Source organism: Amycolatopsis sp. NPDC051371 (assembly GCF_040682155.1).
In the GTDB taxonomy this organism is placed as follows: Bacteria; Actinomycetota; Actinomycetes; order Mycobacteriales; family Pseudonocardiaceae; genus Amycolatopsis.
In genome coordinates this window covers 54,463-101,211 of record NZ_JBFBAG010000043.1, presented here as the reverse complement: position 1 = coordinate 101,211, position 46,749 = coordinate 54,463, and the positions used below count along the sequence as shown (strand labels likewise).

The window sequence follows — 46,749 nt, the reverse complement described above, 5'->3', positions numbered from 1 at the left end:
AAGATCTGCAGGCCGCCGATCGTCGAGGTGATGGTGACGAAGATCAGCGTCGGTTTCAGCAGCGGCACTGTTTCTCACTCACGACCCTCAGCCGACCCGGAAGTCCTCGCGCCGCACCTTGCGCGTGTCCAGCCAGTACCGCCAGGTGAAGCCCGGCCAGATCGTCCGGTTGACGCCCTTTGCGTCCAGGTACCAGCTCTTGCAGCCCCCGCGCGTCCAAATCCCCTTCGCCAGCTTGCGCTGGATCGCGGTGTTGAACCGCTCCTGCACCTCGGGCTTCGGCTCGATCGCCTTCCCGCGGGCCAGCCGCAGCGCCTCGGCGACGTAGGAGATCTGCGCCTCGATCATGAACACGACGGAGTTGTGCCCGAGCCCGGTGTTGGGGCCGAGCAGGAAGAACAGGTTCGGGAAGCCGGCGACGGTGATCCCGAGGTGCGTCCGCATCCCCTCGGTCGCCCACTCCTTGCCCAGGTTGCGCCCGTCGCGCCCGACGATCTCCAGGTCGTCGAACGCGTCGGTGACGTGGAAACCGGTGCCGTAGACGATGACGTCGGCCTCGTGCTCGACGCCCGCGGCGTCCACGACGCTGTGCTCCCGGACCTCTTTCACGCCGTCGGTGACGACGTCGACGTTGTCCCGGGCCAGCGCCGGGTAGTAGTCGTTGGAGATGAGCACGCGCTTGCAGCCCATGGTGTAGTCCGGGGTGACCTTGCGCCGCAGCGCCGGGTCGGTGATCGCGCGGTCGATGTTGCGCTTGGCCAGGCGCTGCCCGAGCTTCATCACCCAAGACTGGCCGTTGAAGCCGATCGCGCGCGCTTCGAGCAGCCAGTACAGGACGTTCCGGTAGGCGCGCTGGGCCGGCGGGAACGCCTTGAACAGCGCGCGTGTGCGCCCGGACATTTCGTGGTCGGCCTTCGGCATGATCCACGGCGGCGTGCGCTGGAACAGCGTCAGCTCCCCCACCTCGGGCGCGATCTTCGGCACGAACTGGACCGCGCTGGCGCCGGTGCCGATGACGGCGACCTTCTTGCCCGTCAGGTCGACGTCGTGACGCCACCGCGCGGAGTGGAAGGCCGGGCCGGCGAAGTTCTCGATCCCGGGCAGCTCCGGGATCTGCGGCAGGTGCAGCGCCCCGACCCCCGCGACCAGCGCGCCCGCGACGAACTCGTCGCCGCCCCTCGTGGCGACGTGCCAGCGGTTCTCGTCGGCGTCCCAGCGGGCGCCGGTCATCTCCTGGCCGAAGCGGACGAACTTCCGCAGGTCGTGCTTGTCGGCGACCTCGCGCATGTACCGCCAGATCTCCGGCTGCGGCGAGTACGCCCGCGACCAGCCCGGGTTCTGCTCGAAGGAGAACGAGTACATGTGCGACGGGATGTCGCAGGCGCACCCGGGGTAGCTGTTGTCCCGCCACGTGCCGCCGACGTCGTGCGCCTTCTCGAGGATGACGAAGTCGTCGCGTCCCTCCTTGCGCAGCTGGATCGCCATGCCGAGACCGGAGAACCCGGTCCCGATGATGACGACCCCGATCTCCGTGCGGTTGCCCATCGCGCCTCCCGGTGCCTGTGCTCTGTTTGCCTGTTACTGGTCGTCCATCTTACTCAGAGTAGGTTACTACCGGTAGAGTGTCGCTCGTGACCACCGCGAAACGCAAGCGCATGCCCCGGGCCGAGCGGATGCGGCAGATGGTCGAGGTCGCCGAGCAGGTGTTTTCGGAGCGCGGCTACGCGGCGGCGTCCATGGACGAGATCGCCGAACTGGTGGGCGTCTCCAAGCCGATGCTCTACGAGTACTTCAACTCGAAGGAAGGCCTGCTGCTGGCCTGCATCCGCGAGTCGCGATCGGTCCTGCGCGAGGTCACCGAGCAGGCGACGGTCGGCGCGGCGACCGCCGAGGACGCCCTGCGCCGCGGCCTGCTCGCCTTCTTCGTCTTCATCCGGGACCGGCGCGAGGCGTGGTCGCTGCTGCGCCACGAGATGGCGCTGATCGGCACGCCGGCCGCCGACGAGGTCGAGGAGACCCGGCGCCAGCAGACCGACCTGATCGCCGCGCTGATGAGCGGCTACTTCGACAGCGGCGACGACCTACGCGCCGAAGCGGCCGCGGAATTCGTGGTCGGAGCGTGCGAACGGCTCGCGATCTGGTGCGAGCGACACGATGAGGTGAGCCCCGGAATGGCCACCGAATACGCCATGGACGTGCTGTGGAGCGGCCTCCAGCGCCGTGCACGGTAACCTGCGCGTGCATTAGGCCATTCGGTCGTTACTCAGCGCTGTCGTGTCGTGTGACACAGAGTTGCTCTACGGTACTGAAGACACGGTAGAAAGTGTGCTGGACCTTTACGACCGGGAGGGGGCGCGGCAGCGCGGTTCCAAGCAGTGTCGTTGGAAAAGCAGCGTCATGGAATCGCGGCGACCGCGTCACGGTTGTGTAGGCATGGAGAGGGGCGTGAGGCAGATGGTGGAAGCGATCACGGCGACGTACGTCCAGGAGGACGCCGACTGGGCGATCACGGTCAGCGGCCGCGGCAAGGAGCTGACCGACCGCGCACCCGGCATCATCGCCGCGCGGGACCGGGCCGACCAGCTGGTCGAGGAACTCGGCGGCGACGGCAAGAACACCGTCGTGCACCTGCTCAACGGCAGCGCGCTGGACTTCACCCAGACATACATGACCGCCCGGCTGACGCTCCCGAAGCTGCCGCCGCTCGAGGTCCCGCCGCCCGGCAGCGTGCCGAAGCAGCAGACCAGCGAGCAGGAACCGGCCGCGGCCCCGCCGCCGGCGGAGAAGAAACCGCAGCTGCCGCCGAGCAAGCAGCTCCCGAAAGCGGTCGAGGAGAGCAAGCCGGCAGCCGAGCCTGCCGCCGCCGAGAAGAAGGCGGAGCAGGCCAGCGCCTGAGCTGTCCTACTTGAGGAGCTTGCGCACCAGCAGGACGAGCACGAGGATGCCCCCGCCGATCAGCGGGAACTTGACCTTGGGGTTGTCGAGCTTGGCGCGCAAGCCGTCCTTGGCCGACTCCGCGAGCTTCTTCGGGTCGGCCTTGACGGTCAGCTGGTCGAGCGTCGCCGCCAGAGCTGTCCTGGCCTGCTCGATCTCACGCTCGATCGTCTCGGGATCGCGGGCCACTTGTCCTCCTCGCCGCAGGGACTTCCGGGCCCCAACCTAGTCGACCGCCCCACCGCCGCCGCACGGGCCACGCCGCACGCTACGCTTCCGAGTGCAGCGGGCCCGTAGCCCAATTGGCAGAGGCACATGGTTTAGGTCCATGCCAGTGAGAGTTCGAGTCTCTCCGGGCCCACGATCCGCTCATGAGCCCGGCTCGGCGCTTTGCGCCTTCGCCGGACTCCCTCGCTTCGTCGTATCTCCTGGGGGTGCAACCCCCAGACCCCGCCCGGCGGGCTCCGCCCCCGGACCCCGCCGTGGTCACCTTTGGTTCGTCGGCCGCCAGGTTTCCTCGGCATAAGCCGCCAGGGTGCGGGATGGTTTTCCCGTCAGTTGTTCGAAGTCGTTGGTGATGGGGGCGGATACTCCTGCTCGCACCATCTTGAACAGGTCCAGCATGTGGTCGACCCATGCGGTGGGGCGGCCCGACTTCTCGAAGTGCTTGCGGTGCTCGGCCGGTGTTGCGTCCACGTGGCGGATCGGGCGGCTTGATGTCTTTGCCAGTACCTTCGCCACCTCGCCGAACGTGAGCGATTCCGGTCCTGTGATCGTGTAGGCGTGGCCGTCGTGTCCTGCCTCCGTCAGGACTGTTACGGCTGCGTCGGCCAGGTCTTGGGTGTCGGTGAAACTGATCCGGCTCTTGCCGCTGCCCGCGTACAGCTCGTTCGTCTCGCGCAGTGCCCTCGCGAAGACCCACTCGTCCTCGTTGAAGTTCTGCAGGAACCAGTTCGGCCGCAGGATGGTCCAGCGCTTGCCGGAGTTCTGCACCGCCAGCTCGACGGCCCGCCTCGCCGCGTGGTCCGGTGCCTGCTCGACGCCCGCCGCGGACATCAGTACCACCCGTTGGACGGCCGGGGCCGCCTCGAGGAACCTCGTGATGATCGTGGCCGCGTTGTCGTCGCTGTCGAGTCCTTTGAGGAACACTGCCTCGGCGCCGCCGACTGACGCTGCCCAGGTTGTTTCGTCGTACCAGTCGAAACGGACCGGCGTCACCGAGTCAGGTGCTTCGCCGGGGTGGCGGCTCGCCGCCCGCACCGGTACCCCCGCCGCCGTCAACGCGTCCACCACGCGCCGTCCGGCCTTGCCTGTCGCACCTTCGATCCACACTGTCATTCCCCCAAGCTAGACACGGGCGGCGAGACGGTGAATGGCTGAAAAGCGCGTTGTGTTGTCCCAGCGTCTCGCTATGGTGGTCCGATGGACGTGCTCGCGGATGTGCTCGCGGCCCTGCGTGCCGGCACGCCGGTCGCCGCCCACACCGAGGCGCACGCGCCGTGGGGCCTGCGCTTCGACCACACCACCGGCGCCGCCTTCCACGTCGTGCTGGCGGGCACGTCCTGGCTGACCCCGCTGCCCGGCGGCCCGGAGTTCGAGCCGGTCGAGCTCGGCCCGGGCGACGTCGCCCTGCTCGGCCGCGGCGTCCCGCACGCCATGACGTCCACGCCCGGCACGACCCTGGTCGACTTCCGGCCCACGCGCCCATCGCCGGCCACGCCCTTCGGACGCGTTTCGCTGCCCGGCCCCGGCGCCCGCGCGACGATCGTCTGCGGGGCCTACCGGTTGCGGCGGCACCGGCCGCACCCGCTCCTGCGGGACCTGCCCGAGGTGGTGCACCTGCCCGCCGTGCCCGGCCGCCACCCCGGGCTGCGCGCGATGGTGCAGCTCCTCGGCGACGAGCTCGCGGCGCACCCGCCCGGCGCCGCCGTGGTGGCGCCCTCGCTGGTCGACGCGCTGCTGGTCTACATGCTCCGCGCGTGGCTGGGCGAGACGGCCGGGTCACCCGGGTGGTCGGGCGCGCTCGCCGACCCCGTGACGGCACGGGCGCTGGCCGCGATCCACGGCGACCCGGCCCGCGCGTGGACCGTCGAGCAACTCGGCGCCGCGGCCGGGCTGTCCCGGGCCGCGTTCGCCCGGCGGTTCACCGCACTGGTCGGCGAACCGCCGCTGACCTACCTCACCCGCTGGCGGATGACGATCGCCGGGCAGCTGCTGCGCGACACCGACAAACCCCTCGCCCAGGTCGCCTCGGCCGTCGGGTACGGGTCGGCGTTCGCTTTCGCCAAAGCCTTCCGGCGCGAGTACGCGACGACCCCCGGCGGCTACCGCCGCGCCGCGCTCAGCTGAATTCGACCGAGATGTGCGGCGCCAGCGCGCGCAGGAAGTCCGGCGCGTCGAAGATCTCCCCCGCCGACGCAACGCCTTTCGCCTTCGTCCGTCCACTCAGGATTCGCTCCACCGCTTCGACGGCGAGCGGCGCGCTGACCGCGTAGATGTCCTGCCCGCGGGCGACGGCCCGGCGCTCTTCGCCGCCGGAGCGGACCACGACGTCGACCACGAAGCTCTCGGCCGAGTCGCGCTCGCCGCCCGCGAACAGGTCCTTCGCGGCGTTGACCGTCATGTAGCTGGTCACGCTGGGAACTTCGAGGTGGCGCGGGATGGTGACGACGTCGGCCATCGAGAACTCCCCGAAGACGGGCTGTGTGCCCAGCGGTTCGGGAAACGGCCAATCGAGCGTCGGGAGGGCGTCGTCGCGGTGCTCCAGCCGGCCGCCCGCGAACCGGATGCGCTTGCTGCCACGGCGTTCCCGGGACACCCGGCCGGCGTTGAGGGTCCCCGCCGTCGGGCGCCAGCCGCTGAGGGCGTAGGCGACGTGGACCTCGTCGGCCGCCGTCCGGTCGCCCATGGCCGCGGTGGCCAGCAGGTCGCCCAGGCCGCCGAAGAAGGCCATCGCGGGCACCACCACGGTGTCCACGTCCAGCGCGAAGGTGTCGAGGTTGGCCTCGATCTCGGCCGCGACGTCCACGTACGGGACCCCGGCGCGGGCCGCGGCCTCGATCAGAGGGACGGCCGTCGCGGCGAACGGGCCCGCGCAGTTGATCACGGCCGCGACGCCGTCCAGCGCGCGGTCGAGCGAGGCCGGGTCGTCGACCGACGCCGGCCGCCCGCCCGGCAGCCGGGCCGCGTCACGGCCCGACAGGATGGGCTCGAAGCCGCGTCTGCGCAGCTCAGCAACGACGAAGCGCCCTGTGTGCCCGTAGGCGCCGTACACCAGTACCGAAGTCATGACGTCATCTTCGCGACGGTTCCGCGTCGGCAACAGTGTCCGGAACGACGTGATGCGTACACTTTCGGACATGCACGCAGTCGCGCTGGCCGCCACCGACGGGATGCTGTCCTTCGAGCTGACGATCGCGTCCGAGGTGTTCGGCGAAGACCCGCGGTACGACTTCGCCGTCTGCGGCTCGGGCCCGGTGCGGATCGGCCGCTTCCTCCTGGAGCCCGACGACGGCCTCGACCGGCTGGCGGGCGCGGGCACGGTGATCGTGCCCGGCTGGGCCGACGTCGACGCGGACCCGCCGGCCGATCTGGTCGAAGCGGTGCGGGCGGCGCACGCGGCCGGCGCGCGGGTGGCGTCCCTGTGCACGGGCGCGTTCGTGCTGGCCGCGGCCGGCCTGCTGGACGGCCTCCGCGCGACGACGCACTGGGCGCACACCGGCGTCCTCGCCGCCCGGTTCCCGCGGGTGACGGTGGACCCGGACGTGCTGTACGTGGACAACGGCAGCGTGCTGACGTCGGCGGGCAAGGCCGCGGCGATGGACCTGTGCCTGCACCTGGTCCGCGCCGACCACGGCCCGGCGGCGGCCAACGCGGTCGCCCGCCGGCTGGTGGTGCCCCCGCACCGCGCGGGCGGCCAGGCCCAGTACGTGTCGGCCCCGGTCCCCGCGCGCGACGACCACCCGCTGGCGGCGCTCCTCCCGTGGATCACGGCCCGGCTCGACCAGCCGCTGACGGTGGAGGACCTGGCTCGCCAGGCGAAGGTCAGCACCCGCCACCTGACCCGCCACTTCCACGCGGCGACGGGCACGACGCCGCTGCAGTGGTTGCTGACCCAGCGCATCCGCCGGGCGCAGGAGCTGCTGGAGAAGACGGACTCCGGGGTGGACTCGATCGCGGCGGCGGTCGGCATGGGGACGGCGACGACGTTGCGACGGCACTTCAACCGCACGGTGGGCGTGCCCCCGGACACCTATCGGCGGACGTTCCGCGGTTAGGGTCCGCCGGTTGGCCCGAGGGCTTGTCCGCGGCCCGATTTCTCTTGCAGCGGCGGGGTTGGGGTCGAGCCCGCGTCAAAGGTCAATAGCGCACGTCAGTCTGCAGCAGCGGCGGGTACACAGTGGACGGTTCGCCGTCGACTGTCGTCCCCGCGAACTGCAGCATCGCGCGCTGGGCGCCGTGCATCGGGGCCGGGTAGTTCAACGTCGGCGCCGAAACCTCGTCCAGGCGCGCCAAGTCCGCCGGAGAAAGCGTCACTTCGAGACCCTCGAGGTTCCCCGTCAGGTGCTCCAGCCGCCGGGCGCCGACGATCGGGACCACCGTCCCGGGCCGGGCGCGCAGCCACGCCAAGGCAACCGCCGCCGACGTCGTCTCCAGCGCCGAAGCGATCGAGGCCACCTCGTCGATGACGACGTACTCCTCGTCCGTCGGGCCACCGACGTACGCCGCCCGGGCCGAATCGACGACGCCGTCGGCCCCGCGCCGGTACTTGCCCGACAGGAAGCCACCCTTCAGCGGGCTCCACGGCGTCAGCGCGATGCCCTGGTCGAGCGCGAACGGCGCCAGCTCACCCTCCACCGTCCGCGCCAGCAGCGAATACTCCACCTGCAGCGCGATCAACGGCGTCCAACCCCGCAGCAGCGCCGTCGTCTGAGCCTGCGCCGTGACCCACGCCGGGGTGTTCGAGAAGCCGACGTAGCGGATCTTACCCGCGCGCACGAGGTCGTCGAGGGTCCGCATGGTCTCCTCGATCGGCGTGTGGCGGTCCCACATGTGCAGCCAGTACAGGTCGAGGTGGTCGGTCCGCAGCCGCCGCAGCGTCTCGTCGAGCTGGGCGATGATCGATGCGCGCCCCGCGCCGCCGCCGTTGGGGTCCCCCGGGTGCATGTTGCCGAAGAACTTCGAGGCGAGCACGACGTGCGAGCGCAGGCCCGGCCGCGCCGCGAAGAAGTCGCCGAGGATCTTCTCCGAGTGGCCGTTCGTGTAGAGGTTGGCCGTGTCGACGAAGTTCCCGCCGAGGTCGAGGTAGGTCGCGAGGATCTTCTCGGATTCCTCGACGCTGCACCCGGCGCCGCCGGGGTCCTCGCCGAAGGTCATCGCGCCGAGCGCGAGCGGGCTGACGCGCAGCCCGGACCGGCCGAGGGTGACGTAGTGGTCGAGTGACATGGAACTCTCCTCTGGTGTCGGATTGACCACCACAGGAAACCGCGAACTACCAGCTGAACGGTAGATCGATCGACGCAACCTCTTGCCCAATCCGCGCGACTTCGATTGCCTGCGGCAAGCCGGCGTGGTTCCCTTGACGCGTGCTGACCGAGCTCCGCGACCTCGTCGCCACCCACGCGCGCGCCGACCTGCGCACGCCGATCCCGGGCCTGCGACTGTCCGAAGTGGACTCCAGCGAGCCGCACCACTCGCTGGCCGAGCCGCTCCTGGTCGTCATGGCCCAGGGCGGCAAGCGCCTGCTGCTCGGCGAGCAGGTGCACGAGTACCGCGCCGGGCAGTACCTGCTGGTCAGCACCGACCTGCCGGTGACCGGCCACTTCGTCGGCGCGACGCCGGAGACGCCGGCACTGGGCCTCGGGCTGGCGCTGCGACCCGCGGCCATCGCCCCGCTGCTGCTCGAAGCCCCGCCCGGCCGGTTCTCGCGCACCCCGCCGGCGTCGCCGATCGCGACCGGGGACGCGAGCCCCGAACTGCTCGACGCCGCCGTCCGGCTGCTGCGGCTGCTCGACCACCCCGCCGACGCGCCCGTGCTCGCCCCGCTGATCGAGCGGGAGATCCTGTGGCGGCTGCTGACCGGCCCGCACGGCGGCCTGCTCCGGCAGATCGGCCTGGCCGACAGCGGTCTGGCCCACGTCGGCCGGGCGATCCAGTGGATCCGCGTGAACCACGCCGAGCCGATGCGGGTCGACGAACTCGCGAAGCTGAGCGGGATGAGCGCGTCGGCGTTCCACCGGCACTTCCGCGCGGTCACGGCGATGAGCCCGCTGCAGTTCCAGAAGCGCATCCGCCTGCAGGAGGCCCGCTCGCTGCTGCTGGCCGACGCGGGCGACGTCGCGGGCGTCGGGCACCTCGTCGGCTACGACAGCCCGTCGCAGTTCAACCGCGAGTACCGCCGGCTGTTCGGCGCCCCGCCCGGCCAGGACGCGGCACGGCTGCGCGCGGCCGCCGCCCCGGTCGGGCCACAGCTGCCCTGAGGTCCGATCCGTTCAAGACCCGCGGCCACGGCGGTGCGACGCTGACCGCATGGCTGTGAACCTTTCCGCGGCGGCGTCGTTCATGGCGACGCACGCCCGGCTCCTCGACCGACGCCGTTTCGAGCTGCTCAGCGGCGAAACCGACGCCGATGCCGTGCTGGCGGCCGTCGACGGCTACCGCAACCCCGACGGGGGCTACGGCTGGGGCCTCGAGCCCGACCTGCGGGCGCCGGAGAGCCAGCCCGGCGGCGCCCTCCACGCGTTTGAAGTGTTCGAAGAGATCGGGCCGGACACCACCCCGCACGCGGCCCGGCTCTGCGACTGGCTGGCTTCGGTCTCCACGCCGGACGGCGGCCTGCCGTTCGCGCTGCCGGTGGCGGACCCGGCGGGCTGCGCGCCCTTCTGGGTCCAGGCCGATCCGGCGGTGGCCACGCTGCAGAGCACGGCGTTCGCCGCCGGTGTCGCCCTGCGCGTCGCCCGGCACGACCAAGCGGTGCGCGAACACCCGTGGCTCGCCGCGGCGACGGAGTACTGCTTCCGCGAAATCCGGGCCCTGAGCGAGGCCCCGCACGCGATCGCGCTGTCGTTCGCGGTGGGCTTCGTGGACGCGGCCCACGACTTCCACGCCGAGGCGGCGACGCTCCTGGACCGGCTGGCGCCGTTCGTCTCCTCGGACGGCTTGGTCCCGGTGGCCGGCGGTTCGGAGGGGGAAACCCTGCGCGCACTGGACTTCGCGCCGCTGCCGGACCGCCCGGCCCGCGCGTTGTTCAAGGACGCCGTGATCGACGCGGAGCTGCAGCGGCTCGCCGGCGAGCAGCACGACGACGGCGGCTGGCGGGTCGACTTCGCGAGCTTTTCGCCCGCGGCGGAGCTTGAGTGGCAGGGCTATGCGACGGTCCGCGCGGTCTCGATCCTGCAGGGCAACGGAGTGCTCTGACGATCTACACGAGCAACGCCGGAGTTCACCCGCCCGTGGCACGTCGTGTCACGGGCGGTGAGCGGTCACGCGGCTTCCGGTGAGCGCCGCCGTACCCGTACTGTGACGGGGAAGCCGGTGCCCGGAGGTGAAGCATGTCGTCGCGCAACCCGTTGAGCTGGTTCGCCCGCTGGGCCGACTGGTTCGAGGAGCGCGGCGTCTACGTGCCCGGCGAGGAAAGCCGCGCGGTCGATCCCATCCGGGATTTCGGCTGGTTGATGGCATCCTGGGTGGCCGGCGTGGCGATCTTCATCCTGCTGTTCGCCCTCGCGGTTTAAGTGGCATGTCGGCAGTGATTGTCACCACCCGTGCCGTTCCGGTCACGGATTGGCCACGGCGCGGCACCAGGTGCGCGACAACCCCCCGTGTCTCCTCGTAACCACGCGCGATCACGGCCAGAGTGGAGCGGGTTCGCCCGGCACGCCCCGTTGCCGTACGGCACCCCCGAACCGCCGACTGGAGTACCCGCGATGGCGCTCGCGCGCACGTGCAAGATCATGTTCACCACAGGACTGCTTTCCCTGGCGGTGGCGTGCGGGGTCCCTGCGGCGCAGGAGGGCACCGCGGCCCTCGGCGCGGGCGGCGGTCAAGCGGGCGCCAGCGCGGCGCAGGCGGGCAACGACCTCAAGTTCGGCGCCGACCACCGGTTCGCCAGCGGCGTCACCATCTCGGTCGGCTCGCCGGAGTCGTTCAAGCCCAGCGCATCGGCGTACCCGCGCAGCCCCCGCGGCGCGGCCTTCGACGTCCAGCTGACCAACGACGGCGCGACGACGTACAAGCTTTCGGGCCTCACCGTCGCCGCGACCTCGGCGGGCACCCCGGTCAAGCAGGTCGTGGACACGACCCAAGGGTTCACCGGCATCACCGACGCGGGCAAGGACGTCGCGCCCGGCCGCTCGGTGCACGTCACCCTGGCTTTCGCGGTACCGCAGGAGCCGACGCAGCTGCGCCTGCAGATCCGGCCGAGCGCGACCGAGGCCGCCGCGGTCACCTACTGCGGTCCCGCTTGACGTTAGGCTCGGGTTTATGACCGAGCGACTTTCCCCCGGCGACGAAGCCCCGGACTTCACCCTGCCCGACAGCGAGGGCAAGGACGTCTCGCTGCGCGACTTTCGCGGCAAGTCCGTCGTCGTGTACTTCTACCCGGCGGCGAGCACGCCGGGCTGCACCAAGCAGGCCTGCGACTTCCGCGACAACCTCGCCGAGCTGAACGACGCCGGCTACCAGGTGATCGGCATTTCGCCGGACAAGCAGGCGAAGCTCGCGAAGTTCGTCGAGACCGAGAAGCTGACCTTCCCGATGCTGGGCGACCCCGACAAGGGCGTCATCGAGGCGTGGGCCGCGTACGGCGAGAAGAAGAACTACGGCAAGACGTACCTGGGCGTCATCCGCTCGACGTTCGTCGTCGACGCCGACGGCAAGATCGCCCACGCCTTCTACAACGTCCGCGCGGCCGGGCACGTGGCGAAGCTGATCCGCGACATCGGTGTGACTTCCTGATCACCCGCTGACCGGTTCCCCACATCCTTTCGCGACGCTGCCTGGGCCACGAAAGGGAGGTTCTCGTGATCCAGGCAAGGAAAGTCACCGCGCTCGCCGCGGCCGTGCTGGCCGCGGCGACGCTCGGCGCGACCCCCGCCCAGGCCCCCGACGGCGTCGTCGCCCACGACCTCGCGGTATCGGCCGCCGAGCGCCAGGCGGTGCTCGATTACTGGACGCCGCACCGCATCGCCGCCATGCCGACCGGCCCGTCCACGCCCGGGACACCCCCGGCCGACGGCCCGGACGGCGCCGGGTTCGCCACCGGCACCGCGGTGGACCGCACGATCGGCCGGCTTTTCTTCGTCGACCGCGGCGAGGACGAGAGCTGCACCGCGACGCTGGTCGCGGCGGCCAACCGCAGCACGATCGTCACGGCCGGGCATTGCGTGCACGGCATGGACCTGATCGGCAACGATCCACAGTGGACGGACAAGGTGCTGTTCGTCCCCGGCTTCCGCGACGGCACCCGGCCCTACGGCGAGTTTGTCGCGCGGACCGCCTTCGCCGACCCGACCTGGGTCGCCGACGACCAGCAGAACGGCCACGACCAGGCGTTCCTCGTGCTGAACCCCGACGACCACGGCCGGCGCGCCGCCGACGTCACCAAAGCCGCCCAGCCGATCGGAATGCGCCTGCCCGGGAAGCTGCCCGCGCAGGAGTTCGGCTACCCGCGCGCCGCGAAGCAGCCCGGCCACCAGGGCCGCCCGGAGTTCACCGGGCAGCGCGTCGCGCACTGCTGGGGCGCACCGAAGGAGAACCCGGGCAGCGACGAGGTCGAGATGCCGCGCGGCCAGTGGGGCGTGCCGTGCGACATGGGCGGCGGCGCCAGTGGCGGCCCCCGGCTGACGTCGTTCTCGGAGAAGACCGGCTACGGTGTGGTCGTCGGCGTCGACACCGAGGGCTGGTACCTGAAGCCCGACGGCTCGCTCTGCCTCGACCAGACACCGGACTGCACGCGGTACCTGTTCGGCCCGCAGTTCACGAAGGCCGTCACGGAACCGCTGTACCGGCGGGCAGCCGCAGCGTGAACGTCGAGCCCTGACCCGGCACGGACACCACGGTCGCCGTCCCGCCGTGGGCTTCCGCGAGCTTCCGGACGATCGCGAGCCCCAGGCCGCTGCCGCCGGTTCCCCGCGTCCGGGCCTTGTCGGCCCGCCAGAACCGGTCGAACACGTGCGGCAGGTCCTCGGGCGCGATCCCGGCGCCGGTGTCGGCGACCTCGATGACGACGTCGTCGCCGTCCCGGCGCCCCCGCACCTCCACCGAGCCGCCGGCCGGGGTGTGCCGGACGGCGTTCGACACCAAGTTGCCGACGGCCTGCCGCAGCCGCACCGGATCGGCGGTCAGCTCCAGCACGTCCACCGAAACCGAGAGCGCCACGTCCGCCGGCCGGAAACCGGCGACGACCTGGGCCAGCAGGGCCGCCGCGTCCACCGGCTCCGGGTGCAGCCGCAGCGCGCCGGCGTCGGCGAGCGCGAGGTCCTGCAGGTCGTCGACGATGTGCTGCAGGTGGACGGCCTCTTCGAGCAGCGAGTCGACCAGCTCGTCGTCGAGCCGGCTGATGCCGTCCTGGGTCGCTTCCAGCCAGCCGCGGATGTTGCTCAGCGGCGTGCGCAGCTCGTGCGCGATGTCGCTGACCATCGCCTTCCGGGTCTCCTCCAAGCGTTCCCGGCTCGACGACATCGCGTTGAACGCGGTGCCGAGCCGGGCGATCTCGTCGCGGCCACGCACCTTGACCTGCGCGCCGGTCTCGCCGGCCTCCATCCGCTGCGCCGCACCGGTGAGCGCCCGCAGCGGGCGGATCAGCCGGAGCCCGGCGAACGCCGTGACCAGCAGCGTCAGCAGGAGGATCCCGCCGGCGACCTGGAAGAGCCGGACCTGGTTCTCCGGCGACAGCGTGAACCCCGCGGGCGGTTCGCCGGACGGCGCGGTGAGGTAGAGCGACGCGGCGGGCGCCACGTACGGCGTCAGCTGCTCCCGGCGTGCCGCGTTCAGGCACGACCGCACGGCCTGCTCGGACTCCTCGGCCGCGACGCCCCGGTGCACCCACGTGAAGTCGAGCAGCACCTGCACCTGGGCCAGCGGTTTCGACTCCGGCCCGCGGTTGAGGCACGCGTTCACGAGCGTGGAGAGCTGGTCCAGCGCCGCCTGCTCGGACTTCGCCGGCCGGCTCAGCGCGGTGCCATTGCAGGAGGAGAGCACGAACGGGTCGGCACCCTCGATCCGCGGGTGCCCGCCCGGCGACGTCTCGATCGAGCCGAGGCCCGAGCGGCCCTGCACGCACCGCAGCACGCGCTGGGCGACGGCGGCGAGGTTCGCGCGGTCGGCCTCGGACAACGCGTACGGGCCGGCCGCGTCGGGGTCGATCCGGTCGGCGGTGGTGTCCTGGCCGAGCCCGGAGTCGACCGACAGCGGGTCGACGACGATCGAGGGCCGCAGCGGCAACGGCCGGCCGTCGGTGGCCGAATCGGCGATCGGGGTGCCGTCGGTCAGCGTCAGCGCGATGCGGCGGCCGGAAATGGCCGCGGTACCGCGCACCTGGTCACCGACGGCGTGCCAGTCCGGGTGCGTGGCGGCGTACTTCAGCAGGCCGCGGTAGATGTTCCCGTCGTCGGCGAGCGCCTGGCCCTGCTCCTGCTGGATCGCGCCGGACGTCGTGCGCGCGGCGAGCCACGCGGTCGCGGCGATCGAGGCCACCGCGACCAGCGCCGACAGCACGAACAACCGCAGGAGGAGGCTACGGCGCATCGGCGCCCGAGGTCAGCTTGTAGCCGACGCCGTAGACGGTGAGCAGCCGCGCCGGGCGCCGTGGCTGCGCCTCGATCTTCTTGCGCAGGTTCATCACGTGCACGTCGATCGCGCGTTGCGTGATGTAGCGGTCGAAGCCGTGCAGGTGCTCCAGCAGCTGCCCGCGGGTGAAGACGCGGTCGGGCTGGGCCGCCATCAGCTCCAGCAGCCGGAACTCGCCGGGTGTGCAGTCGATCGGCCGGCCGTCGACGGTCACCTCGTGGCGCATCGGGTCGACGGTCAGCGAGCCGACGCGCGCGGCGCCGCTGCCGGGCCGGCCCGGCGCGGCCCGCCGCAGCAGCGTCCGGATCCGGGCCATCAGCTCGCGCGGGCTGAACGGCTTGGTGACGTAGTCGTCGGCGCCGAGGTCGAGCCCGGCGAGCAGATCGTCCTCTGTGGACCGCGCGGTGAGCATGAGCACCGGCAGGTCGGACTCCGCGCGCAACGTCCGGCAGATCTCCAGGCCGTCCACCCCGGGCAGCATCACGTCGAGCACGAGCAGGTCCGGCGGGTGCCGGCGGACGAGGTCGAGCGCGACGGCGCCGTCTCCGACGACGACCACGGTGTGGTGCTCCCGCTCGAGGTAGCGCCGGACGAGCTCCGCCTGCTTGGCGTCGTCCTCGGCCAGCACGATGTGGGCGCACATGGGTCCGAGCATAAGCGCCGCTACCGGAAGACCACGCTTTCCTGACCGGTCCCTGACATTCCGCTGCGAGCGTGACGCCCATGAGCACTACCCGATCGGGTGGCCGGTGGGCGGTCGTCGCCGTCGTCGCCGTCCTGGGTGCGACGGCGTACTTCGTCGTCGACCACGGGCGCGGGACCGCCGCCCCGGCCGCGCCGCCGCCCGCCGTGGCCACCGTCGCCGTCCGGAAGACCGACCTGGCGAACACGCAGTCGTTCACCGGCACCCTGGGGTTCGGTGCTCCGACGCCGGTGAAGGGCACGGGTTCCGGGACCGTGACGAAGCTGCCCGCCGTCGGCGACGTCGCCCAGCGCGGCAAGGCACTGTACTCAGTGGACGGCCGGGGAGTGCCGGTGTTCTTCGGCGACACCCCGCTGTTCCGCAAGCTCGACAACCCCGACCTCACCGGCCCGGACGTCGCCGTCGTCGCCGCAAACCTGAACGCGCTCGGCTACAAAGTGGGTCACCCGAAGACGTTCACGTTCGCCGAAACCTTGAAGAAGTGGCAGAAGAAGGCGGGCCTCGAGGAGACGGGAGTCCTGGACATCGGCCAGGTCCTCGTGCTGCCTGGGCCGGTGCGGGTCAACTCGGTGACCGCGCAGCCCGGCGACCCGGTCGCCGGACCACTGCTCACGGTCAGCGCCACGACGAAGGTGGTGGTCGCGCCGGTGTCCGCTTCGGACGTCGCGGCGATCAAGACCGGCGCGCCGGTGACGGTGGCCCGGCCGGACGGCAAGGAGGTCGCCGCCAAGGTGACGTCGGTGAGCACGGACGTCACGGGCTCGCCGGAAGGCGGACCGCAGGGGCCACCCAAGGTGAACGTCACGGTCACTCCGGACGACCCGAAGTCCGTAGCGGACCTCGATTCGGCGTCGGTCGAGGTGCGGATCGCCACCGAGACGCACGCGGGCGTGCTCGCGGTGCCGGTCGGGGCGCTGCTGGCGCTGCGCGAAGGCGGGTACGCCGTGCAGCTGCCGGACGGGACCCTGAAAGCCGTCAAGACCGGGATGTTCGCGCGCGACCTCGTCGAGATCAGCGGCGCGGGGATCACCGAAGGCCTCAAAGTGGTGACGACGTCGTGACGCCGGTGCTGGCCCTGCGCGGGGTGAGCAAGCGCTATCCCGGTGACGTCGTCGCGCTCGACGACGTCACGCTGAGCGTGTCCGACGGCGAGCTGCTGGCGATCGTCGGGCCGTCGGGGTCCGGGAAGTCGACGTTGCTGCACATCGCCGGGACGCTCGACCGCGCGACGTCCGGCACGGTCGAGGTGGGCGGCGCCGACGTCACGACGTTGTCCGACCGGCAGCTGTCCGCGCTGCGCGGGCGCCGGCTGGGGTTCGTGTTCCAGCAGTTCCACCTGACCGACGGACTGTCCGCAGTGGACAACGTGGCCACCGGGCTGCTGTACGCCGGGGTGCCGCGCCGCCGTCGCCGTCCGCTCGCGCTGGACGCGCTGGGGCGGGTCGGGCTGGCGCACCGCGTCTCCCACCGGCCGCACGAGCTGTCCGGCGGGGAACGCCAGCGCGTCGCGATCGCGCGCGCCGTCGTCAACGATCCGGCGCTGGTGCTGGCCGACGAGCCGACCGGTGCGCTGGACACCGCCAACGGCCAGGCCGTGCTGGACCTGCTGACCGGGCTGCACGCCGAGGGCACGACGATCGCGGTCATCACGCACGACCGGGGCATCGCGGCCGGGCTGCCCCGGCGCGTCGAGTTCCGCGACGGCCGGATCGTCGGGGATTCGGCGTGACGCCCGCCGACGTGCTCGGCCTGGGCCTGCTGGGCATCCGGACGCGACCGCTGCGGGCGGCGTTGTCGGCGTTGGGGATCTCGCTCGGCATCGCGACGCTGATCGTGGTCACCGGCATCCCGGCGTCGAGCCAGGCGGCGCTGCTCGACCAGCTGACCGCGCTGGGGACGAACATGCTGCGCGCCGAACCGCAGCCGAACCAGACGCCGCCGGAGGTGCTGCCGGAGTCGGCGGTGGGGAGCGTGCGGCGGATCGGGCCGGTGACCACGGCGGCGGCCGTCGCGAACACGCACGCCGTCGTCCGGCGGTCCGACCGCGTCGACCCCCAGGACGGCTCGGGTCTTTCGGTGCTCGCCGCGTCACCCGACCTGCTGCCGGCATTGAACGGCAGTGTCCAAACAGGACGGTTCGAAGATTCGGACCTGCCGGTGGTGGCGCTGGGCTACGTCGCCGCGTCCCGGCTCGGCATCCCACGCGTGGTGCCGGGACAGCCGCCGCCGGTCGTGCTGATCGGGACGACCTGGTACACGGTCACCGGGGTGCTCGCGCCGATGCCGCTGGCTCCGGACGTCGAGCGCGCGGTGCTCGTGAGCTGGGGTTCGGCGAAACGGTTCCTGGGCTTCGACGGGCACCCGACGGTCGTGTACGTGAAGGCGCGCGAGGACGCGATCGCCGACGTCCGCGCGGTGCTGCCGGCGACGCTGAACCCGGAGCTGCCGGGCTTGGTCCAGGTGTCCCGGCCGTCGGACGCGCTGGCGGCGAAACAGGCGACGCAGACGGCGTTCTCCGCGCTATTCCTGGGTTTGGCGGGAGTGGCGCTGCTGGTCGGCGGCGTCGGTGTCGCGAACACGATGTTCGTGTCGGTGCTGGAACGCCGTCGCGAGATCGGCCTGCGCCGGGCTTTGGGCGCGACGCGCGGGAACATCCGCGACCAGTTCCTCACCGAAGCGGTGGCGTTGTCGGGGCTCGGCGGCTGTGCGGGAACGGTGCTGGGCGTGCTCGTGACCTGGGGCTACACGACTTACCAAGGCTGGCCACCGGTGATTCCGTTCTTGGCGGTGGCGGGCGGCGTCTTCGGAGCGCTGGTGGTGGGGGTGCTGGCGGGGCTGCACCCGTCGCTGCGCGCCGCGCGGATGCCGCCGACGCAGGCGCTGGCATGAGTCGCTCACGGCGTGCTGACGAGTTCCTGAAAAGCGCCGGTCATGCTTCCGGTATGGCTCTTCGTCTCCTGGCTGGTCTGGTTCTGCTGCTCGGCTTGGCCGCGTGTTCGTCCCCTCCTCCGGCGCCGCCGCAGGTGGCTTCGCTCACGACGCCTTCGTCTTCTCCGGCTTCGGTCGCTCCTTCCACGGACGCGGACGGCGGCCGCCCGCGCCACCGCGTCGACGAGACAGCGGAGGAGTCCAACCGCCTGATCGAGCCGTGGCGCACGTGCATGAAGGACCACAACGCGGACGTCGACACGCAACCGAACACCATCGAGGGCGCGAAGAAGTGGAGCGCGGACCACAAGGACGCGGGCGACGCGTGCCGTGCGAAGCTGCCGCTGCTGCCGTGGGGGATGGACCGGGAGAACCCGGCGTACCAGGACAACATGCACAAGTGGGTCCAGTGCATGAACGACCAGGGCATGCACGTGGCGGAGACCCCGGACAACGACGAGTCGCCGTGGACGTATTCGAGCGACTCCCAGCCGCCGAACTCCGACAAGATCGAGCACGACTGCGAGGTGGCGATCCTCGGGCCGAGCGACAAGTAGTCCTGGCAGTGACTGCCAGGACCGTGTCAGCGCCGTGAGCGCTCCGTGCCAGCGACGCCCGCCAACCTTCGGGTGTCGCAACGCAAAGGAGCCTTCATGCACACCCCGGTCACGATCATCGGCGCCGGCCTCGGCGGACTCACGCTCGCCCGCGTCCTGCACGTCCACGGCATTCCCGCCACCGTCTACGAAGCCGAGCCGTCGCCGACGTCCCGCACGCAGGGCGGGATGCTCGACATCCACGACTACAACGGGCAGGTCGCGCTCGAGGCGGCCGGCCTGATGGCCGAGTTCGGCGGTCTCGTCCTGGAGGGCCGCCAGGCGATGCGGGTCCTCGACCGGGACGGCACCGTCCGGTTCGAGCAGCCCGACGACGGCACGGGCGGGCGCCCCGAGGCCCAGCGCGGCGAACTCCGGCGGATGCTGCTCGACGCGCTCCCGGCCGGCACGGTCCGGTGGGGTCGCAAGGTCACCGGCGTCCGCGCCCTCGGCGACGGCCGCCACGAGGTGAGCTTCGCCGACGGCTCCGCCTTGGACACCGAACTGCTGGTCGGCGCGGACGGCGCGTGGTCCCGGGTCCGGCCGCTGCTGTCGGCGGCGACCCCGGAGTACACGGGCGAGGCGTTCGTCGAGATCTACCTGTTCGACGCGGACACCCGGCATCCGGCCGCGGCGAAGGCGGTCGGTGGCGGCTCCCTGATGGCGCCCGCGCGGGACCGGGGCATCTTCGCCCACCGCGAAAGCGGCGACACGCTGCACACGTACGTGTCCCTCACCCGGCCGCTGGACTGGTTCGCGGCGATCGACTTCACCGACGCGGCCGCGGCCACCGAGCGGATCGCGGCGGAGTTCGCCGGCTGGGCCCCGGAGCTGAGGGCGCTGATCACCGAAGGCGACACGCCGCCGGTCCTGCGCCCGCACTACACGCTGCCGATCGGGCACCGCTGGTCGCGAGTGCCGGGAGTGACCCTGCTGGGCGACGCCGCGCACCTCACGCCCGCGAACGGCGAAGGCGCCAACCTGGCCATGCTCGACGGCGCGGAACTGGGCCAGGCGCTGGCCTCGCATCCTGCGGACGTCGAGCTTGCTTTGGCTCAGTACGAGGAGACGATGTTCCCGCGCAGCAAGGAGATCGCTGTCCAGGGCGCCGAGTTCACGGAGCTCATCGCCGGCAGCGACGACACGAACACGGTGCAGCGCCTGATCGACGCCTTCACCGAGTTCACCGCCCAGGACTAACCCTCCGCCAGCTCCCGCAACGCCGGCAGAAGGGCGCGCAGAGCCCGCCCCCGGTGGGAAACCGCGTCCTTCTCCGCCGGCTCCATCTCCGCCGACGTCCGCGACTCACCGTCCGGCTGGAAGATCGGGTCGTACCCGAAGCCGTTCGTTCCCCGCCGCGAGCGGACCATCGTCCCGCGCCACTCGCCGCGGACCACCGTCTCCTCGCCCGACAAAAGAACCAACGCCGCCGCGCAGACGAACTGCGCTCCCCGCCGCTCGTCCGGCACGTCACCGAGCTGGCCCAGCACCAGGTTCAGGTTCGCCTCGTCGTCGCCGTGACCACCCGACCACCGCGCCGACAACACCCCCGGCATGCCGTTCAACGCGTCGATCGCGATGCCCGAGTCGTCGGCGATGGCGGGCAGACCACAAGCCGCCACCGCGTCACGGGCCTTCGCCACGGCGTTGCCCTCGAAATCGGGCGCGGTCTCCGGGGCCTCCGGGAACGCGGGGACGTCCGCGAGCCCGACGACCTCCAGACCGGAAATTCCTTCCGCGGAAAGAATCCGCCGCAGCTCGCCGAGCTTCTTCTCGTTGCGCGTGGCCAGAAGCAGCTTCGTCACTTCGAGCCCTTCTTCTTGTCCGGACGCGGTTCCGGCAGCTCGCCCGGGTACGGCAGCGCCAGCGCCTCGTTCTGCAGGCGGGTCAGCTCTTCGCAACCCGCCTGCGCCAGGTCCAGCATCTTGTCCAAAGTGGACCGCGCGAAGGTCGCACCCTCGCCGGTGCCCTGGACCTCGATCAGCGTGCCCGCGTCCGTCGCCACCACGTTCATGTCGACCTCGGCGCGCGAGTCCTCTTCGTAGGGCAGGTCGAGCCGCACCCGGCCGTCGACCACGCCGACGCTCACCGCGGCCACCGACGACGACAGCGGCTGCGGGTCGTTGAGCCGGTTCGCCGCGCCCAGCCACGTGATCGCGTCGGCCAGCGCGACGTAAGCGCCGGTCACCGCGGCCGTGCGGGTGCCGCCGTCGGCCTGGATGACGTCGCAGTCGATGACGATCGTGTTCTCGCCCAGCGCCGCCAGGTCGATGCAGGCGCGCAGCGAGCGGCCGATCAGCCGCGAGATCTCGTGCGTGCGCCCGCCGATCCGGCCCTTCACCGACTCGCGGTCACCGCGGGTGTTGGTCGCGGACGGCAGCATCGCGTACTCGGCGGTCACCCACCCGAGCCCGGACCCGGCCCGCCAGCGCGGCACGCCTTCGGTGACACTCGCGGCGCACAGCACCCGGGTGTCGCCGAATTCGATCAGCACCGACCCCGCCGGCCACCGCTGGAACCCCCGGGTGATCTTGATGTCACGGAGCTGGTCGTCGTTCCTGCCATCTTTTCGAGCCACGGGAGCACTCTAGGACCGGCGGCTCAGACGTCGTAGACGGCACCCTGCTTGACGACCTCGGCCCCCGGGAACTCCGTCGAAGCCTCGGCCAGAACCGCGCCCGCGTCCGTCCACGGCGCGATGTGCGTCAGCAGCAGCCGCCCGACCGCGGCGTCGCGCGCCAGCTCGCCGGCCTGCTTCCCCGAGAGGTGCACGCCGGCCGGGCGTTCGGCCGAATCCGTCCAGGACGCCTCGGCGAGCAGCAGGTCGACGCCGTCGGCGAGCTCGTTCAGCGCCGCGCACGGCCCGGTGTCGCCGGTGAACGCGAGGATCCGGCCGCCGTAGGAGATGCGCAGGCCGTACGCCGGGGTCGGGTGGTCGACCTCGACCGCGACGACCTCGAACGGACCGATCCGGAACGGCTCGGCCCGCAGCGGCCGGAAGTCGTAGACGTCGGTGAGGTCGGTGCTGGCCCGCTCGGCCTCGTTGGGCGCGTACGCGTTCGCGAGCCGCAAAGGCGCGTCGTGCGGCGCGTACAGCGGCAGCAGGCGCGGGCGCGCGGGGTACGGGGGCGCCGGGTGGTAGCGCCGCAGGACGGTGAGCGCGCTGACGTCGGCGCAGTGGTCCGGGTGCAGGTGCGTGAGCACCAGGGCGTCCAGGTCGAACGGGTCGGCCACGGCCTGCAGCTGCGCCAGCGTTCCGTTGCCGAGTTCGAGGCCGAGCAGGAAGCCCTCCGCCTCGACCAGGTAGCCGGACGCGGCGGTGTTCGGCCCGGGGATGCTGCCGGAGCACCCGAGGATGGTCAGTCGCACTTCGCCACCCTAAGCGCCAAGACGCCTGATCACGCGGTGGTGGGAGCGAGGACACCCGGGGCGAATCCCATGAACCGCGCGGCCAGCCGGGTGAACGGCTCGGCCGAACCGGTGGCGAGGAACTCGTGCCGCGGCGGGGTCTCCCGGGTCGTCAGCAGGTCCCGCTCGGTGAGGATCCGGACGACGTCCTTCGCGGTCTCGTCCGCACTCGAAACCAGGGTGACTTCCTGGCCCATCACGATCTGCAGCACGCCCTGCAGGAGCGGGTAGTGCGTGCAGCCGAGCACGAGCGTGTCGACCTCGGCGTCGAGCAGCGGCTGGAGGTAGCCCTGCGCCAACCCGAGGACCTGGCGGCCGGAGGTGATGCCGCGCTCGACGAAGTCGACGAACCGCGGGCAGGCGACGCTGGTGAGCGCGATGCCCGGCGCGGCGGCGAACGCGTCCTCGTAGGCGCGCGACCGCACGGTGCCCTCGGTGCCGATCACGCCGACCCGGCCGGTGTGGGTGGCCACGACGGCGCGGCGTGCGGCGGGCAGGACGACCTCGATGACCGGCACGTCGTAGCGCTCGCGGGCGTCGCGCAGGCAGGCCGCGGAGGCTGTGTTGCAGGCGATGACCAGGGCCTTCACGCCGCTTTCGACGATCTCGTCGAGGGCCGCGAGCGCGTAGCTGCGGGCGGTGGCGATCGGGAGCGGGCCGTACGGGTTGTGCGCCGTGTCACCGACGTAGCGGAGCTGCTCGGCGGGCAGCTGCTCGAGCAGCGCCCTCGCGACCGTCAGCCCGCCGACGCCGGAATCGAACACGCCGATCGGGGCATCAGCGGGCGAAGAGGTCACCCTTCGAGGTTACCCGGGACCGCGGGCTCGGCTTTGCGCGACTTGCCCGTGCGGCTGGTCAGCCACGCCGCGAGGACGCCGGCCAGCGCGCCGAAGACGTGTCCCTGCCAGGAAACGCCCGGGTTGCCGGGCAGCAGGCCGGCGAGCGCGCCGCTCCACACGCCGAGCAGGACGACGGCGACCAGGATCTGCCCGGCCGCGCGGTTGAAGATGCCGCGCACCAGCAGGTAGGCGAGCCAGCCGAAGGCCAGCCCGGACGCGCCGACGGTGACCCCGTTCGCCGGCCCGATCAGCCACACCCCGAGCCCGGACACCACCCAGATGATGGCCGTGACCAGGGCGAACCGGCCGATGCCGGCGGCCATGGCGAGGAAGGAGAACAGGAGGACCGGCACGGTGTTGGCGAACAGGTGCGACCAGCCGGCGTGCAGCAGCGGGGCGAACAGCACGCCGTCGAGGCCGGACAGCACCCGCGAATGGATGCCGCCCTGGTCCAGGTCGCCGGGCAGGATCACGTCCACCAGCTCGACCAGGTAGAGCAGCAGGGTGAACGAGAGCGCGACGAGCGCGGCCGCCTTCGGTTTCGGCGGCAGCACGCGCTTGGCGGCGTCGGTTTCCGGGGCGGGGTTCAAGGTGCTCACGTACTCGACGCTACGTCGGTTCCGCCGGGCGCACCTCGGGTGAAATCCCTGATCCCGGCTTTTTGTCGGTGCCCACCGCTAGCGTCGGCGGCATGGGGAACTTCGACGTTGACGGATACCTGCGGCGGCTCGGCCTCGAAGCGGAGCCGCCGAGCGTGGCCGCGCTGCGGCGGCTGCACGCGGCGCAGGTCGAGCGCGTGCCGTACGAGGCGCTGGAGGTCCAGCTCGGGCGGCCGACGCCGCTGGAGCCGTCGGCGTCGCTCGCCCGGATCCTGCGTGGCCGCGGCGGGTACTGCTACCACCTGAACGGCGCTTTTTCGGCCTTGCTGCGCGAACTCGGCTACCAGGTCACGCGCCACCTCGGCGGCGTGCAGGGCAGTCCGGGCGACGCGCCGAACATCGACCGCAACCACCTGGCGCTGACCGTCGCCGGCGTGCCGGACGAGCCGGAGACGACGTGGCTGGTGGACGCCGGGCTGGGCGACGGCATCCACGAGCCGCTCCCCCTACGGGAAGGCTCGTACGCCCAAGGCCCGCACACCTACCGGTTGCGGCCGTCGGAGGTGGCGCCGGGCGGCTGGCGGTTCGACCACGACCCGTCGGGCAGCTTTTCCGGCTTCGACTTCGCACCGGGTGCGGCGGAGATGACCGACTTCGCGGAGAAGCACGCGTGGCTGTCGACGTCGCCGGAGTCGGGGTTCGTCCGGGTGTGCGTGCTGCAACGGCGGGACGCGGCGGGGGTCGACACCCTGCGGGCGCGAACCCTGAACCGCCACGGCGCCAAGGAGTTCGTCGAGTCCACCGAGGACTGGTGGACGGCGGCGGCCGACGTCTTCGGCATCACCCCCGACCTGTTCACGGCCGGGGAGCGCGAGCGGCTGTGGCGGCAGGTCGTCGCGCAGCACGAAGCCCACGCGAGCGGCGGGCCGGTGGTCGCCGTGTGACTCAGGCGGGCGGCACCGGCAGCGGGGTCTTGCCCAGCGCGAAGTCGACGGCGGCGTCCGCGTGCAGGCGGGTCGTGGGGAAGGTCGGCACCGGGCTGTCGTCCGGGCCGACCAGCAGCTCGATCTCCGTGCACCCGTAGATGACGCCCTCGGCGCCCGCTTCGGCCAGCCGCGCGATCACCTCGCGGTAGGCGGTTCTGGACTCGGGCTTCACCACGCCGAGCACCAGCTCGTCGTAGATGACGCGGTGGACGAGATCCCGGTCTTCGGCGCTCGGCACGAGCACGTCGAGGCCGTGCGCGGCGAGCCGGTCGCGGTAGAACGGCTGCCCCATGGTGAACCCGGTGCCGAGCAGCCCGACCCGCCGGATCCCGGCGGCCTTGACGGCCGCGGCGGTCGCGTCGCCAAGGTGCAACAGCGGGATGCCGAGGCCGTCTTCCAGCTGCTCGGCGACCTTGTGCATGGTGTTGGTGCAGAGCACGACGAAGTCGGCACCGGCCGCTTCGAGCGCACGAGCCGCGCGGTTCAGCTCCGCGCCGGCGTCATCCCAGCGGACTTCGGCCTGCATGGCCTCGATCGCGGCGAAGTCGACGGAGTAGAGCACGGTGTGCGCCGAGTGGAACCCGCCGAGGGCGTCCTTCACCCGTTCGTTCACGAGCCGGTAGTACTCGGCCGAAGATTCCCAGCTCATCCCGCCGAGCAGTCCGATGACCTTCATGCTGTTCAGCATGCCCGAACTGCGCACGGCTTTCGCCGGGGTGTCGAACGTCCTGGTCACCGACGGCACCTCGGCCGTCCTGGTCGACGGCTTCTTCTCGCGGCCGTCCCTGCTGAAGATGGCGACACGCGTGACGCCGGACCGCGGCCGGATCGACGATGCCCTGCGCCGGCTCGCCGTCACGAAGCTCGACGCCGTCCTGGTGGCGCACTCCCACGTCGACCACGTCCTCGACGCTCCGGTCGTCGCCGAGCTGACCGGCGCCACGCTGGCCGGCTCGCCGTCGACCCGGAGGGTCCAGGAGGGGTACGGCCTGGCCGCCGAGCCGTTCCAGGAGCTGGTGCCGGGCAAGCCCGTGGAATTCGGTGCCTTCACCGTGACACCGGTCGACGCCGCGCACAGCGCGGGCGACCGGGTGCCCGGCGAGATCACCGAGCCCGTCCGGTTGCCGGCCAAGGCGAAGGCCTTCAAGACCGGCCGCTGCTACTCGTTCCACATCGCGCACGCGGCCGGGAACGTCCTGGTCCACGCGTCGGCGAACTTCGTGCCCGGAGCGCTCGCCGGCTACTCCGCGGACGTCGTCTACCTCGGCGCCGGAGCGGCGGGCAAGCAGACGGAGGAGTGGCGGGAGCGGTACTGGCGGGAGACCGTCGGTACGCTCACCCCGCGCGTCGTCCGCCCGATCCACTGGGACGCCTTCTGGCGCCCGTTGTCCAAGCCGCTCAAGCTGCTCCCGAAGATGTTCGACGACCTGGGGACGACCATGGCCACCTTCGAACGGCTGGCCGAGGCCGACGGCATCGACCTCGCCCTCCCCGAACTCTGGAAAGCCGAGTGACTCAGGCCCAGAGCTGCCCGTCGAGCCGTTCGGCAGCCTCGTCGAGCGACCCGGCGTAAGCCCCGGTCGAGAGGTACTTCCAGCCGGCGTCCGCGACGACGAAAGCCACGTCCGCCGTCTCGCCGCGGGCAGCGGCCTTCTCGGCCACCGCCAACGCCGCGTGCAGCACCGCGCCCGTCGAGATGCCCGCGAAGATGCCTTCGTTCTCCAGCAACTCCCGGGTCCGCCGCAAAGCGTCGTACGCGCCGACCGAGAACCGGCCGTTGAGAACGCTGGGGTCGTACAGCTCGGGGACGAACCCCTCGTCGAGGTTGCGCAGGCCGTACACCAGCTCGCCGTAGCGGGGCTCGGCCGCGATGACCTGGACGTCCGGCTTCGCCTCGTGCAGGTAGCGGCCGACACCCACCAGGGTGCCGGTCGTGCCGAGGCCGCCGACGAAGTGCGTCAGCGTCGGCAGGTCCTTGAGCAGCTCCGGCCCGGTGCCGCGGTAGTGCGCGTCGGCGTTGGCCGGGTTGCCGTACTGGTAGAGCATCACCCACTCGGGGTTCGCCGCCGCCAGTTCCTTCGCCCGCCGGACGGCCTCGTTCGAGCCACCCGCGGCCGGGGAGAAGACGATCCGCGCGCCGTAGGCCTGCAGCAGCTGCTTGCGCTCGGTCGAGGTGTTCTCCGGCATCACGCAGACCAGCCCGTAGCCCTTGAGCTTGGCGGCCATGGCCAGTGAGATGCCGGTGTTGCCCGACGTCGGCTCCAGGATCGTGGAGCCGCGCCGCAGCTTGCCTTCGCGCTCGGCGGCTTCGATCATGGCCAGCGCGGGGCGGTCCTTGATCGAGCCGGTCGGGTTGCGGTCCTCCAGCTTCGCCCACAGGCGCACGTCGTGCGTGGGCGAGAGCCGGGGCAGCCCGACCAGCGGGGTGCCGCCGAGCGCGTCGAGCAGGGACTCGAAGCGAGCCATCGATCAGCCACCGGCCACGGCGGGGAGGATGGTCAGGGTGTCGCCGTCCTTGACCTCGGCCTCGAGCCCGCCGGCGAAGCGCACGTCCTCGTCGTTGACGTAGACGTTGATGAAGCGGTGCAGCTTCTCCTCCTTCACCAGGCGGCCCTTGATGCCGGCGTGGCGGGACTCGACGTCGTCGATGACCTCGAGGACGGTCGCGCCCTTCGCCTCGACGGACTTCTCGCCGCCGGTGTGGGTGCGCAGGATCGTCGGGATGGAGACGGTCACGGCCATGGGTTCTTACCTCCGGTGGGTTCTTTAACGCAGACGCCGATGGCGCGGCGGTTTATTCCGAGGGTCAGTCGACGATCTCGACCGGCTCCTCGGTGATCTCGGCGTCCACGATCCGGTACGACCGGAACTCGTGCACTTCGGGTTCGCGGGTGGAGACGAGCACGTAGTGCGCGTCCGGCTCGGCCGCGATGTTCGCGTCGGTACGCGACGGGTAGGCCTCGGTCGCGGTGTGCGAGTGGTAGATCACCACGGGCACCTCGTCGTTGGCGGCCATCTCGCGGTAGAGCTTGAGCAGGTCACCGGAGTCGAACTCGTAGAACGTCGGTGACCGGGCGGCGTTCAGCATGGGGATGAACCGTTCGGGCGAGTCCGACCCTTCGGGCCCGGCGATGACGCCGCACGCCTCGTCGGGGTGGTCACGGCGGGCATGGGCGACGATCTCGTCGACGAGTTCACGGCGGATCCGGAGCACACCGACATCTTAGGTGGTGGACACAAGCTGTCCAGATGATGAGATATACCGCTCACCAGGCGTTCCTGGGAGACTGGGCCCGTGCCGCTGTCGTCGAAAGTCCGCGATCGGTGCCGGATGTACCTCGGCACGGACGAGCGGATCCAGTACGTGATCCCGGGGATGTCGCTGTACGTCAACCGCTCGCGCATGCGCGTCGGGTTCCTGGTCATGGTGACCGACCGGCACGTGACGCTGCTGGCCTGCAGCCGCTGGACCCTGAACCGCCCGAAGCAGATCTGGGAGCGCCTGCCGCGCACCACCGAGCTGGGGCCGCTGGAGATCCACCCGTCGCTCGGCCCGATCCTGTCCGTCGGCGGGATCGACCTGGAGATCGACGAGGAGTACGTGAGCGCGGTGCGCGCCGCGAACCTCGAGATCACGGACGACGCCCTGCCCGAAGACCCCTATCCGGGCGGCTGACCGAACGCTTCCGGCCAGACGTCCCGGTAAGCCGGCACCCCGCCGGCCGTCGTCGCCGCCAGGAGGCCGTGCACCATCGCCCGCGCGAACACCCGCGCCGCCGCCGAGCACAGCGCGTCCAACGCCGCCGGGCGCGCCGCCGCGCCGAACGGGCCGCTCGCTTCCGGCAGCTCGCGGGCGCCCGTGGCCAGCGCGAACACCGTGTCGCCGTCGAACATCGTGTGGGCCGGGCGCACCGCGCGCGCCAGCCCGTCCTGGGCCGCGACGGCGATCCGCCGCGCCTCGGCCTTCGACAGCGCCGCGTCCACCGCGACCACGCCGATCGTCGTGTTCAGGTCGGTCGCGCGAGAAGGCAGCGAAGCGGCGCGCGAAGGCCACGTCACGCCGAAGTCGCCGTGGTCGGCCGCGTACGCCCGGCCCGTCGAGAGGTCCACGGCCTCGCCCGCCGCGTTGACCGCCGCGAGCGCCCCGACCGTGTACTCGCCGACGACCTCGCTCGCGGAACCGATCCCGCCCTTCAACGAACCCACGGCCGCCCCCGCGCCCGCGCCGACCGTCCCCTGCGCGAAGGAATCCGAAGCCGCTTCGCAGGCCTCGTAGCCGAAGGACGCGTCAGGGCGGTTGCCCCACTCGCTGCGCGGCAGGTCGAACAGCACCGCCGCGGGCACGATCGGCACGACCTCGTGCGGCCGCGTCCCCACCGGGAAACCCAGGTTCCGCTCGGCCAGCCACCGCATGACGCCGTCGGCCGCGGCCAGCCCGTACGCGCTCCCGCCGGACAGACAGATCGCGTTGACCCGCTGCACCAGGTTCTCCGGCTCCAGCAGGTTCGTCTCGCGCGTGCCGGGCGCGCCGCCGCGCTGGTCGACGGCACCGACCGCGCCGTCGGGCACCAGGACCACCGTCGTCCCGGTCGCCCAGCCGTCGCCGACCCGCTCGTGGTGCCCGACCAGGACCCCCGGCACGTCGGTGATCATCCGGTCAGCGCCTGGATCAGCGTCTCCTGCACCCAGGTCAGCCAGTGGTAGACGCCCAGGTGCGGCGCCCGCGGGTCGTCCTCGGGCAGCTCGTCGGGCATGTCGTCGCTGACGTCGAGCGCGGTGCCGAGCGCCAGCCGGACGTCGTTGAGCGCACCCAGCCAGGCATCGGCCTGCTCCTCGGTCAGCCGGACGTGGCCGCCGTCCCGGGGCAGCGTGTCGAGCACGATCTTGGCCACGCCGACCTTCATGTCCAGCAGTTCCGGCTCGTGCAGCGAACGCATCGCCGCGGCGGAGTCGAGGTCCTCGCGGGTCGGGTTGTCCGGGTCGAGCTTGTGGAAGTCGGGGAGCAGCCGCGAAAGCACCGGGTCGTCGGGCGACTCGGTCGGCCCGATCCGGATGCCGGTCAGCTCGGCGAGCTCGTCCTGCGGCGCCTCCTCGGCGCGCGCGGTGAGCATGTCCTCGAGCTGGCTGACCAGCCCGCGCAGCACCGCCGCCTCCTGCTGCTCGAAGCCCGCGTGGATCACCGCGCCCTTGCGCCGCCAGCCGTTCACGAGGTCTGCTCCATCGTCGCCCAGAGGCCCGCCGCGTGGAGTTTCGCCACGTCGGTCTCCACCTTCTCCTTGGTGCCGGACGAGACGATCGCCTTGCCCTTGTGGTGCACGTCCAGCATGAGCTTGGTGGCGTGGTCGCGCCCGTACCCGAACAGCTTCTGGAAGACGTACGTGACGTACGACATCAGGTTGACCGGGTCGTTCCACACCACGGTCCGCCAGGGTGTGTCCGACTCGGCGACCTCGGCACCGGCCGGCTCGACCTGCGTCTGCTCGGCTGCGACAGGCATGGACATGCACCCCATGGTGTCACGGGGGCGACAGGGTACGCCGCGCCAGGTCCGGCCATGTGGGTGAATAGGCTGACCCCATGGGTTCACCGGAGCCGGCGACGGCCAGCACTGCGCTGCTCACCGACCACTACGAGCTGACCATGCTGGGCAGCGCGCTCGCCGACGGGACGGCGGAGCGGCCCTGCGTGTTCGAGGCCTTCGCCCGGCGACTGCCGGACGGGCGCCGCTACGGCGTCGTCGCAGGTACCGCCCGCGTCCTGGACGCGATCGCGGACTTCCGCTTCACCGACGCCGAACTGACGCAGCTGGAAGCCACCGCCGTCGTCGACGACGCGACGCTGTCCTGGCTCGCCGGTTACGAGTTCTCGGGTGACATCGACGGCTACCCCGAAGGGGAGCTGTACTTCCCGGGCTCGCCGTTGCTCACCGTCACCGGCTCGTTTGCCGAGTGCGTACTGCTCGAGACACTGGTGCTGTCGATCCTCAACCACGACAGCGCGATCGCCTCCGCGGCGGCCCGGATGTCCGGGGCCGCGCACGGCCGGCCGATCATCGAGATGGGCGGGCGCCGCACGCACGAGTACGCCGCGGTGGCGGCGGCGCGGTCCGCCTACCTGGCCGGCTTCGCGACGACGTCCAACCTCGAGGCCGGCCGCCGCTACGGGATCCCGACCCGCGGCACCGTCGCGCACGCCTTCATGCTGCTGCACGACAGCGAAGAGGCGGCCTTCCGCGCGCAGGTCGACAAGATGGGCGCGGACACCACGCTGCTCGTCGACACCTACGACATCACCGCCGGCATCGAGACCGCGGTCCGCGTCGCCGGGCCGGAGCTGGGCGCGATCCGGATCGACTCGGGCGACGTCGGCCCGCTCGCCCGCCGCGCCCGCGAGCAGCTGGACTCCCTCGGCGCGAAGGACACCCGGATCGTCGTCTCCGGCGACCTCGACGAGCACGCCATCGCGGCGTTGCGCGCGGAGCCCGTGGACGCGTACGGCGTCGGCACGTCGGTGGTCACCGGGTCCGGCGCGCCGACCGCCGGGATGGTCTACAAGCTGGTCGAGGTGGACGGCAAGCCGGTCGCGAAGCGCAGTGCCCACAAGGAGTCCCGCGGCGGCCGCAAGTCCGCGCTGCGGCGCCACCGCAGTACCGGAACGGCGGTCGAAGAGGTCGTCTGGACCACGGCGGGCGGCGCGCCCGAGGCCGACGCGAACGACCGGCCGCTGCAGATCCCGTTGATCCGCGCTGGCCGCGCGGAGGCGGACCTGCCTACGCTCGACGACGCGAGGCAGCGGCTGCGCCGCGGCCTGGTCAGCCTGCCGTGGGAGGGTCTCAAGCTCTCGCACGGCGAGCCCGCCATCCCGACGCTGTTCCACTGAGAGGAGTCCGGCCATGGCGACCGCGCTGATCGTGGTGGACGTGCAGAACGACTTCTGCGAAGGGGGCTCGCTGGCCGTCGCGGGCGGCGCGGCGGCCGCTTCGACGATCTCGGAGCTGAGCCTCAACGGCGGCTACTCGTACGTGGTGGCCACCCGTGACCACCACATCGACCCGGGCGCCCACTTCAGCGACACCCCGGACTTCAAGGAAAGCTGGCCGCCGCACTGCGTGGCCGGCACGCCGGGCGCGTCGTTCCACCCCGCGCTCGACGTCGTCCCGATCGGCGAGGTCTTCTCCAAGGGCGAGTACAGCGCGGCCTACTCCGGCTTCGAGGGCGCGTCCCGGGACGGCAAGTCCCTGGAGACCTGGCTGCGCGAGCACGACGTGACCGACGTCGACGTCGTCGGCATCGCCACCGACTACTGCGTGCGGGCGACGGCGCTCGACGCGGCGCGGGCCGGGTTCGGCGTGCGGGTCCTGCTCGACCACACGGCCGGGATCGCGCGTGCTTCGGTCGCCAGCACCCTGCGGGACTTCGACGAAGCCGGTGTCACGCACACCGGAACGGCGCACGTCGCGTGAAGGACCTGCAAGCTCTTCTGGCCGAGCACCGGCTGGTCGCGATCCTGCGCGCGATGGATGCGTCGCGCTTCGCCGACGCGGCGATGGTGCTGCACGCGGCGGGCATCCGCCTGCTCGAAGCGACGCTGACGACGCCGGGCGCGCCCGCCGCGATCACGGCGCTGCGCCTGGCGCTCGGCGACGACGCGCTGATCGGCGCGGGCAGCGTCCGCGAACCGTCCGATGTGGACATCGCGGTCGACGCGGGCGCCGCCTACCTGATCACGCCGACGGTCAACCCGGCGGTTCTGGAACGCGCCGCCGAGCGGGACACCCCGGTGGTCTGCGGCGCGCTGACGCCGACGGAGATCGACCAGGCCTGGCGCCTCGGCGCGGCCGCGGTCAAGGTGTTCCCGGTCGCGGCGGTGGGCGGGGTCGCCTACCTGCGGGCGATCCGGGCCCCGCTGCCGGACGTCCCGCTGGTCCCGACCGGCGGCATCCACCTGGCCGACGTCGAGGGCTACCTGCGCGCGGGCGCGATCGCGGTGGCCGCGGCGACGCCATTGCTCGGCGACGCGCTCTCGCCCAGCGGGAGCCTCCCTGACCTCGCGACCCGCGCCGGCGAGTTCGTCGCGGCAGCCGCCCGCTTCACCACCGCCTGAGCGGCGCTACTTCTTGCCGAACGGGTCGCAGGCGGCCGTGCCCAGGTAGATGTCCCCGCTCGCCGGGCCGCCCTGCGGGAACAGCTCGATGTGCAGCGCGTGCGTCACCAGGCTGCCGTCCGGTGGCTGGGGCGTCACGGTCTCGTTGAGGATCACCGTCGCCAGCGCGGTGCCGGCCGGCCCGCCCGGGATGACGATCCGGTCGTTCGGCGGGATCTGCGCGGGCACGGTGATCCCCTCGACCGTGCCGATCGAGACCTCGCCGAGGCTGCCGGTGGCCGTCGTCGCGCACTTCGCCGAGAAGGTGCGCACGGAAAGCGCCGGGCCGCCGTAGCGCTTCAGCACGGTGGTCTCGAACCGGTGCCCGGACGCCTGCGCGATCGACACCGCGTCCGAGCGCCCGCAGCTGGCCTCGCCGGTGCCGAACGCCGCGACGTCGCCCGTCGCGCCCCCCTGCGTCCGGGCGCTGTAAGGACCGTCGACGGTGCATTTCGCCAGCTCACCGGTGACGACGTGCTCGTTGTCGACGGTCACGTCGACCGAGCCGGAAGACGCCCATCCGGTGGACGTGACGGGCGCGGCGGCGACCAGGAGCGGGACGGCCAGCGTCGTCACCGCCAGCAACCGGAATGTCCTCTTCCTGGCGTTTCGCATGCACCGGCCTCCTCGGTTCCGTGACAGTTCGTAGTTACCCCCTTCGTCATCGGCAGGTCCGGGGCCTTCCCTGATCGGGTCCACCCGGACGGGTGGCCGGTGAGGAACGCAACTTCCGGGGTTTTTCCGGGGGTAACGAGCGTTAACCTCGGTCGTCCGCTCACCCAGGGAGGTTCTGTGTCTTCGCTGTCCTTCGCCGGCAAACGGCCCGTGCTGGCCGACCTCGTGCCCGGCTCCCTCGTCCGGGACATCGCGCTGGTCGCCGGCGGTGCCGTGCTCACCGGCGCCGCCGCGCAGCTGACCATCCCGGTGCCGGGCAGCCCGGTGCCGATGACCGGCCAGACGTTCGCCGCGCTGCTCGTCGGCGCTTCGCTCGGCATGTCGCGCGGTGCCGCGTCGATGCTGGTGTACCTGCTGGTCGGCGCCGTGGGCGTGCCGTGGTTCCAGCACGGCACCGCGGGCCTGTCCGGCGCGAGCGCCGGCTACATCGTCGGGTTCGTCTTCGCCGGCGCGCTCGTCGGCGCCCTCGCCCGCCGCGGCGGCGACCGGACGCCGGTGCGCACCGCGGGCACCATGGTGCTCGGCAACGTCGTGATCTACGCGTTCGGCGTGCCGTGGCTGATGGCGTCGACCGGGTTCGACCTGTCGACCGCGTTCGCCAAGGGCGTGACGCCGTTCCTGATCGGCGACGCGATCAAGATCGTCGTGGCCGCCAGCCTGCTGCCGCTGACCTGGAAGCTGGTCTCGGGCCGCACCGAGAACTGACGGCTCGCGGGGGACCTTCCACGCGGGAGGTCCCTCGCGGCGCGAGTGGCCCGTTCGCGACGGATCACCGATCCTGTCGGCGGTGGCGGCTAATGTGTCGCTGTGCCCGCCCGAACTGATTTCCCCGGCGTCCTCGAGCTCCTCACCCACGCGGTGGAGTCCGTCGGGGGTGCCGAACGCCCAGGGCAGGTCGAGATGGCGGACGCCGTCGGCCGCGCCATCCGCACCGGCGAGCACCTGGCCGTGCAGGCCGGCACCGGCACCGGCAAGTCCTTGGCCTACCTCGTTCCCGCGATCCGCCACGCCGTCGAGAAGGAAGCCACCGTCGTGGTCTCCACGGCGACGATCGCGTTGCAGCGCCAGCTCGTCGACCGCGACCTCCCGCGCCTCGCGAAGGCGCTGAAGAAGCCCCTCGGCCGCGAACCGACCTTCGCGATCCTCAAGGGCCGCCGCAACTACATGTGCCTGCACCGCCTGGACTCCGGCGCGCCGGACGAGCCGGAGGACGCCCAGCTCTTCGACCCGTTCGCGGTGTCGCGGCTGGGCAAGGAGGTCACCCGGCTGCGGGAGTGGGCGTCGGACACCGAAACCGGCGACCGCGACGAGCTCGTCCCCGGCGTGACGGACCAGGCGTGGCGCCAGGTGTCCGTGACCGCAAGGGAATGCCTCGGCGCGTCGCGCTGTCCGATCGGCACGGACTGCTTCGCCGAGAAGGCCCGCGCCGAAGCCGGCCGCGCCGACGTCATCATCACCAACCACGCGCTGCTGGCGATCGACGCCCTGCAGGGCTACCAGGTCCTGCCGGACCACGACGTCGTGATCATCGACGAGGCGCACGACCTCGTCGACCGCGTCACCTCCGTCGCCACCGGCGAGCTGACCAGCGCGATGTGCGCGTCGGCCGCGCGCCGCTGCGGCAAGCTGATCGACGCCGACGTCGCCGACGGCCTCCTGGAGGCGGGTGACGGGCTGGCGCTGATCGTCGACGACCTGCCCTCGGGCCGGATGGACGAGCTGCCGCAACCGCTGAAGGGCGCCATCCCGGCGATCCGCGACGCCGCGCACCGGTGCATCACGTCGCTGGGGTCCGACCGCAAGGAGGACGTCGAGGGGGCCACCGCGCGCAAGCTGGCGCGCTCGCTGCTCGACGAGGTGCACGACACCGCGGTCCGGCTGCTGGAGGCGTTCGACGACGACCAGGCGCACCAGCGCGACGTCGTCTGGCTCTCCAACGACAAGTACTCGTCGAGCCCGCGGCCGCCGGCGCTGAAGGTGGCGCCGCTGGGCGTCGCCGGGTTGCTGCGCGAGCGCGTCTTCAACCAGCACACCACGGTCCTCACGTCGGCGACACTGACCCTGGGCGGCACGTTCGACACCATGGCGCGCCAGTGGGGCCTCCCGCCGGGCGCGCCTCACGTAGAGAAGGCGCCGGGAGCCGCGACGGACAAGGAAGCGCCGTCCGACACCGATTCCGGCCCGAAGTGGACCGGCCTGGACGTCGGCTCGCCGTTCGACCACAAGCGCAACGGCATCCTCTACCTGGCCAAGCACCTGCCGCCGCCGGGGCGCGACGGACTCGCGACGTCCACAATGGACGAACTGGCCGAGCTGATCGAGGCCGCGGGCGGCCGCACGCTGGGGCTGTTCTCCTCGATGCGCGCGGCCAAGCAGGCGGCCGAGGAGATGCGCGGGCGGCTCGACTTCCCGATCCTCTGCCAGGGCGAGGACGCGACGTCGCTGCTGGTCCAGAAGTTCTCCGAGGACGTCCGCACGTGCCTGTTCGGCACGCTCAGCCTGTGGCAGGGCGTCGACGTGCCCGGGCCGTCGCTGCAACTCGTGGTGGTCGACCGGATCCCGTTCCCGCGCCCGGACGACCCCGTCTCCTCGGCGCGCCAGCGTGCGGTGGAAGCCCGCGGCGGCAACGGGTTCCTCACCGTGGCGGCGACGCACGCGGCGCTGCTGCTGGCGCAGGGCACCGGGCGGCTGCACCGGTCGGTCTCCGACCGCGGCGTGGTCGCGGTGCTGGATTCGCGGCTCGCGAACGCTCGCTACGGCGGATTCCTCCGTGCCTCGCTGCCGCCGTTCTGGCCGACGATGGACCCGAAGGTGGCGCGCGACGCGTTGCGCAGGCTGGACGCAGCCGCGCCCGCGTGACGCGGTCCACAACACCGCCCGGTACGGTGAAGCAACCGAAGCGACAAGGGAGCACCGGTTGACCCAGGATTCGTCCAGCGCACAGTCCCGGACCGTCAGTGTCGACGACACCGGCGTGCGGCGGCGGCTCGCGGACGGCAGCGAAGAAGCTGTCACGTGGGCGGCTCTGTCGTCGGTGATGGTCCGCGTGATTCCCGACGGCCCGTGGAACGAAGACGTGTTCTTCATGCTGGTGGGAACGGACGGCAAGGGCACGGCGGTGCCGAGCGGCGACCCGGCGGCCGACGCGCTGATCGAGCGCCTGCAGTCCCTGCCCGGCTTCGACAACGAGAAGTTCATCGAGGCCATGACGACCGACGCCGACCAGGCCTACGTGGTCTGGGAGTCCAGCGAGAACTAGGCGGCGGGGAACTCCTCCGTCACCGGAATCCCCTTCTTGAGCGTCCGGCTCACCGTGCAGAGCCGCTCGATCGCGCGATCCACGGCACCGGCCAGCGCCTCCCGCTGATCCGCCGCCAAAGTCGACACGTCGACATCGAAGGCGACGTGCACGGCGTCCAGCTCCGAAGCACCCTCACGCCGGTCGGCGCCGACGGTCACGCGGAACTTCGCGTCTTCGCCCACCCGCCGCGTGATCAGCTCTTCGGCGGTCACCGCGCTGCAGCCCGCGGCCGCGATCTGCAGCAGCTCCGCGGGCGAGAACGCCCCTTCGGCGCCGTTGCGGCCCAGCCGCACCTCGGCGCCCCGCTCGTTGCGGCCGACGAAGGAGTGCTTGCCGTCCCGCTGTACTTCGAGTCCCATCCCCGCTCCAACCCGGTCAGGCAACCGCTTGTTCCGGCGCCCACTGGGCAAGAACCGTGAGCGTGCCCGGATCGACCTCGGTGAACCCGGCGTCCCGGACGGCGACGACGTGATCGCGCCGCCACGCGCCTTCGGGGTCGTCGCCGGGATGCAGTTCCTTCCACCGCGCGACGCTCGCCGTGCGCACGGCGGTCCGGTAGCCCCGCGCGGCCCAGGCGGCTCGACGGTCGTCGTCCAGCAGCGCGGCGAGGATCATCGTGGCGTGCCCGACCTGCGCGGCGGCCTTGCCGACGGTCATCGGCGCGTGCGGGTTGAGCAGGAGCAGCGGCACGCCGGCGGGCGGCGGCCCGGGCTCGTCGGGTGGCAGTTCGCTGCCCGAGATCTGCAGTCGCGAGACCTCCTTGGGGGCCTCGGTGACCAGGCCCGGCACGAGGGCCCGCGCCTCGGCGCCGTCGATCTCGACCGTGATGCCCGGCAGGTCCTGGACGGCAGCCCAGTGCGCGCCGCGCGCCCGCCGCGCGACCTTGCGGATCCGGTTGTCGAGCCACGCGTGCATCGGCTCGGCCCACTCGCCGCCGGGTTCGGCGCGCTCGTCGAGGCAGACGGCCAGCGCGGCGGCCGCCGCGGCCTCCAGCAGCGGCGTGCGGCCCGGCGGCTCGGCCCGCTCGATGCGCAGGATCACCGGCATCGCCCGGACTTCCTCGGGCAACTCGTCCGAAGTGTCCGACGTGTCTTCGGCCGGGAGCCCCAGCCAGTAGGCGTAGCGGGCGCCCAGGGGGTCGAGAACGCTGCTCACGGACGCATCAGCTCGAGCCCGTCGGCGGCGTCGGCCGCCTCGACCTCGCCGCGGGTGAGGCCGAGCACGAACAGCACGGCGTCCAGGTACGGGTGCGAAAGCGCGGTGTCGGCCACCTCGCGCAGGGCGGGCTTGGCGTTGAACGCGACGCCCATGCCCGCCGCCGACAGCATGTCGATGTCGTTGGCCCCGTCCCCGACCGCGACGCACTGCTCCAGCGGGATGTCGTACTCGCCGGCGAAGCGGCGAAGCACCTTCGCCTTGCCGGCGCGGTCGACGACGTCCCCGACCACGCGCCCGGTGAGCTTGCCGTCGACGATCTCGAGCTCGTTCGCCGCCGCGAAGTCGAGGCCGAGCTCTTCCACCAGACCACCGATGACCTGCGTGAACCCGCCGGACACCACGCCGGTCTTGAACCCCATCCGCTTGAGCGTGCGGATCGTCGTGCGGGCGCCCGGGGTCAGCTCGATCGACGCGGCGACCTCGTCGATCGCCGAGGCGGGCAGGCCCTCCAGCAGCGCGACCCGGCGTTCCAGCGATTCCGTGAAGTTGAGTTCGCCACGCATGGCGGCTTCGGTGATCTCGCGGATCTCGGGCTCGACGCCGGCGTGGGCACCCAGCATCTCGATGACCTCGCCCTGGATGAGCGTCGAGTCGACGTCGAAGACGACCAGCCGCTTCGCCCGGCGCGTGATCCCGGCCCGCTCGACGGCGATGTCGACACCCACCTCGACCGCGGCGTCGGCGAGCTCCGAGCGCAGCGCGGCGTCGGCTTCCGGAGTGTCCCGGTCGACCGAGACGTACAGCTCCAGCCCGGTCACCGGGTAGTCGGCGACGCTGCGGATCGCGTCGATGTTGACGCCGAGCGACGCCAGCCGGCGCGCGACCTCCGAGAAGCCCCGCGCGGTGACCGGGCGGCCCAGCACCACCAGCACGTGGGTGGAGTCACGGCGGCCCAGCGCGAACGGGTCCTCCCCGATCGCCGAGCCGATCTTGACGTCGACCTGCATGCCGACGGAGGCCAGCGCCTGCTCGACCGACTCCTGCAAACCCTCCGGATCGCGGTACACACCGGCGAGCACGCCGAGCACGAGCTGCCCGCGGATGACGACCTGCTCGACGTCGAGCACGTCGACGTCGTGGCGGGTCAGCACGGCGAACAGCACGGATGAGACACCCGGCTTGTCCGGGCCGGTGGTCGTGATCAGGACGGGGGTCTGGGTCACTGGTCATCCCTCGTTCGGCGACGCTGCACGATCAGTCTGCCGGTCCGGCCTCGGACATAAATAGAGCGCGTGCCCGGCTTCACAAAAGCCGGGCACGCGCTCACTCGATCAGGTGTCCTACTTGTCGTCGCCCTGCTCGCTCGCGTTGTCCCTGGAGTGGTCTCCCGGGATCACCGCTTCGGTGAGTACCTGCGACGGCGCGCTCCCGTGGCTGTTGACCCGCTGCTTGCCGAAGAAGCCGATCTCGCCCTCGTTGTGGAGGCGCTCGATCATGTGCGGGTAGTGCAGCTCGAACGCCGGACGCTCGGAGCGGATCCGGGGCAGCTCGGTGAAGTTGTGCCGCGGCGGCGGGCAGGACGTCGCCCATTCGAGGGAGTTGCCGTAGCCCCACGGGTCGTCCACCGTGACGATCTCGCCGTAGCGGTAGCTCTTGAAGACGTTCCAGATGAACGGCAGCGTCGAGGCACCGAGGATGTACGCGCCGATCGTCGAGATCGTGTTCAGCGTGGTGAAGCCGTCACTGGTCAGGTAGTCCGCGTACCGGCGCGGCATGCCCTCGGCACCCAGCCAGTGCTGGACGAGGAACGTGCCGTGGAAACCGATGAACGTGGTCCAGAAGTGCCACTTGCCGAGCTTCTCGTCCATCATCCGGCCGGTGATCTTCGGGAACCAGAAGTAGATGCCGGCGAAGGTCGCGAACACGATGGTGCCGTAGAGCACGTAGTGGAAGTGCGCGACGACGAAGTAGCTGTCCGACACGTGGAAGTCGATCGCCGGCGCGGCCAGCATGATGCCGGTCAGGCCGCCGAAGAGGAACGTGACGATGAAGCCCATCGAGAAGATCATCGGCGTCTCGAAGGACAGCTGGCCCTTCCACATCGTGCCGATCCAGTTGAAGAACTTCACGCCGGTCGGGACCGCGATCAGGAACGTCATGAAGGAGAAGAACGGCAGCAGCACGGCGCCGGTGGCGTACATGTGGTGCGCCCACACCGCGACCGACAGCGCCGCGATGGCCAGCGTCGCCCAGACCAGGCTCTTGTAGCCGAACATGGGCTTGCGGCTGAACACCGGGAAGATCTCCGACACGATCCCGAAGAACGGTAGCGCGACGATGTAGACCTCTGGATGGCCGAAGAACCAGAACAGGTGCTGCCAGAGGATCACCCCGCCGTTTTCGGGGTCGAACACGTGCGCGCCGAGATGTCGATCCGCCAGCAGGCCCATCAGGGCCGCGGTCAGGATCGGGAAGGCGAGCAGGATCAGGATCGACGTCACCAGGATGTTCCAGGTGAAGATCGGCATCCGGTACATCGTCATGCCCGGCGCGCGCAGGCAGACCACGGTGGTGACCATGTTGACCGCGCCGAGGATGGTGCCCAGACCGGAGACCACCAGGCCGGAGATCCACAGGTCCGCGCCGACGCCCGGCGAGTGGATCGCGTCCGACAGCGGGGTGTAGGCGAACCAGCCGAAGTCGGCGGCGCCACCCGGCGTCAGGAAGCCCGACAGCACGATCAGGCCGCCGAAGAGGTACAGCCAGTACGAGAACGCGTTCAGCCGCGGGAACGCGACGTCCGGCGAGCCGATCTGCAGCGGCAGCACGAAGTTCGCGAAACCGAAGAGGATCGGGGTCGCGTACAGCAGCAGCATCACCGTGCCGTGCATGGTGAAGAGCTGGTTGTACTGCTCCTGCGAAAGGAACTGCTGCCCGGGTCGTGCCAGCTCGGTGCGGATGAGCATGGCCATCGCGCCGCCCGCCATGAAGAAGGCGAACGACGTGACCAGGTACATGATCCCGATCTGCTTGTGGTCCGTCGTGCGGAACAACCGCAGCAGGTACGAACCCTTGACCGACTCGCGCGCGGGGTACGGGCGCGTCGCGATCGGCTTGGGGGCTACGGCCGTCACTCCTGCCTCCAACACTGAAACCTTGTGGTGGTCATCGTCCGGCCGCCGGGCGCGGGCGGGGGCCCGGTTCCGGCGGTCAGAGGGATCGTAGCCCTCGCTACCGACAGTCGCGCGCACCGGCTGGCAAGATCGGGCCGTGGCCGACGAATACACGCGCGCCGCCGTTCGCGCGGCACGGACCGTGACCTCCCGGCTGGGCCTGCGCGAGCACGAGCCGGAGGTGCTCCACGAACGCTCGAACGTGCTGGTGAAGCTGGGTCCGCTGGTCGCGCGGGTGCCGGGGACCACCCGCCTCGCGCGGCCCGGTCCGGCGTGGCAGGAGCGGGACGTGGCGCTCTCCCGGTTCCTCACCGAACGTGGTGTGCTCGTCGTCTCACCGGCCACGGATCCCCCGGCCGGACCGCATTTCGCCGAGGGCCTGCCGGTCACGCTCTGGCACCACACCCCGCACGATCCGGACCACCGGTACGCACCGGACGTCGTCGCGCGTTCGCTCGCCGAGGTGCACGCCGCGCTGCGGGAGTTCCCGGGCGAGCTGCCCCGGCGCGGCCCGCTCGACGACCTGGCGCGCATCTTCGACCGGCACGATCCGGACCCCCGGTTGCGCGCCGAAGCGGACCGCCTCGCCGCGGTGCTGCCGGACGTCGCCGTGCAGCCGCTGCACGGCGACGCACACCCCGGCAACCTGATCGCCACTCCCGCCGGCCCGTGCTGGCTGGACTTCGAAGACACCTGGCTCGGGCCGCTGGCCTGGGACCTCGGCGTCCTCGGCAGGCAAGGCGGGCCGGAGTACCTCGCGGCATATCCGGGCGAAGTGGACGAAGAGGCGCTTCGCGTGTGTACGCGGCTACGAGAGCTGTACTCGGTCGTCTGGCAGTTCGTCATCGCGATCCGGTTCCCGGACCGGCTCCCCGGCGCCCGCTCGGCGCTCGCCGCCTACTTCTCGTGAGTCGCCGGGTACCAGGAAAGGATCGCCTCGACCACGCCCGCCGGGTCCTCCAGCGGCGTCAGGTGGCCGGCTTCCGGGAGCACCACGAGCGTCGCGCCGTCCATGACCTCGACCATCGCGCTCGCCGCCGCGACCGGGGTGATCGGGTCCTCTTCGCCGACGACGACCAGCGCGGGGACTTTCGAGTCCCGCAGCAGGTCGAGTGAATCGGGGCGCGTGCGCAGGGCGAGCGCCGTCCACGAGATCCCGGCGGGCGGCTGCGCTTCGATGATCTCCCGCACGGTCTCGACGACGTCCGGGCGCTGCTCGCGGGTCGACGCGGCCAGCAGGTTCGCCAGGTTGGCTTCGGCGAGCCAGCCCCGGATGCCCTCGTCGTCGACGCGCTCGGCGACGTCCAGCCGGCTCTGCGCGGCCTCGGGCGTGTCCGGCGTGGCCTTGGTGTCGATGAGCACGAGCCCGCCGATCCGCTCCGGCGCCAGCCGCAGCACGGCCATCGCGAGGTAGCCGCCCATCGAGCAGCCGCCGAGCACGACGCGGTCCAGCTCCAGGCGGTCCAGCAGGGCGACGACGTCGCGCGCGGCGTCCTCGAGGCTGGGTTCGCGGTCGGACTCCGGCAGCGGCGAGCGACCGAGCCCGCGCTGGTCCGGGGTGATCACCCGAAGGTGTGACGCAAGGGGCTCGCGCACCGCGTTCCACATGCGGGCGTCCAGGGGAAAAGCGTGGAGGAGGACCAGCGGCAGTTCGGTCATGCGGGCCATTTTGTCGGACCCCCGCGCTAGCTTCGCCGATGTGTTCACCGACATCGAAACCGACCGGCTGCTGCTGCGTCCGCTCCACGAGGCGGACCGGCAGGCGATGGTCGACATCCACACCGACCCCCGCACCAACCGCTTCAACCCCGACCCGCCCGGCGTCCCGCGCGCGTCGGCGATGTTCTCGGAGTGGCTGGCGCACTGGGCCGAGCACGGCTTCGGCTACCCCGCGGTGACCGAACGCGGCGGCACCGAGGTGCTCGGCATGTGCGGGGTGCGGCTGAGGGAGTTCCACGGCGAGAAGGTGCTCAACCTCGGCTACCGGTTCCGGCCGTCGGCGTGGGGCAAGGGGTACGCGGTCGAGGCCGGGCTGGCGGTCCTGGAGTGGTGTGCCCGCGAGCTGCCGTCGGTGCCGGTGCTGGCGAGCGTCAGCGTCGACAACAAGCCGTCGCTGCGGGTGGCGGAGCGGCTCGGCTTCACCGAGTACACGGAGGAGATGTACGACGGCGCTTTCTCGCGGCACTACCGGCGCTGAGCCGGGCGATGTTTGACAACTCCAGAAGGAAAATCGGGTCACCGGCGGCGGTTCGGCCGCCGGCGCGCCCGGGCGTCCCAGCAGGCCCGGTGCCAGTGCCGCCGGTCGGCGACGGAGCCGGTCTCGTCGGCGGGCCAGACGACGAGGTGCGGCGTCCCGGGCCGGATCTCGTGGTCGCAGCCGGGGCAGCGGTAGTCCTTGGTGGCCTGCGAGCCGGGCACGGTCCGCACGAGCCAGTCGCCGTCGGCCCCGGACTCGGCGCGCGCCCAGCCGGTCGCGGCACCGAGGTCGCGTTCGGGCGGCCCGCCGTCCGCGCGGCGGCCGGGACGGTTGCGTCGAGGCACGCCCAAACGGTATCCGCCACCCCGCGAGCCGACCCTCCAGGTACGCAAGCCGACTCTCCATCACGTGTGATGCCCCTCCAATCACACGTGATGCCCCTCCGATCACGGGTGATGCCCGCTGGAGCTCAGGCCGCGCGGCTCGCCACCCGGCCGTTCAGCCCTGCACGAGCGCCAGCGGCACCAGCTGTTCGGCCGTGGTGAGCGACCCGTGCTGCCCGATCAGCGACGTCTCCACGGCCTCGGCGAGCCCCCGCACCATCCCGAACCGCCCCCGGGCCGCCGCGACGACGTCCCCGATCCGCGGCAGCACCCGGTCGCTGACCGTGTGCCCGAACCACCCCTCGGCGATGGCCTCCTCCCGCGACCGCACCCAGGCCCGCTCGCCGAGCACCGCCCGCCAGGCCGCGAGGACGTCCGCGGCCGCGCCCGGCTCGGTGTAGACGTGCCGGGCCCGCACCTCGCCCCCGAAGGTCCGGACACCGGAAAGCAGCTCGGGCATATCTTCGAGGTCGAGCTTGTCGTCGACGGTGACCATGCCGTGGTCGGCCACCACCGCGAGCAGGGCACCGGCCGGCAGACCGTCCACAAGGGACTCGACGAGCCGGTCGATCTGCCGCAGCTGCATCCGCCAGGCGGCAGACCCGGGGCCGTACACGTGCCCGAGCAGGTCGAGCTCACTGTGGTAGGCGTAGCAGAACGCCCGCCCGCCGAGCACCGACAACGTCCGGGCGGCGAGGTCGCCCAGCGCGTGCACCCCGGCGTACCGCGCACCGCTCTGGGTGGCCCTGGTCAAAGCGGTGTCGGCGAACTTCGCCGAGGACACCACGGCCGCGTCGATGCCCGCCGCGGCCGCCCGTTCGAACGTCGTCGGCAGCGGCTGCACCTCGCGGGGCGGGAGCGCGCCCCGGAGGTCGCTGCCGTCTTCGTGGCTGCGCCAGCGCAACGCGTTCAGCACGCCCGTGCCGGGCATCTCGAACGTGTAGCCGACCATGCCGTGCTCCCCGGAAGCGAGCCCGGTGCCGATCGCCGCCACCCCGGCGGCCGTCGTGGACGGGAAGCCCACGCGCAGCGACTCCCGGGCCAGCTCGGTCAGCACCGGCGCGTCCGCGGCGTGCTCGGCCAGCAGCTCCCAGCCGAGCCCGTCGACCAGCAGGACCCCGGCGCTGCGGGCCTCCGGCAGCGCCAGCGTGTTCCCGAAGCCGGGCACCCCGAGCGCGGCGAGCAGGGACGGGACGACCTGGCCGAGGTGCGGGACGTCGGCGAGCGTTGGCGGCTGCACGCGCCCAGCTTCCCACCGATCAGCGTTTGCGGGGGTCCGGGTGGCGGAGCCCCCGGCTCCGGGCGGAGGCCCGGAATGTCACAGCGGGCGACTCCGGCGATAATCGCGGCATGCCGACCTACGCCTACCGCTGCCGCGAGTGCACCGAGACCTTCGAGCTCCTGCGCCCGATGAGCGAATCGAGCGCGCCGGCGGCCTGCCCCGAGGGCCACGCCGACACCGTCAAGCTGCTCACCACGGTCGCCCTCACCGGGGCTGCGAGCGGCGGATCCGCGGTCCCGGCGGGCGGCGGCGGTGGCTGCTGTGGCGGCGGCTGCTGCGGCTAGAGAACCTTCAGCGCCTGCTCCAGGTCGGCCCAGAGGTCCTCGACGTCCTCGAGCCCGGCCGACAGCCGGATCAGCTGGTCGGACACGCCCGCGTCGTGCCGGTCGCCCGCGTCGACGATCCGGTGGCTGATCGACCCCGGGTGCTGGATCAGCGTGTCGACGCTGCCGAGGCTGACGGCCGGCGTGATCAGCCGGACCGCGCCGATCAGGGCGTGCGGGTCTCCGTCGACCTCGAACGCCACCAGCGGCCCGCCCAGCCGCGGGTAGTGGACGGCGGTCACCGCGGGGTGGTCGCCGAGCCGCGAGGCCAGCGTCGCCGCGGTGGCCGACGCGGCGTTGACACGCAGCGGCAGCGTGGAAAGCCCGCGCAGCAACAGGTATCCGGCCAGCGGGTGCAGCACACCACCGGTGGCGAAGCGGATCTGCCGCAGCCGGGCGGCTTCCTCTGCGTCACACGCGACGATCCCGCCCATCACGTCGCCGTGGCCGCCGAGGAACTTCGTCGCGCTGTGCAGCACGATCCGCGCCCCGTGGCGGCCGGGGCGCTGGAGCACCGGAGTCGCGAACGTGTTGTCCACCAAGAGGGGCACGTCCCCGCAGGCAGCCGCCAGCTCGGCGATGTCCACCTCGACGAGCGTCGGGTTCGCCGGCGTCTCGACGAACACCAGCCCGGTGTCGGGCCGCAGCGCGGCGGCGACGGCATCGGGCGCGGCCCAGGTGACCTCGGTGCCGAGCAGCCCGGACTCGAGCAGGTGGTCGCTGCACCCGTACAGCGGACGCACGGCGACGACGTGCCGTTTCCCTTGTGCCACCGCGGAAAGCAGGCAGGCCGAGACGGCGGCCATGCCGCTGGCGAACGCGACGCCGTGCTCGAAGCCTTCGAGCTCGGCGAGCGCTCGCTCGAACCGTTCGACGGTCGGGTTGCCCACCCGGCCGTAGATCGGCGGGCCGTCGAGTTCGCCACCGGCGGCGAACTCGTCGATCCGGGCGGCTTCGGCGGCACTGTCGCGGGAGGGGTAGGTCGTCGACAGGTCGAGCGGGGCGGCGTGCACGCCGAGGTCCGTGAGGTCGTCACGGCCGGCGTGGACGGCACGCGTGCGCAGCGAAGAGGTCATGTCAGCATGGTCGAGCTTTCACCGGATCCGAAGCAACAGTCTCGGATATCATTCGCCGATGCCCGATTCCGTCGAACTGAGTCCGGTCGACCTCGAGATTCTGCGTCTGCTCCAGAACGATGCCCGGATCACCAACAAGGACCTGGCGGCCGCGATCGGCATCGCGCCGTCGACGTGCCTGGACCGCGTCGCCCGGCTGCGGGACGCCGGCGTGATCACCGGGCAGCACGCGTCGGTCGACGCGGCGAAACTGGGCCGG

General features: G+C 71.8%; 56 protein-coding genes and 1 tRNA gene (1 of these 57 only partly in view). 29 read left to right on the top strand and 28 right to left on the bottom strand.

Annotated features, from left to right (window positions below; translation table 11 throughout):
* Positions 1-87: 87 nt before the first annotated feature.
* On the bottom strand, positions 88-1,545 hold the full coding sequence (locus AB0M59_RS40095; RefSeq protein WP_364626207.1) for an NAD(P)/FAD-dependent oxidoreductase: 1,458 nt from the start codon (positions 1,543-1,545) through the stop codon (positions 88-90).
* Between the two features lie 128 nt (positions 1,546-1,673).
* Between AB0M59_RS40095 and AB0M59_RS40090 the strand changes: the two genes are divergently transcribed.
* Together AB0M59_RS40090 and AB0M59_RS40085 are read left to right on the top strand one after the other, a co-directional pair.
* A complete protein-coding gene (locus AB0M59_RS40090; protein WP_364626216.1) occupies positions 1,674-2,231 on the top strand; it encodes a TetR/AcrR family transcriptional regulator in 558 nt (185 codons plus the stop codon).
* 223 nt (positions 2,232-2,454) lie between these two features.
* Positions 2,455-2,895, top strand: a complete 441-nt coding sequence (locus tag AB0M59_RS40085; RefSeq protein ID WP_364626213.1) for a hypothetical protein — start codon at positions 2,455-2,457, stop codon at positions 2,893-2,895.
* Positions 2,896-2,901: 6 nt separating this feature from the next.
* Here AB0M59_RS40085 and AB0M59_RS40080 read toward each other — a convergent pair whose 3' ends face one another.
* On the bottom strand, positions 2,902-3,123 hold the full coding sequence (locus AB0M59_RS40080; RefSeq protein ID WP_364520638.1) for a DUF3618 domain-containing protein: 222 nt from the start codon (positions 3,121-3,123) through the stop codon (positions 2,902-2,904).
* Positions 3,124-3,221: 98 nt separating this feature from the next.
* Here AB0M59_RS40080 and AB0M59_RS40075 point away from each other — a divergent pair.
* Positions 3,222-3,295: transfer RNA gene (locus AB0M59_RS40075), tRNA-Leu, on the top strand.
* 125 nt (positions 3,296-3,420) lie between these two features.
* Here AB0M59_RS40075 and AB0M59_RS40070 read toward each other — a convergent pair.
* A complete protein-coding gene (locus AB0M59_RS40070; RefSeq protein WP_364626204.1) occupies positions 3,421-4,272 on the bottom strand; it encodes an NAD(P)H-binding protein in 852 nt (283 codons plus the stop codon).
* Between the two features lie 84 nt (positions 4,273-4,356).
* Here AB0M59_RS40070 and AB0M59_RS40065 point away from each other — a divergent pair, with 84 nt between their 5' ends.
* Positions 4,357-5,283 carry an AraC family transcriptional regulator gene (locus AB0M59_RS40065; RefSeq protein ID WP_364626201.1) on the top strand — a complete coding sequence of 309 codons (927 nt, stop codon included), beginning with the start codon at positions 4,357-4,359 and terminating at the stop codon, positions 5,281-5,283.
* Here the strand turns inward: AB0M59_RS40065 and AB0M59_RS40060 are convergent.
* Complete coding sequence (locus AB0M59_RS40060) at positions 5,276-6,223, bottom strand: saccharopine dehydrogenase NADP-binding domain-containing protein (protein ID WP_364626199.1); 948 nt, start codon at positions 6,221-6,223, stop codon at positions 5,276-5,278. The two genes, AB0M59_RS40065 and AB0M59_RS40060, sit on opposite strands and share 8 nt — an antisense overlap.
* A gap of 70 nt (positions 6,224-6,293) precedes the next feature.
* On the opposite strand from AB0M59_RS40060, the gene AB0M59_RS40055 reads away from it, so the two are divergent.
* Complete coding sequence (locus tag AB0M59_RS40055; RefSeq protein ID WP_364626196.1) at positions 6,294-7,211, top strand: helix-turn-helix domain-containing protein; 918 nt, start codon at positions 6,294-6,296, stop codon at positions 7,209-7,211.
* 82 nt (positions 7,212-7,293) lie between these two features.
* Here AB0M59_RS40055 and AB0M59_RS40050 read toward each other — a convergent pair whose 3' ends face one another.
* Positions 7,294-8,379, bottom strand: a complete 1,086-nt coding sequence (locus AB0M59_RS40050) for an aldo/keto reductase (RefSeq protein ID WP_364626193.1) — start codon at positions 8,377-8,379, stop codon at positions 7,294-7,296.
* A 140-nt stretch (positions 8,380-8,519) separates the two neighbouring features.
* Between AB0M59_RS40050 and AB0M59_RS40045 the strand changes: the two genes are divergently transcribed.
* The 6 genes from AB0M59_RS40045 (at position 8,520) to AB0M59_RS40020 (ending at position 12,959) form a co-directional block, all read left to right on the top strand.
* A complete protein-coding gene (locus AB0M59_RS40045) occupies positions 8,520-9,413 on the top strand; it encodes an AraC family transcriptional regulator (protein ID WP_364626190.1) in 894 nt (297 codons plus the stop codon).
* A 49-nt stretch (positions 9,414-9,462) separates the two neighbouring features.
* Complete coding sequence (locus tag AB0M59_RS40040) at positions 9,463-10,350, top strand: hypothetical protein (RefSeq protein ID WP_364626187.1); 888 nt, start codon at positions 9,463-9,465, stop codon at positions 10,348-10,350.
* 134 nt (positions 10,351-10,484) lie between these two features.
* Complete coding sequence (locus tag AB0M59_RS40035; protein ID WP_364626184.1) at positions 10,485-10,667, top strand: hypothetical protein; 183 nt, start codon at positions 10,485-10,487, stop codon at positions 10,665-10,667.
* Between the two features lie 192 nt (positions 10,668-10,859).
* A complete protein-coding gene (locus AB0M59_RS40030) occupies positions 10,860-11,399 on the top strand; it encodes a hypothetical protein (RefSeq protein WP_364626181.1) in 540 nt (179 codons plus the stop codon).
* A 16-nt stretch (positions 11,400-11,415) separates the two neighbouring features.
* Positions 11,416-11,889: a thioredoxin-dependent thiol peroxidase gene (gene bcp, locus AB0M59_RS40025; protein WP_364626178.1), complete on the top strand. Its 474-nt coding sequence runs from the start codon at positions 11,416-11,418 to the stop codon at positions 11,887-11,889.
* A gap of 65 nt (positions 11,890-11,954) precedes the next feature.
* Positions 11,955-12,959, top strand: coding sequence for a hypothetical protein (locus AB0M59_RS40020; protein WP_364626175.1), 1,005 nt, complete (start codon positions 11,955-11,957; stop codon positions 12,957-12,959).
* Here the strand turns inward: AB0M59_RS40020 and AB0M59_RS40015 are convergent.
* Both AB0M59_RS40015 and AB0M59_RS40010 read right to left on the bottom strand, forming a co-directional pair.
* Positions 12,922-14,679: an ATP-binding protein gene (locus AB0M59_RS40015; protein WP_364626172.1), complete on the bottom strand. Its 1,758-nt coding sequence runs from the start codon at positions 14,677-14,679 to the stop codon at positions 12,922-12,924. The two genes, AB0M59_RS40020 and AB0M59_RS40015, sit on opposite strands and share 38 nt — an antisense overlap.
* Complete coding sequence (locus AB0M59_RS40010; RefSeq protein WP_364626169.1) at positions 14,669-15,364, bottom strand: response regulator transcription factor; 696 nt, start codon at positions 15,362-15,364, stop codon at positions 14,669-14,671. Before AB0M59_RS40010 ends, AB0M59_RS40015 begins: the two co-directional genes overlap by 11 nt.
* 80 nt (positions 15,365-15,444) lie before the next feature.
* Between AB0M59_RS40010 and AB0M59_RS40005 the strand changes: the two genes are divergently transcribed.
* From AB0M59_RS40005 to AB0M59_RS39985, 5 genes are all read left to right on the top strand, one after another.
* Positions 15,445-16,485 carry a peptidoglycan-binding protein gene (locus AB0M59_RS40005; RefSeq protein WP_364626166.1) on the top strand — a complete coding sequence of 347 codons (1,041 nt, stop codon included), beginning with the start codon at positions 15,445-15,447 and terminating at the stop codon, positions 16,483-16,485.
* Positions 16,482-17,153 (top strand): ABC transporter ATP-binding protein, encoded by a 672-nt coding sequence (locus tag AB0M59_RS40000; RefSeq protein ID WP_364626163.1) that lies wholly within the window; start codon positions 16,482-16,484, stop codon positions 17,151-17,153. Before AB0M59_RS40005 ends, AB0M59_RS40000 begins: the two co-directional genes overlap by 4 nt.
* On the top strand, positions 17,150-18,313 hold the full coding sequence (locus AB0M59_RS39995) for an ABC transporter permease (RefSeq protein WP_364626161.1): 1,164 nt from the start codon (positions 17,150-17,152) through the stop codon (positions 18,311-18,313). The genes AB0M59_RS40000 and AB0M59_RS39995 overlap by 4 nt, the downstream gene beginning before the upstream one ends.
* Positions 18,314-18,366: 53 nt before the next feature.
* The gene (locus AB0M59_RS39990) at positions 18,367-18,909 is read left to right on the top strand and encodes a hypothetical protein (RefSeq protein ID WP_364626158.1); all 543 of its coding nucleotides are present in this window, start codon (positions 18,367-18,369) and stop codon (positions 18,907-18,909) included.
* Positions 18,910-19,005: 96 nt separating this feature from the next.
* Positions 19,006-20,148, top strand: a complete 1,143-nt coding sequence (locus AB0M59_RS39985; RefSeq protein WP_364626156.1) for an NAD(P)/FAD-dependent oxidoreductase — start codon at positions 19,006-19,008, stop codon at positions 20,146-20,148.
* Here the strand turns inward: AB0M59_RS39985 and rdgB are convergent.
* From rdgB to AB0M59_RS39960, 5 genes are read right to left on the bottom strand one after another with little or no spacing between them, the layout of a single operon-like run.
* A complete protein-coding gene (rdgB, locus tag AB0M59_RS39980) occupies positions 20,145-20,753 on the bottom strand; it encodes an RdgB/HAM1 family non-canonical purine NTP pyrophosphatase (RefSeq protein WP_364626153.1) in 609 nt (202 codons plus the stop codon). The genes AB0M59_RS39985 and rdgB overlap by 4 nt on opposite strands.
* The gene (gene rph / locus AB0M59_RS39975) at positions 20,750-21,526 is read right to left on the bottom strand and encodes a ribonuclease PH (RefSeq protein ID WP_364626150.1); all 777 of its coding nucleotides are present in this window, start codon (positions 21,524-21,526) and stop codon (positions 20,750-20,752) included. Before rph ends, rdgB begins: the two co-directional genes overlap by 4 nt.
* A gap of 23 nt (positions 21,527-21,549) precedes the next feature.
* A complete protein-coding gene (locus tag AB0M59_RS39970; protein WP_364626147.1) occupies positions 21,550-22,317 on the bottom strand; it encodes an MBL fold metallo-hydrolase in 768 nt (255 codons plus the stop codon).
* Positions 22,318-22,346: 29 nt separating this feature from the next.
* The gene (murI, locus tag AB0M59_RS39965) at positions 22,347-23,153 is read right to left on the bottom strand and encodes a glutamate racemase (RefSeq protein WP_364626145.1); all 807 of its coding nucleotides are present in this window, start codon (positions 23,151-23,153) and stop codon (positions 22,347-22,349) included.
* Complete coding sequence (locus AB0M59_RS39960) at positions 23,150-23,794, bottom strand: rhomboid family intramembrane serine protease (RefSeq protein ID WP_364626142.1); 645 nt, start codon at positions 23,792-23,794, stop codon at positions 23,150-23,152. Before AB0M59_RS39960 ends, murI begins: the two co-directional genes overlap by 4 nt.
* Before the next feature lie 92 nt (positions 23,795-23,886).
* Here AB0M59_RS39960 and AB0M59_RS39955 point away from each other — a divergent pair, with 92 nt between their 5' ends.
* A complete protein-coding gene (locus AB0M59_RS39955; protein ID WP_364626140.1) occupies positions 23,887-24,738 on the top strand; it encodes an arylamine N-acetyltransferase in 852 nt (283 codons plus the stop codon).
* A 1-nt stretch (position 24,739) separates the two neighbouring features.
* On the opposite strand, the gene AB0M59_RS39950 is transcribed toward AB0M59_RS39955, so the two are convergent.
* A complete protein-coding gene (locus AB0M59_RS39950; protein ID WP_364626137.1) occupies positions 24,740-25,456 on the bottom strand; it encodes an aspartate/glutamate racemase family protein in 717 nt (238 codons plus the stop codon).
* On the opposite strand from AB0M59_RS39950, the gene AB0M59_RS39945 reads away from it, so the two are divergent.
* Positions 25,446-26,294, top strand: coding sequence for an MBL fold metallo-hydrolase (locus AB0M59_RS39945; protein ID WP_364626134.1), 849 nt, complete (start codon positions 25,446-25,448; stop codon positions 26,292-26,294). The two genes, AB0M59_RS39950 and AB0M59_RS39945, sit on opposite strands and share 11 nt — an antisense overlap.
* A gap of 1 nt (position 26,295) precedes the next feature.
* On the opposite strand, the gene AB0M59_RS39940 is transcribed toward AB0M59_RS39945, so the two are convergent.
* From AB0M59_RS39940 to AB0M59_RS39930, 3 genes are all read right to left on the bottom strand, one after another.
* Positions 26,296-27,246, bottom strand: coding sequence for a cysteine synthase (locus AB0M59_RS39940; RefSeq protein WP_364626129.1), 951 nt, complete (start codon positions 27,244-27,246; stop codon positions 26,296-26,298).
* A 3-nt stretch (positions 27,247-27,249) separates the two neighbouring features.
* Complete coding sequence (locus AB0M59_RS39935) at positions 27,250-27,522, bottom strand: MoaD/ThiS family protein (protein ID WP_086679767.1); 273 nt, start codon at positions 27,520-27,522, stop codon at positions 27,250-27,252.
* 64 nt (positions 27,523-27,586) lie between these two features.
* A complete protein-coding gene (locus AB0M59_RS39930) occupies positions 27,587-27,994 on the bottom strand; it encodes a M67 family metallopeptidase (RefSeq protein ID WP_086679765.1) in 408 nt (135 codons plus the stop codon).
* An 81-nt stretch (positions 27,995-28,075) separates the two neighbouring features.
* On the opposite strand from AB0M59_RS39930, the gene AB0M59_RS39925 reads away from it, so the two are divergent.
* Complete coding sequence (locus AB0M59_RS39925; RefSeq protein ID WP_364626127.1) at positions 28,076-28,456, top strand: hypothetical protein; 381 nt, start codon at positions 28,076-28,078, stop codon at positions 28,454-28,456.
* Here AB0M59_RS39925 and AB0M59_RS39920 read toward each other — a convergent pair.
* The 3 genes from AB0M59_RS39920 to clpS are packed head-to-tail and all read right to left on the bottom strand — an operon-like array spanning position 28,441 to position 30,283.
* Positions 28,441-29,433 (bottom strand): P1 family peptidase, encoded by a 993-nt coding sequence (locus AB0M59_RS39920; protein WP_364626125.1) that lies wholly within the window; start codon positions 29,431-29,433, stop codon positions 28,441-28,443. The two genes, AB0M59_RS39925 and AB0M59_RS39920, sit on opposite strands and share 16 nt — an antisense overlap.
* Positions 29,430-29,987, bottom strand: coding sequence for a DUF2017 domain-containing protein (locus tag AB0M59_RS39915; RefSeq protein WP_364626122.1), 558 nt, complete (start codon positions 29,985-29,987; stop codon positions 29,430-29,432). Before AB0M59_RS39915 ends, AB0M59_RS39920 begins: the two co-directional genes overlap by 4 nt.
* Positions 29,984-30,283 carry an ATP-dependent Clp protease adapter ClpS gene (clpS, locus tag AB0M59_RS39910; RefSeq protein ID WP_285476174.1) on the bottom strand — a complete coding sequence of 100 codons (300 nt, stop codon included), beginning with the start codon at positions 30,281-30,283 and terminating at the stop codon, positions 29,984-29,986. The genes AB0M59_RS39915 and clpS overlap by 4 nt, the downstream gene beginning before the upstream one ends.
* A gap of 74 nt (positions 30,284-30,357) precedes the next feature.
* On the opposite strand from clpS, the gene AB0M59_RS39905 reads away from it, so the two are divergent.
* The 3 genes from AB0M59_RS39905 to AB0M59_RS39895 are packed head-to-tail and all read left to right on the top strand — an operon-like array spanning position 30,358 to position 32,883.
* Positions 30,358-31,659, top strand: coding sequence for a nicotinate phosphoribosyltransferase (locus AB0M59_RS39905; protein ID WP_364626120.1), 1,302 nt, complete (start codon positions 30,358-30,360; stop codon positions 31,657-31,659).
* A gap of 13 nt (positions 31,660-31,672) precedes the next feature.
* Positions 31,673-32,242 (top strand): isochorismatase family protein, encoded by a 570-nt coding sequence (locus tag AB0M59_RS39900; protein ID WP_364626117.1) that lies wholly within the window; start codon positions 31,673-31,675, stop codon positions 32,240-32,242.
* Complete coding sequence (locus AB0M59_RS39895; RefSeq protein ID WP_364626115.1) at positions 32,239-32,883, top strand: bifunctional 4-hydroxy-2-oxoglutarate aldolase/2-dehydro-3-deoxy-phosphogluconate aldolase; 645 nt, start codon at positions 32,239-32,241, stop codon at positions 32,881-32,883. Before AB0M59_RS39900 ends, AB0M59_RS39895 begins: the two co-directional genes overlap by 4 nt.
* Positions 32,884-32,889: 6 nt before the next feature.
* Here AB0M59_RS39895 and AB0M59_RS39890 read toward each other — a convergent pair whose 3' ends face one another.
* On the bottom strand, positions 32,890-33,507 hold the full coding sequence (locus AB0M59_RS39890) for a choice-of-anchor P family protein (RefSeq protein WP_364626210.1): 618 nt from the start codon (positions 33,505-33,507) through the stop codon (positions 32,890-32,892).
* Between the two features lie 207 nt (positions 33,508-33,714).
* On the opposite strand from AB0M59_RS39890, the gene AB0M59_RS39885 reads away from it, so the two are divergent.
* The 3 genes from AB0M59_RS39885 (at position 33,715) to AB0M59_RS39875 (ending at position 36,856) form a co-directional block, all read left to right on the top strand.
* On the top strand, positions 33,715-34,302 hold the full coding sequence (locus AB0M59_RS39885) for a biotin transporter BioY (RefSeq protein WP_364626112.1): 588 nt from the start codon (positions 33,715-33,717) through the stop codon (positions 34,300-34,302).
* A 102-nt stretch (positions 34,303-34,404) separates the two neighbouring features.
* The gene (locus tag AB0M59_RS39880) at positions 34,405-36,456 is read left to right on the top strand and encodes an ATP-dependent DNA helicase (protein ID WP_364626110.1); all 2,052 of its coding nucleotides are present in this window, start codon (positions 34,405-34,407) and stop codon (positions 36,454-36,456) included.
* 58 nt (positions 36,457-36,514) lie between these two features.
* Positions 36,515-36,856 carry a hypothetical protein gene (locus tag AB0M59_RS39875; RefSeq protein WP_364626108.1) on the top strand — a complete coding sequence of 114 codons (342 nt, stop codon included), beginning with the start codon at positions 36,515-36,517 and terminating at the stop codon, positions 36,854-36,856.
* Here the strand turns inward: AB0M59_RS39875 and AB0M59_RS39870 are convergent.
* The 4 genes from AB0M59_RS39870 to ctaD form a co-directional block, all read right to left on the bottom strand.
* Complete coding sequence (locus AB0M59_RS39870) at positions 36,853-37,257, bottom strand: OsmC family protein (RefSeq protein ID WP_364626105.1); 405 nt, start codon at positions 37,255-37,257, stop codon at positions 36,853-36,855. The genes AB0M59_RS39875 and AB0M59_RS39870 overlap by 4 nt on opposite strands.
* Positions 37,258-37,273: 16 nt before the next feature.
* The gene (locus AB0M59_RS39865) at positions 37,274-38,053 is read right to left on the bottom strand and encodes a peptidyl-tRNA hydrolase (protein ID WP_364626102.1); all 780 of its coding nucleotides are present in this window, start codon (positions 38,051-38,053) and stop codon (positions 37,274-37,276) included.
* On the bottom strand, positions 38,050-39,279 hold the full coding sequence (serB, locus tag AB0M59_RS39860; protein ID WP_364626100.1) for a phosphoserine phosphatase SerB: 1,230 nt from the start codon (positions 39,277-39,279) through the stop codon (positions 38,050-38,052). Before serB ends, AB0M59_RS39865 begins: the two co-directional genes overlap by 4 nt.
* A 117-nt stretch (positions 39,280-39,396) precedes the next feature.
* Complete coding sequence (ctaD, locus tag AB0M59_RS39855; protein WP_364626097.1) at positions 39,397-41,190, bottom strand: cytochrome c oxidase subunit I; 1,794 nt, start codon at positions 41,188-41,190, stop codon at positions 39,397-39,399.
* A gap of 136 nt (positions 41,191-41,326) precedes the next feature.
* On the opposite strand from ctaD, the gene AB0M59_RS39850 reads away from it, so the two are divergent.
* The gene (locus tag AB0M59_RS39850; RefSeq protein WP_364626094.1) at positions 41,327-42,139 is read left to right on the top strand and encodes an aminoglycoside phosphotransferase family protein; all 813 of its coding nucleotides are present in this window, start codon (positions 41,327-41,329) and stop codon (positions 42,137-42,139) included.
* On the opposite strand, the gene AB0M59_RS39845 is transcribed toward AB0M59_RS39850, so the two are convergent.
* On the bottom strand, positions 42,127-42,888 hold the full coding sequence (locus tag AB0M59_RS39845; protein ID WP_364626091.1) for an alpha/beta hydrolase: 762 nt from the start codon (positions 42,886-42,888) through the stop codon (positions 42,127-42,129). The two genes, AB0M59_RS39850 and AB0M59_RS39845, sit on opposite strands and share 13 nt — an antisense overlap.
* Here AB0M59_RS39845 and AB0M59_RS39840 point away from each other — a divergent pair.
* Positions 42,887-43,426 (top strand): GNAT family N-acetyltransferase, encoded by a 540-nt coding sequence (locus tag AB0M59_RS39840; protein WP_364626088.1) that lies wholly within the window; start codon positions 42,887-42,889, stop codon positions 43,424-43,426. The genes AB0M59_RS39845 and AB0M59_RS39840 overlap by 2 nt on opposite strands.
* 38 nt (positions 43,427-43,464) lie before the next feature.
* Here AB0M59_RS39840 and AB0M59_RS39835 read toward each other — a convergent pair whose 3' ends face one another.
* A complete protein-coding gene (locus AB0M59_RS39835) occupies positions 43,465-43,770 on the bottom strand; it encodes a hypothetical protein (RefSeq protein ID WP_364626086.1) in 306 nt (101 codons plus the stop codon).
* Positions 43,771-43,924: 154 nt separating this feature from the next.
* Positions 43,925-45,049, bottom strand: a complete 1,125-nt coding sequence (locus AB0M59_RS39830) for a nucleotide pyrophosphatase/phosphodiesterase family protein (RefSeq protein ID WP_364626083.1) — start codon at positions 45,047-45,049, stop codon at positions 43,925-43,927.
* A 110-nt stretch (positions 45,050-45,159) separates the two neighbouring features.
* On the opposite strand from AB0M59_RS39830, the gene AB0M59_RS39825 reads away from it, so the two are divergent.
* Entirely contained in the window at positions 45,160-45,375 is a 216-nt protein-coding gene (locus tag AB0M59_RS39825; protein ID WP_364626080.1) for a zinc ribbon domain-containing protein, read from the top strand.
* On the opposite strand, the gene AB0M59_RS39820 is transcribed toward AB0M59_RS39825, so the two are convergent.
* A complete protein-coding gene (locus tag AB0M59_RS39820) occupies positions 45,372-46,490 on the bottom strand; it encodes a PLP-dependent transferase (RefSeq protein WP_364626077.1) in 1,119 nt (372 codons plus the stop codon). The two genes, AB0M59_RS39825 and AB0M59_RS39820, sit on opposite strands and share 4 nt — an antisense overlap.
* A 58-nt stretch (positions 46,491-46,548) precedes the next feature.
* On the opposite strand from AB0M59_RS39820, the gene AB0M59_RS39815 reads away from it, so the two are divergent.
* Positions 46,549-46,749: the 5' portion of an Lrp/AsnC family transcriptional regulator gene (locus tag AB0M59_RS39815; RefSeq protein WP_364626075.1), read on the top strand. The gene runs 276 nt beyond the window's last position; only the first 201 of its 477 coding nucleotides appear in the window; the start codon lies at positions 46,549-46,551; its stop codon lies beyond the right edge, outside the window.

Coding starts and splice junctions, on each gene's coding strand:
- AB0M59_RS40095 (WP_364626207.1), bottom strand. CDS start 1,545: ATGGGCAACCGCACGGAGATCGGGGTCGTCATCATCGGGACCGGGTTC.
- AB0M59_RS40090 (WP_364626216.1), top strand. CDS start 1,674: ATGCGGCAGATGGTCGAGGTCGCCGAGCAGGTGTTTTCGGAGCGCGGC.
- AB0M59_RS40085 (WP_364626213.1), top strand. CDS start 2,455: ATGGTGGAAGCGATCACGGCGACGTACGTCCAGGAGGACGCCGACTGG.
- AB0M59_RS40070 (WP_364626204.1), bottom strand. CDS start 4,272: ATGACAGTGTGGATCGAAGGTGCGACAGGCAAGGCCGGACGGCGCGTG.
- AB0M59_RS40065 (WP_364626201.1), top strand. CDS start 4,357: ATGGACGTGCTCGCGGATGTGCTCGCGGCCCTGCGTGCCGGCACGCCG.
- AB0M59_RS40060 (WP_364626199.1), bottom strand. CDS start 6,223: ATGACTTCGGTACTGGTGTACGGCGCCTACGGGCACACAGGGCGCTTC.
- AB0M59_RS40055 (WP_364626196.1), top strand. CDS start 6,294: ATGCACGCAGTCGCGCTGGCCGCCACCGACGGGATGCTGTCCTTCGAG.
- AB0M59_RS40050 (WP_364626193.1), bottom strand. CDS start 8,379: ATGTCACTCGACCACTACGTCACCCTCGGCCGGTCCGGGCTGCGCGTC.
- AB0M59_RS40040 (WP_364626187.1), top strand. CDS start 9,463: ATGGCTGTGAACCTTTCCGCGGCGGCGTCGTTCATGGCGACGCACGCC.
- AB0M59_RS40035 (WP_364626184.1), top strand. CDS start 10,485: ATGTCGTCGCGCAACCCGTTGAGCTGGTTCGCCCGCTGGGCCGACTGG.
- AB0M59_RS40030 (WP_364626181.1), top strand. CDS start 10,860: ATGGCGCTCGCGCGCACGTGCAAGATCATGTTCACCACAGGACTGCTT.
- bcp (WP_364626178.1), top strand. CDS start 11,416: ATGACCGAGCGACTTTCCCCCGGCGACGAAGCCCCGGACTTCACCCTG.
- AB0M59_RS40015 (WP_364626172.1), bottom strand. CDS start 14,679: ATGCGCCGTAGCCTCCTCCTGCGGTTGTTCGTGCTGTCGGCGCTGGTC.
- AB0M59_RS40010 (WP_364626169.1), bottom strand. CDS start 15,364: ATGTGCGCCCACATCGTGCTGGCCGAGGACGACGCCAAGCAGGCGGAG.
- AB0M59_RS40005 (WP_364626166.1), top strand. CDS start 15,445: ATGAGCACTACCCGATCGGGTGGCCGGTGGGCGGTCGTCGCCGTCGTC.
- AB0M59_RS39990 (WP_364626158.1), top strand. CDS start 18,367: ATGGCTCTTCGTCTCCTGGCTGGTCTGGTTCTGCTGCTCGGCTTGGCC.
- AB0M59_RS39985 (WP_364626156.1), top strand. CDS start 19,006: ATGCACACCCCGGTCACGATCATCGGCGCCGGCCTCGGCGGACTCACG.
- AB0M59_RS39955 (WP_364626140.1), top strand. CDS start 23,887: ATGGGGAACTTCGACGTTGACGGATACCTGCGGCGGCTCGGCCTCGAA.
- AB0M59_RS39945 (WP_364626134.1), top strand. CDS start 25,446: ATGACCTTCATGCTGTTCAGCATGCCCGAACTGCGCACGGCTTTCGCC.
- AB0M59_RS39950 (WP_364626137.1), bottom strand. CDS start 25,456: ATGAAGGTCATCGGACTGCTCGGCGGGATGAGCTGGGAATCTTCGGCC.
- AB0M59_RS39940 (WP_364626129.1), bottom strand. CDS start 27,246: ATGGCTCGCTTCGAGTCCCTGCTCGACGCGCTCGGCGGCACCCCGCTG.
- AB0M59_RS39935 (WP_086679767.1), bottom strand. CDS start 27,522: ATGGCCGTGACCGTCTCCATCCCGACGATCCTGCGCACCCACACCGGC.
- AB0M59_RS39920 (WP_364626125.1), bottom strand. CDS start 29,433: ATGATCACCGACGTGCCGGGGGTCCTGGTCGGGCACCACGAGCGGGTC.
- clpS (WP_285476174.1), bottom strand. CDS start 30,283: ATGTCCATGCCTGTCGCAGCCGAGCAGACGCAGGTCGAGCCGGCCGGT.
- AB0M59_RS39905 (WP_364626120.1), top strand. CDS start 30,358: ATGGGTTCACCGGAGCCGGCGACGGCCAGCACTGCGCTGCTCACCGAC.
- AB0M59_RS39900 (WP_364626117.1), top strand. CDS start 31,673: ATGGCGACCGCGCTGATCGTGGTGGACGTGCAGAACGACTTCTGCGAA.
- AB0M59_RS39870 (WP_364626105.1), bottom strand. CDS start 37,257: ATGGGACTCGAAGTACAGCGGGACGGCAAGCACTCCTTCGTCGGCCGC.
- AB0M59_RS39840 (WP_364626088.1), top strand. CDS start 42,887: ATGCGGGCCATTTTGTCGGACCCCCGCGCTAGCTTCGCCGATGTGTTC.
- AB0M59_RS39845 (WP_364626091.1), bottom strand. CDS start 42,888: ATGACCGAACTGCCGCTGGTCCTCCTCCACGCTTTTCCCCTGGACGCC.
- AB0M59_RS39825 (WP_364626080.1), top strand. CDS start 45,160: ATGCCGACCTACGCCTACCGCTGCCGCGAGTGCACCGAGACCTTCGAG.
- AB0M59_RS39820 (WP_364626077.1), bottom strand. CDS start 46,490: ATGACCTCTTCGCTGCGCACGCGTGCCGTCCACGCCGGCCGTGACGAC.